This is a genomic window from Cellulomonas sp. P4_A2 (genome assembly GCF_056402515.1).
In genome coordinates, this window is sequence record NZ_JBFUHG010000012.1 from 115344 (window position 1) to 169476 (window position 54133).

Genomic DNA, 54133 nt, shown 5'->3' on the forward strand with positions numbered 1-54133 from the left:
CGTCTCAAGCGGCTCTACCCGGGTGCGGTGCTCAAGCCGGCCGTCCGCACGGTACTGGTGCCGTGGCCCATGACCGCGCGGATCGGCGGCAAGCCGGTCCAGGGTCGCGAGGTCATGATGTGGGCCCGGCAGTTCATCGACGCGGTCGTGCGGGGCGACGTCTCGGCGGCGGCGACGGTCGGGTCCCGGCGGGCCTGAAATCCCAGGCGGTGGCCCTACGATGAGCCCCGATCGACGAGCGACGACGCAGGAGGTCCTGGTGACGGTGCACGGCACGGCGCGCAAGCGCGCGATGGTGGGTGCCCTGGTGGCGAGCGCAGCAGCCCTGCTGACGGCCTGCGCCGGGCAGCCGGGAGCGGCGGCCGTCGTCGACGGCACGAGCATCCCCGCCTCGGACCTGCAGACCGCGCTCGACGAGCTCGAGCCGTACGTCCAGGGCGCCTCGCCGTCGGCCGTGCTCGGTGTCCTCGTCGTGGAGCCGACCGTGGTGCAGATGGCGGCCGACGCCGGAGTGGCGGCGTCCGACGCGGACGCGCAGGCCTTCCTCGACCAGGTGGTCCAGCAGTCGACGCCGGACGAGCACCCGACCTTCGGCCCCGCATCCCTGGCGATCGCGCGGTACTTCGTGGCCTTCACCAACCTCTCGAACCTGTCGAGCCAGGAGGAGGTGACCGCGGACATCACCAAGAAGGTCGCCGACCTCGACGTCGAGGTGAACCCGCGGTTCGGCACCCTCGGCGAGGACAACAAGATCACCGACCCGACGCCGCCGAAGTGGATCATCACGCCGACGACCCCGCCGCCGCTCCCGGACGCCCCGACGAACGAGCCCGGCGACGCGCCGGCGTCCCCGTCCCCGACGCCCACCCCCTGATCGCGTGAGCGACGCGCTGCGCGAGCTCGTGCGGGTCATGGACCGCCTGCGCTCGCCCGGTGGCTGCCCGTGGGACGCGGACCAGACGCACGAGTCGCTGGTGCCGTACGCGCTCGAAGAGACCTACGAGCTGGTCGAGGCGATCGAGACGGGCGACCGTGCCGGGCTGCGCGAGGAGCTCGGCGACGTGCTGCTGCAGGTGGTGTTCCACGCGCGCATCGCGGCGGAGGACCCGGACGACCCGTTCGACGTCGACGACGTGGCCGCGGACCTCGTCGCGAAGCTGGTGCGCCGGCACCCGCACGTGTACGACGAGGCGGCCGTCGTGTCCGACCTGCACGTGCAGTGGGACAAGCTGAAGAACGCCGAGAAGTCCCGCGAGTCCGCGCTCGACGGAGTCCCTCTGGCGCTCGGCGCTCTGGCGCGTGCGCAGAAGATCGCGGGCCGTGCGGCCCGGGCCGGCCTCGAGGTCGCGACGCCGGCCGGCGACGACCTCGGTGCCCGGCTGCTCGCGCTCGCGCTCGAGGCGCACGCGGCCGGCGTGGACGCCGAGGGTGCGCTGCGCCAGGCGGCCGCCGCCTGGGAGGGCACGCTGCGGGACCAGGAGACCAGACCCACCTGAGCAGGACCGGCCCGACGACGAAGGAGCGTAGATGCGGATCGGCATCCCGACGGAGAGTCGGGCCGGTGAACGGCTCGTCGCGGCCACGCCCAGGACGGTGGAGAAGCTGGTCGCCCTCGGCTACGAGGTCGTCGTGCAACGGGGTGCGGGCGAGGGGGCGACGTTCGGTGACGCCGCCTACGAGGACGCCGGGGCGGTCGTCAACGACGACGTGTGGGGGTGCGACGTCGTCGCGAAGGTCAACCCGCCGACGAGCGCCGAGGTCCAGGCGCTGACGCCGGGTTCCACGCTGGTCGCGATGCTCTCGCCCGGGTCGAGCCCCGAGCTGGTCGAGCAGCTGCGGACGCAGGGCGTGACGGCGCTGGCCCTCGACGCGGTGCCTCGGGTGTCGCGGGCGCAGGCGCTCGACGTGCTGAGCACGCTGTCCAACGTCGCCGGCTACCGCGCGGTCGTCGAGGCGGCCCAGGTCTACGGCGGGATGTTCACCGGGCAGGTCACGGCGGCGGGCAAGACCCCGCCCGCCCGCGTGTTCGTCATCGGCGCGGGCGTCGCGGGCCTCGCGGCGATCGGCGCGGCCGGGGCGATGGGCGCCCGGGTCCGCGCGTTCGACGTCCGGCCCGAGGTCGGCGAGCAGATCGAGTCGATGGGTGCGACGTTCGTGCAGGCCGCGGCCGCGCAGCAGGCCGTGAGCGCCGACGGGTACGCGAGCGCGCTGACGCGCGAGCAGGAGGAGCTCACGGCGCAGATGTACGCCACCGAGAGCGCGGACGCCGACATCGTCATCACCACCGCGCTGGTCCGCGGGCACGCGCCGACGACGATCACCGCCGCGATGGTCGCCGGGATGCGCGCCGGGAGCGTGGTCGTCGACCTGGCGGCGTCCGGCGGAGGGAACTGCGAGCTGACCGTCCCGGGGCAGACGGTGCTGACCGACAACGGCGTCACGATCGTCGGGGCCACCGACCTGACGAGCCGGATGCCGCAGCACACCTCCCAGCTGTTCGGCACCAACATCGTCCACCTGCTCCAGCTGCTCACGCCTGCCAAGGACGGATCGCTGGTGCTCGACCTCGACGACCCGGTCCAGCGCGGGATGACCGTGACGCGCGACGGCGAGGTGCTCTGGCCGCCGCCCCCGGTCCAGGTCTCCGCGGCACCGCCCCCCGAGCCGCCGCCCGTCGCCGCGCCCGTGGATCCGCGCCGCGCGCAGCGACGATCCGTCGTCCTCGCGCTCGTGGCGGTCCTGGTGCTGCTCGGCATCTCGTTCGCGCCGGCCGCGTTCCTCGGCCACTTCACCGTCTTCGTGCTGGCGGTGATCGTCGGGTACTACGTCATCTCGAACGTGAGCCACGCGCTGCACACGCCGCTGATGGCCCAGACGAACGCGATCTCCGGGATCATCCTGGTCGGCGCGCTGCTGCAGATCGGCGACGACGACTGGCTGGTGACCGCGCTCGCGGTCGTCGCCGCGTCGGTCGCGAGCATCAACGTGTTCGGCGGCTTCCTCGTCGCCAACCGCATGATCCGCATGTTCCGGAAGGACGCCTGAGGTGCCGGGCTCGCTCGCCCAGGCGGTCTACCTCCTCGCCGCGGTCCTGTTCGTGCTCAGCCTCGCGGGGCTGTCGAAGCAGGAGACCGCGCGACGCGGCAACCTCGCCGGGATCGTCGGCATGGCGTTCGCACTCGTCGCGACGATCGCGCTCGCCCTGCAGCGCTCCGAGCGGTCGGTCGCCGTCACCGGAGGCCTGATCCTCGTCGTGCTCCTGATCGGCGCGACGATCGGCACCTGGCAGGCGCGCCGGGTCGAGATGACGCAGATGCCCGAGCTCATCGCGGTCCTGCACTCGTTCGTCGGCCTCGCCGCCGTGCTCGTCGGCTACAACTCGTTCCTCACCGAGCCGCCCGACCCCGCCCACCTGGTCGAGGTGTTCCTCGGGGTGCTGATCGGCGCCGTGACGTTCACCGGCTCGATCGTCGCGTACCTCAAGCTGTCCACGCGCCTGCGGTCGGCGCCGCTGGCCCTGCCTGGGCGCAACTGGCTCAACCTCGCCATGGTGCTCGCGTGCGGCGGCCTGCTCGCCTGGTTCCTGGCGACGCACGGCGTGCTGCCGCTGCTGCTCATGACGGTGGTCGCGCTGCTCCTCGGGTGGCACCTGGTGGCATCCATCGGCGGCGGCGACATGCCGGTGGTCATCTCGATGCTGAACTCCTACTCCGGCTGGGCGGCCGCCGCGGCGGGCTTCATGCTCGGCAACGACCTGCTGATCGTCACCGGCGCCCTGGTCGGGTCCTCCGGTGCGATCCTGAGCTGGTTCATGTGCAAGGCGATGAACCGGTCGTTCGTCAGCGTGATCCTGGGCGGCTACGGCACGTCCGAAGGGGCGGCCGCCTCCGACGGCGAGCAGGGCGAGCACCACGAGATCACCGCGTCGGGCGTCGCCGAGCTGCTGCTCGAGGCGCGCACCGTCGTGATCACGCCCGGGTACGGCATGGCCGTCGCCAAGGCCCAGTACCCGGTCGCCGAGCTGGTGGCCAAGCTGCGCGCGCGGGGGATCGACGTGCGGTTCGGCGTGCACCCCGTGGCGGGCCGTCTGCCCGGGCACATGAACGTGCTGCTCGCGGAGGCGCGCGTCCCGTACGACATCGTGCTCGAGATGGACGAGATCAACGGCGACCTGGCCGAGACGGACGTCGTGCTCGTCATCGGCGCGAACGACACGGTGAACCCGTCGGCTATCGACGACCCCTCGTCGCCCATCGCCGGCATGCCCGTGCTCGAGGTGTGGAAGGCCGCGCGGGTCATCGTCTTCAAGAGGTCGATGGCCACCGGGTATGCGGGCGTCCAGAACCCGCTGTTCTTCCGCGAGAACACGTCGATGCTCTTCGGGGACGCCAAGGACCAGGTCGAGCAGATCATGCTCACGGTGTGATCGTGAACCGGCACTGTCCACGGTCGAAGGTCTCTACTCGGGCCCCTGCCGCGGCCCACTAGGGTGAGGTCGTAAACCCACCCGCTCGTCGAAGGAGCTCCCATGGCCAGCATCGAGGCCGTCGGCGCCCGCGAGATCTTGGACTCGCGCGGCAACCCCACTGTCGAGGTCGAGGTTGCCCTCGACGACGGCACCATCGCCCGTGCCGCCGTCCCGTCGGGCGCCTCCACGGGTGCGTTCGAGGCCGTCGAGCGCCGTGACGGCGACTCCGCCCGCTACCTCGGCAAGGGCGTCGAGGAGGCCGTGAACGCCGTCATCGACGAGATCGCCCCCGAGCTCATCGGCTTCGAGGCCACGGAGCAGCGCCTGGTCGACGCCGCGCTGATCGACCTCGACGGCACCGCCAACAAGGGCAAGCTCGGCGCCAACGCGATCCTCGGCGTCTCGCTCGCCGTGGCGAAGGCCGCTGCCGACTCCGCCAACCTGCCGCTGTTCCGCTACGTCGGCGGCCCCAACGCGCACGTGCTGCCGGTCCCGATGATGAACATCCTCAACGGTGGGTCGCACGCCGACTCCAACGTCGATATCCAGGAGTTCATGGTCGCGCCCTTCGGCCCGACGACCTACCGCGAGGCCCTGCGCACCGGCGTCGAGATCTACCACTCGCTCAAGTCAGTGCTGAAGAGCAAGGGCCTGTCGACGGGCCTCGGCGACGAGGGCGGCTTCGCCCCGAACCTGCCGAGCAACCGCGACGCGCTGGACCTGATCCTGGTCGCCATCGAGAAGGCCGGCTTCACGCCCGGCGTCGACGTGGGCCTCGCGCTCGACGTCGCCGCCACCGAGTTCTTCAAGGACGGTGCCTACCAGTTCGAGGGCAAGGCGCTCTCGAACGAGGAGATGTCGGCCTACTACGAGTCCCTCGTGGCGGACTACCCGCTGGTCTCCATCGAGGACCCGCTGTCCGAGGACGAGTGGGAGGGCTGGAGCCACCTGGTCTCCACCATCGGCGACAAGGTGCAGATCGTCGGCGACGACCTGTTCGTCACCAACCCCGAGCGCCTGCGCAAGGGCATCGAGCTCAAGTCGGCCAACTCGCTGCTGGTCAAGCTCAACCAGATCGGCACGCTCACCGAGACGCTGGACGCCGTCGAGCTCGCGCAGCGCAGCGGCTTCACGACGATGACCTCGCACCGCTCCGGCGAGACCGAGGACACGACGATCGCGGACCTGTCCGTGGCCACGAACGCCGGCCAGATCAAGACCGGGGCCCCCGCCCGTGGCGAGCGCATCAACAAGTACAACCAGCTCCTGCGCATCGAGGAGGAGCTGGACGACGCCGCCGTCTACGCCGGCCGCTCCGCCTTCCCGCGCTTCAAGGGTTGACGCTCAGTTCTTCTTGACGACGAAGGCCGGTCACCTCACGGTGGCCGGCCTTCGTCGTCGGTGCTCTCAGGCGTCCGACGCCGAGGCCATGAGGGCCGCGATCAGGATGAACGCCGAGACGATCAGGGCCGGCAGCGCGACGATGTAGGTGGTCCGCCAGCCGGCCTTGTGCGACTCGTCGTCGTTGCGCGACCGCATGAACCCGAGCACCGACAGGAAGAGCATCGACGCCGGGCCGATCCAGCCGAGCAGCGGCAGGACCAGGCCGAGCCCGATGCCGACGAGCACGACGAGGACGACCCCCACGCGCTGGTCGGTGATCGAGCGCTTCCGGACGGGCTGCTCGATCTCCTGCTCCGCCGGCCGCACCTTGCGCGACCAGGTTGCCGCGACCTCCGGCGCCGGACCGAGGTTGGCGACGATGGACTGCAGGTCGTCGTCCGTCGGCGCGCGTCCGAGGGTGGCGGCGGACTCGTCGATCTGGTCGGCCACGGCGCCGAGGACGTTGGCGCGCTCGGCAGGCGAGGCGTCCCCGAGGTAGCGCACGAGGTCGCGCAGGTAGGCCGCGACGACCGGTTCTGCGGCGTAGGTCACGAGATGCCCTTCATCGGGGGTCGGCCGCCGGGGCGGCTGCGCGCGGGATGCACCCCGCGCGGCGGCCCTGACCGTAGCCAGCGGGGTACGGCACCTGTCAACTGAGCCCCGGCGCGCCCGTGGGGAGCGGGGTCCGGCAGACGCGGCTCGGGCCGAGGCAGAATCGATCGCATGTCTGCCCCTCGACGCCCGGCGTCCCCGAGCGCGCCGCCGCGGCGTGCGACGGCGCGGACGTCGGCGGGGAAGACCCCGTCCACCGGTTCCGCCGGTTCGTCGTCGACCGCCCGTCCGGCGACGCCCCGCGCGTCGAGCGCAGCACCGCGTCCCTCGTCGTCGACGAGCTCGCGACCGTCGTCGTCGACCGGCCCGTCGTCCTCGTCGCGACCCGCGGCCACCCGGCCCGCCTCCCGCGGCACACCGACGCCTCCGCGCGGCACCGCCCGCGCGGAGAAGGTGCAGCTCAAGGTCCCGCGCCTGTTCACCGTCCGGGCGATGGTGTTCGCGTGCGTCCTGCTGCTCGCGTTCGTGCTCGTCTACCCGACGCTGCACTCCTACCTGAAGCAGAAGTCCGACGTGGACCAGCTGCGCTCGCAGGTCGCCGCCGCCCAGAAGCGCAACGAGGACCTGCAGGCCGACCTCGACCGCTGGAACGACCCGGCCTACGTGGCCGCGCAGGCGCGCGGGCGGCTCTCGTTCGTGCTCCCCGGCGAGAAGGCGTTCCGCGTGATCGACCCCGAGACGGTCCCGGACACCGCACCGACCGAGCAGGGCCCGGCCGCGGCGCTCGACACCGGCGCGACCCTGCCCTGGTACGCCTCCGTGTGGGAGTCGGTGCAGGTGGCCGGCGAGACGCCCGCCGCCACGACGCCGGAGACGGCGGCGACGCCTGCTGCCCCCGCGCCGGGCGACAATGGGACGTCGGCCCCTCCGTCGGGCGGCTGACGCGCCCCGCGACCCGAACGGATTCTCTCGTGCTCCTCGATGCCGTGACCGACCAGGACATCGCCGTGCTCGCCGAGCAGCTCGGCCGGCCGCCGCGCGGCGTGGTCGGCATCGCGGCGCGGTGCGTCTGCGGTCGCCCTCTCGTCGTCCGGACGGCCCCGCGCCTGGACGACGGGACCCCGTTCCCCACGACCTACTACCTGACGTCGCCTCCCGCGGTCGCCGCCGTGAGCACCCGCGAGGCCACCGGGCTCATGAAGGAGCTCACGGCCCGGCTCGCCGACGACGAGGAGCTCGCCGCCGCCTACCGGCGCGCGCACGAGGCCTACCTCGCCGACCGCGAGGAGCTCGGGCACGTCGAGGAGATCGCGGGCATCTCGGCCGGCGGCATGCCCAACCGCGTCAAGTGCCTGCACGTGCTCGTCGGTCACGCCCTCGCGGCCGGCCCGGGAGTCAACCCCATCGGCGACGAGGTCCTCGCCCTCATCCGCGACGAGTGGCGCCCGGACCGCTGCACCTGCTGACCCGTCCGCAACGTCCGCACTCGTGTGGGCTATGACGCCCACGAGCGCTGACGTTGCGCTTCCCTGGCGCCAACGGGGGTGGGGTGGGTGGGAGGATGGTGCGCGTGACGCGTGTGGCTGCCATCGACTGTGGGACCAACTCGATCCGGTTGCTGGTGGCGGACGTCGATCCGCGCGCCGGCACGCTGGTGGACCTGGACCGGCGGATGGAGGTGGTCCGTCTCGGGCAGGGCGTGGACCGCACCGGCCGGATCGCCCCGGAGGCCCTCGAGCGGACGCTCGACGCGGCCCGGCGCTACCACGACATCTGCACCGAGCTGGGCGTCGAGGCGATCCGGTTCGTCGCGACGTCGGCCTCCCGGGACGCCGAGAACCGCGCGGACTTCGTCAAGGGCGTGCACGACGCTCTGGGTGTCGAGCCGGAGGTCGTCGAGGGCCTCGAGGAGGCCGAGCTGTCCTTCAAGGGCGCCACGGGCGTGCTGGCGGGCGAGCACCCGGGACCGTTCCTCGTCGTCGACCTGGGCGGCGGCTCGACCGAGCTCGTCCTCGGCGACGACACGGTCCGGGCCGCGTACTCGATGGACGTCGGGTGCGTGCGGCTGACCGAGCGGCACCTGCACACCGACCCACCGACCGCCGACGAGATCGCGCGGTCCCGCCGCGACGTCGGCGCGGCCCTCGACACGGCGTCCACCCACGTGCCGCTCGGCGAGGCGGTCACGCTGGTCGGGCTGGCGGGCACCGTCACGACCGTGACGGCCCATGCGCTCGGGCTGGCCACCTACGACCCGCACGCGATCGACGGCTCGGTCCTGCCCGTCGAGAAGGTGCTCGCGGCCTGCGACGACCTCCTGGCCCGCAACCACGAGGAGCGGGCGGCGCTCGGGTTCATGCACCCCGGACGCGTCGACGTGATCGGTGCCGGAGCGCTGGTCTGGCACGAGGTCGTCAGCCGGGTTCGTGACGACGTCGCGCGGGCCGGGGGAGAGCTGACCTCCGTCGTCACCTCCGAGCACGACATCCTCGACGGCATCGCCTGGAGCGTCGCCACGCGCTGAGCGGTCCGACGAGGTCGCACGGCCGGTCGCGCCGACGCCGACAGACTCCGGACGACTCGCCGGTGTCGTGTCGTGGACGGTAGTGCGCAGTGTGTACTACCGTCGCGTCTGCGGGAGCTCGGAGGGGGCTCCCGCACCAATCTCGCCGGCGCCGGACGCGTCGGCCACGGGGATACCGGAGGAGGTCGCATGGACACGACCCAGCTGCTCAAAGGAGTGCTGGACCTGGCCGTGCTCGCCGTCGTGAGCGACGAGGACGGGTACGGGTACGACGTCGTGCGACGCCTGCGGGCGGCGGGCATCGAGGAGGTCGGGGACGCGTCGGTGTACGGCACGCTGCGCCGGCTGTACTCGTCGGGAGCGCTGACGTCGTACGTCGTGCCCAGCGACGAGGGACCGCACCGCAAGTACTACGGCATCAACGCCCAGGGCCGAGCGATGCTCGACGCCCAGCGCAAGGACTGGCAGGAGTTCGCAGGCACGATGGGCCGCCTGCTCGAGACGGAGGTCGTGCGATGAGCGTCCTGGACAGCACCGAGGTTCTGGACGTCGCGGGCTACGCCGCCGCGGTGCGCCGCAGCCTGGCCGACCTCGGGCCGGACCAGGTGGACGACCTGACGGACGACCTCGAGGCCGACCTCGCCGACGCGCTCGCGGACGAGCGGCACAACGCGCACGGGCGCGGGGTGCTGGAGCAGTTCGGGCCGCCCGAGGAGTACGCGGCCGAGCTGCGTGCGGCCGCGGGCCTGCTCCCGATGGCGGCCCCGGAGCGCCGTCCGCTGCGGGAGCTGGCCGGCGCCCCGAAGGCGTCTCTGCTCCGCCTGCTCGGGCACCTGCGCGAGGAGCGCTGGTGGCCGCCGGTCGAGGGGTTCCTGGTCTCGATCCGCCCGTTCTGGTGGCTCGTGCGGGCGTGGGTGGGCTACCAGGTGGCGATGTTCTTCCTGGGCTTCCAGTCGTGGCTGCCCGAGTCGGTGCCCGCGTTCGTCTTCCTCGCGGTCCTCGTCGTCCTGAGCGTGCAGTGGGGTCGCGGCACCTGGTTCCGGTCGGGAGCGATGCACGGGCTGGCGGTCGTGGCCAACCTCCTGGCGATCGTCACGGTGCTGCCCGTCACGTTCGGCCTCCAGATGCAGACGGACAGCTGGGAGAACGCGTACCACGGAGGCGCTTCCTCGACCGGCCCGGAGGTGCCGTCCAACGGCGTCCTCGTCGACGGGGAACCGGTCGGCAACATCTTCGCCTACGACGCCGACGGCAACCCCCTGACGGATGTACAGCTCTTCGACGAGCTCGGTCGCCCGATCCGCACCGAGAGCTACTACGACTCGGCGCCCGTGTGGGATCCCGGCGGCCGGGAGACGTGGCAGCTTCTCAGCCGGACGGACGCCGACGGTCGCACGCGGTGGAACGCGTTCCCCTTGAGCGGCGCACCGATGGCGGACCTCGAGAGCGACGTGAACGGCGAGTGGCAGCTCCGTGCCGGAGCTACGGCGAAGACCCCGCCGCCACCGTTCGCCAAGGCACCGGCCCTGGAGACCGCTGCGGACACGGAGGCCGACACGACCGTCCCCACCCCGAGCGCGAGCGCCCCTGCGCCCGCAGCGACGGACGCGGTCGTTCCGCCGGTCACCGCTCCGTGAGGCCTCGTGGGACGGCGCACGTCGCCAGACGTGCGCCGTCTCACAGTCTCTGGACGCCCACTGTGCGCATCGTCACCGGCTCAGGTAGGGCGTCGGACGAGCGGCGCCGCTACCGTTGAGGTATGCCTTCCTCAGCCTCGGACGTCGCCAGCCCCCAGGCCACCGTGGAGCCAGCGGCCAGGCCCAAGCCCCGCAAGGTCCCGCGCGTCGTCGTGCTCGGCGGCGGCACCGTCGGCCTCTACACGGCCCGCCGGCTGCGCAAGCGCCTCGGCAAGCGCGAGGCCGCGATCGTCGTCGTCGACCCCCGCCCGTACATGACGTACGCCCCGTTCCTGCCGGAGACCGCGGCCGGGTCCATCGACCCCCGCAACGTCGTCGCCCCGCACCGCCGCGCCCTCAAGGGCGTCGACGTGCTGCAGGGCAAGGTCAGCCAGATCAACCACGCCGAGCGCACGGTGGAGATCACGCCCGAGGAGGGCGACTCCTACTGGATCACCTACGACCACCTCGTCGTCGGCCTCGGGTCGGTCGCCCGCACGCTTCCGATCCCCGGGCTCGCTGAGATCGGCATCGGCTTCAAGAACGTCGAAGAGGCCATCGCGCTGCGCAACCACGTGCTCAACCGCATCGACGTGGCCGCCAGCACCTGGGACCCCGAGCTGCGTCGCCGGATGCTCACGTTCGTCTTCGTCGGCGGCGGGTTCGCCGGTGTCGAGGCGCTCGGTGAGGTCGAGGACATGGCCCGCGCCGCAGTGAAGTACTACAAGGCCATCGAGCAGGAAGAGCTGCGCTTCGTCCTGGTCGAGGGCTCGCCGCGCATCCTGCCCGAGGTCAGCGAGGAGCTGGGCGGGTACACGCTCGAGGTCCTGCGCAAGCGCGCCATCGAGATCCACCTGTCCACGTTCCTGAGCAGCTGCATCGACGGCCATGTCGTCCTGTCGAACAAGATGGAGTTCGACGCCGAGACGATCGTGTGGACCGCGGGCGTGAAGGCCAACCCGGTCCTCAAGGACTCGGACCTGCCGCTGGACAAGATGGGCCGCCTCATCTGCAACGCGTACCTGCAGGTGACGCAGGAGGACGGGACGGTCGTCCCGGACGCCTACGGTGCCGGCGACTGCGCCGCGGTGCCCGACCTGTACAACCCCGGTCAGTTCTGCCCGCCCAACGCCCAGCACGCGCTGCGCGAGGGCAACCACCTCGGCGACAACCTGGCCCGCGTCCTGCGCTCTGCACCGCCCACCGAGTACAAGCACAAGAACGTCGGCGCGGTCGCCTCGCTCGGCATGTACAAGGGCGTCGCGCAGATGTTCGGCCGGATCAAGGTCAAGGGCTTCTTCGCCTGGGTGCTGCACCGCACGTACCACGTCGCGGCCATGCCCACCTTCAACCGCAAGGTCCGTATCGCTGCCGGGTGGACCGGTGCGCTGCTCCTGCGTCGCGAGGTCGTCGCGCTCGGCAGCCTGCACGACCCACGCGCCGAGTTCCGCGCCGCATCCGTGCCGGCCAAGCCTCGCGCCGTCGACGTCGGGGAGGTCCTGCCGCCGCAGAAGGCCGAGCCCGGCTCTCCGGCTGCGAAGGCTGCGTCCGCCTGAGCCTTCCGACGAGCCCCCGGTCCGTACGCGACCGGGGGCTTCGTCGTTCCCTGGCAGGATGAGCGGCGTCCGCCCCCGTAGCCCAACTGGCAGAGGCAGCCGGCTTAAACCCGGCCCAGTCCGGGTTCAAATCCCGGCGGGGGCACGTTCAGGCGACGCAGAACTCGTTGCCTTCGGGGTCCGCCATCACGACGTGGTCGAGCTCGCCGCGCAGGTCGTGCTCCTGCAGGACGGTGGCTCCGGCCGCGACGAAGCGGTCGACGGCGGCGCGGATCAGCGGCTCGCGCACCGCCTGCGGCTGCGAGCGTCCGCCCGAGACCTTGACGTCCAGGTGCAGCCGGTTCTTGGCGGTCTTGCCCTCCGGCACCTTGAGGAACGAGATCGACGGGAGCACGTCGGCGGGGTCGGCCAGGTAGGCGCCGTCGTCCCACTCGTCCTCGGGCACCTCGTGGTGGGTCAGCCAGTCCTCCCACGTCGCGAAGCCGTCCGGGGGCGGGGGAGTGACGTAGCCGAGCGCCGGGCCCCAGAACGCGGCCATGACGGCCGGGCTGGCGCAGTCGAACGTGAGCGACCAGGCCATCAGAGCAGGCCCGCGGCCACTTCGGCCTGTTCGATCGTGGCGAGCCAGTCGCGCTTGGTGGCGCGCCAGCCCTCGTCGTCGGCCCCCAGGCGCCAGTACCCCGAGACCGACAGCTGCTCGCGCGGGACCTCCCGTTCGCCGCGCACGTGACGGCGCAGCTCGCGGACCGCGCCGGCCTCCCCGTGCACGAACGCGCTGACCGGCTGCGGCAGCGGCGGCAGGGCCGCGACGGCGTCGACGAGGGCCAGGCCGGAGACGCCGAAGCCCTGGTGGACCCAGTGCACGTGCACGCCGGCGGGTGCGGTCAGCGGGATCTCGTCCTCGGGTCCGTGGACCTCGATGACGGCGTGGCCGACGGCATCGGGCGCGAGTCGCTCGAGCGCGACGGCGATCGCGGGCAGGGCGCTCGCGTCGCCGGCGAACAGGTGGGAGGCCGCCGTCGGCTCCGGCGACCACGCGCCGCCCGGGCCGACGAGCAGGACCTCGTCGCCGACCGCGGCACCCGCGGCCCACGGTCCGGCCAGGCCCTCGTCGCCGTGCACGACGAAGTCGAGCGTGAGCTCACCGTCCGCATAGCCGCGGACCGTGTACGAGCGCTGCCGAGGCTGGCTGTCGGGCGGGAGCGTCGCGCGGACGGCGTCGAGGTCGAGACGCCCGTCGTCGCGCAGCGGCCGGGGCGTCCCGTCCGGCAGGAACACGACCTTGACGTAGGAGTCCGCGTGCGGGGACGGCTCGAACGCGGCCAGGCCCGGTCCGCCGACGACCACCCGGACCATCGTCGCCGAGAGGCGCTCCGTGCGGACCACCTCGGCGACGAGCGGGGCGGGGCGGGACTTGGCCTTCTGAGCCGGGGCGTCGGTCATCGGTGTCCTTCGTCTGGGGGTGGCACAACGCTAACCCCCGCGCGCGGTCAGCCGCGTCCGCCATGGACGTCGAGGTCGTCGTTCAGGCGGGCGAGCGGTCGGTGGGCGAGCGGGTGCTTCGGTCGATGTGGAACCAGGACGCCGAGGCGCTGGAGGGTGCGCCCGAGGGGGCGCTCGGCGGGCTGGTCTGACGAGACGAACGACGGGGCGGTCCGAAGATCCGGACCGCCCCGTCGTCGTGGTGCGTCAGGCGTCGCGCTTCTTGAGCAGGACGGCCGCCGCGGTGAGGATCACGACGATCCACACGAGCAGAACGCCGTAGCCCTGCCACGCCGTCAGGTCGGCACCGATCGGCGAGCTCGCCGCGGCCTCCGCGAGCTGCGCGTCGGTCTGGGTGACCTGCTGACCGGCGACGCCGGGCAGGAACGGGAACATGTAGGTGAGCGGCTTCCACGGGATCGCACCGAACAGGATCGGGGCGACGAGCAGGAGGCCGAGCACCGTCGCGACCGCCGCGGCCGAGTGCCGCAGGAGCGCACCGAGCGCGAACGCGAACAGCGCGATCGTCGCGAGGTACAGCGCGGTGCCCCCGAGGGCCCGGAGCGTCTGGCCGTCCGACCAGTCGATGGAGAAGTCCTTGCTGTCGAAGAACAGCGCCTGCAGGACCGCCGAGACGGCCAGCGCGACGACCGCTGCGACGAGGACCGACACCATGAGCACGATGGCCTTGGACCACAGCACCGGGAGGCGCTTGGGCACGGCCGACAGGCTCGATCGGATCATGCCGGTGGTGTACTCGCTGGTGATGGTCAGGGCGCCGAGGACGGCGAGCGCCAGCTGGGCGAGCGTGACGGCCACCGCGAACGGTCCGAGCGCGTCCGCGGCCTGCGAGGCGGGCGGGCCGCCCTCGGCCTCGGAGGGAGCGTTGACGAACGCCAGGCTGATCAGGACGACCAGGCTGACCGTCGCGAACAGGAAGATCCCGAGCGTCCAGATGGTCGAGCGGACCGACCAGAACTTGATCCACTCGCTGCGCAGCAGGTGCGGGAACGAGAGCTTGCCCTTGGGCGTGGCGACCGCCGGGGTGGTCGTCGGGGTGGCGACTGCGGTGCTCATCGGGAGCCCTCCTGCGTGAGCTCGGCGGGAACCTCGGACGAGTGGTACTCGACCGAGTCCTGCGTCAGGGACATGTACGCCTCCTCGAGCGAGCCGGAGACCGGCGTGAGCTCGTGCAGGACGAAGCGGTTGGCGGCGGCGAGCTCGCCCACCTGGACGGTCGTGGCGCCGGTGACGGTCAGCACGCCGGCCTCGTCCGACGTCACGGTGACCTCCGGACCCTGCAGCAGGGCGGCGATGTCGGTGGCGTGCGGAGAGACGACGCGGACCGTCTCCTTGGTGGCCTGGGCGATCACGGTCGCCGTCGGTCCGTCGGCGATGATCTTGCCGCGGCCGATGACGAGCAGGTGGTCGGCGGTGAGGGCCATCTCGCTCATGAGGTGCGAGGACAGGAACACGGTCCGGCCCTCGGAGGCGAGGTAGCGGACCAGGTTGCGGACCCACAGGACGCCCTCGGGGTCGAGCCCGTTGACCGGCTCGTCCAGGATCAGCGTGCGCGGGTCGCCGACGAGGGCGGCCGCGATGCCGAGGCGCTGGCCCATGCCGAGCGAGAACCCGCCGACGCGGCGCTTGGCCACGGCGTCCAGGCCGGTCATCGCGATGACCTCGTTGACGCGCTTGTCCCCGATGCCGTGCGTCGCCGCGATGGCGCGCAGGTGGTTGCGGGCGCTGCGACCGGTGTGCACGGCCTTGGCCTCGAGCAGGGCGCCCACCTCGGTGAGGGGGGAGTGGTGCTGGGCGTACGGCTTGCCGTTGACGATCACGGAGCCGCCCGAGGGGCGGTCAAGGCCCATGATCATGCGCATCGTGGTGGACTTCCCGGCACCGTTCGGGCCCAGGAACCCGGTCACCCGGCCCGGCTGGACGGTGAACGTGATGCCGTCCACTGCGGTCTTCGGCCCGTACCTCTTGGTCAGGCCTTGTGCCTCGATCATTTCCAGATCCTCAACTGTCGGGAGCACTGCCGAGAACGACCCTAGGTGCCGGCGACGACACCGTGCATCGACCCATGGGAGGAGGACGGCACTCCGTTCGGAGGATGCGACGTGTCGCCTGGAACGATCCCCTGCCCCAAGGCGTTCGCTACGGTGACAGACTTGTACAAACGCGCCCGATCCGTCCAGGAGGACGCCATGGCCAACCCGATCTTCGACAACAGTCCCGTCTTCCAGGACCCTGTCCAGCGCAGGGGTCAGAAGGCACCCGCGCCGCAGGACGCTGTGACGTACGCGACCACGGCCACCGCCGCGACCGACGCGGCCTCGCTCGAGGCGCTCTACGGCTCACCGTCCGCCACGAGCCGCGACACGGCCCGCATGACGTACGACGACGTCATCATGAAGACGGCCGGACTGCTCGCCGTCCTCGTGGTCGTCGGCGCCGCGACCTGGGTCCTCGCGCCGGGTCTGTGGATCCTGGGCGCGATCGTCGGCCTCGTGCTGGGCCTGGTCAACGCGTTCAAGAAGCAGCCCAGCCCGGTCCTGATCCTGCTGTACGCCGCGTTCGAGGGCATGTTCCTGGGCGGGCTGAGCAAGTTCTACGAGGAGCAGTGGGACGGGATCGTCGGGCAGGCCGTGCTGGCCACCATCTCGGTGTTCGCGGTCTCCCTGGTGCTCTTCCGCTCGGGCAAGATCCGCGTGACGCCGAAGTTCCAGCGCACCGTGATCATCGGCCTCGTCGGCTACCTGGTGTTCTCGCTGATCAACGTCGTCTTGATGCTCTTCGGGGTGAACGGCGGCCAGTTCGGTCCGCTGCGCTCGGGCTGGCTCGGCGTCGCGGTCGGCCTGATCGCCGTCGCCCTGGCGGCCGCGAGCCTGATCATCGACTTCGACTCGATCAAGCGCGGCGTCGAGAAGGGCGTCCCGGCCAAGCTCGCCTGGGTGGCCGCCTTCGGCCTCGTCGTGACGCTGATCTGGCTCTACCTCGAGCTGCTGCGCATCCTCGCGATCTTCCGAAACTAGCTCCGCCCGCATGGTCTGACGGCTGCCCGGGTGCGAAGATCGCACCCGGGCAGTCGTGCGTCCGCTGCCCGGTACCCGAGCGCGACGGAGCATCGTGAAGTACGCCAAGCACATCTCTGAGCTCGTCGGCGGCACCCCGCTCGTCCAGCTCACCACGGTCACCGAGGGCATCGCGGCCACGATCCTGGCCAAGGTCGAGTATCTGAACCCCGGTGGGTCCGTGAAGGACCGGATCGCGCTGAAGATGATCGAGGCGGCCGAGGCGTCGGGGGAGCTCCAGCCCGGCGGCACGATCGTGGAGCCGACGAGCGGCAACACCGGAGTGGGTCTCGCGCTGGTCGCCCAGCGCAAGGGGTACCGCTGCGTGTTCGTCTGCCCCGACAAGGTCAGCCAGGACAAGCGCGACGTGCTGCGGGCCTACGGCGCCGAGGTCGTCGTGACCCCGACGGCGGTCGCGCCGGACCATCCCGACTCCTACTACTCCGTCTCCGACCGGCTGGTTCGCGAGATCCCGGGGGCGTGGAAGCCGAACCAGTACGCCAACCAGAACGGGCCCGCGAGCCACTACGAGTCGACGGGCCCGGAGATCTGGGCGGACACCGACGGGCTGGTCACGCACGTCGTGGCGGGCGTGGGGACGGGCGGCACCATCACCGGGACCGGGCGGTACCTCAAGGAGGTGTCCGACGGTCGTGTCGTGGTGATCGGCGCGGACCCCGCCGGCTCGGTGTACTCGGGCGGCGACGGGCGGCCGTACCTCGTCGAGGGCGTCGGGGAGGACTTCTGGCCGACGGCCTACGACCCCAGCGTCCCCGACGAGATCATCGCCGTCTCCGACGCCGACTCGTTCGCCATGACCCGCCGCCTGGCGCGCGAGGAGGGCCTCCTCGTCGGCGGCTCGTGCGGGATGGCCGTGGTGGCCGCGCTGGAGTACGCGAAGGACCTGCCGGCCGACGCGGTCGTCGTCGTGATCCTGCCCGACGGCGGACGCGGCTACCTGTCCAAGATCTTCAACGACTCGTGGATGCGGTCGTACGGGTTCCTCGCGGCCGCCGAGGGGGCGACCGTGGCCGACGTGCTGCGGACCAAGACCGGCGCGTTGCCCGACCTCGTGCACACGCACCCCAACGAGACCGTGCGCGACGCGATCTCGATCCTGCACGAGTACGGCGTCTCGCAGATGCCCGTCGTCGGCGCGGAGCCGCCCGTGAAGATCGGTGAGGTCGCCGGGTCGGTCAGCGAGCGGGTGCTGCTGGACGCGGTGTTCTCGGGCGAGGCGCAGCTCGCCGACCGCGTCGACCGGCACATGTCGCCCGCGATGCCGTTGATCGGATCCGGTGAAGGCGTCGCGTCCGCTCGCGAAGCGCTGCAGAAGGCGGATGCCCTGATGGTGGTCGACGACGGGTCGCCGGTCGGGGTCCTCACACGACACGACCTGTTGGGGTTCCTGGCGCGGTGAGCCCCGGTGGGGTCACACGCGCAGTCGTGTGAGGCCGCCGACCAGCCCGTCGACGAGGAACGAGAAGCTCGCGTCGACGTCCTCGGGCATCCCGAACCCGCCGCCCAGCTCCAGCACGACGAACCCGTGCACCGCGGCCCGGACGGCGCGGACGGCGTCGATCCGGTTCTCGGGCGGCACGCCGAGCTGTTCGACGCCCCGCGTGAGGTCCTCGACCACCGCAGCGCTCGCGTCGCGGACGTCCTGGGCGGCCGGGTCGTGGATCCAGGCGGTGCCCTGGACGGCGTCGTAGCGGCCCGGGGTGGCACGCGCGTAGTCGCGCGTCGCGTGGCCCATCTCCGAGAGGGTGTCGAGGTCGCGCATGATCCCGGCGAGCTGCTGGACGCACACGAGCGCGACGTCGCGCCGCAGGCCTGGGAGGCCGTCGACGTGCTTGTAGAGGCTCGGCACCGCGACGCCGGCCCTGGCCGCGACCGCGGCCAGCGTGAGGTCGGCGTAGCCCGAGGGGCCACCGTCGTCGACCACGGACAGTGCCAGGTCGACGACCGGGATGAGGGTGACCTCGGCGTCGACCGCGGAGCGTAGCCAGAGGGCCTCCGCCGCCGGGTCCTTGAAGTCGGGGTCGATGGCCCCGACGAACGCGAGGACCGGCGCGACGACCTCGCCGAGCCGCGCCTCGACCGGCGCGTGCGTGAGCTGGAGCGTCAGGTGCCGGAACGAGCGCAGGTGCCCGGGCCGCTTGAGCGACGCCTTGATGTCCGCGACGTGCTCGTCGAGCCACGGGCTCTGCGTGCCGCGCGAGAAGTAGGTGCGGTAGAGGCGGGCCCACAGGGCGGCACCCCACGGGCGTTCGAGCGCGACCCGGACCAGGCCGTGCATGGTGGCGGTCGTCGCGGCGGACGCCGGCGGGTCGCGCAGCAGCGGGCCGGTCAGCACGAGGCCCGCGACGAGGTCGGGTCGCTCGGCGGCGGCCCACGCGGCGGAGGCCGCGCCCATCGAGTTGCCGCCGACGACCGCGGGACCGCCGAGGTGCTCGACCAGGGCGATGATGTCCTGGCCGGTGACCACGTCGCCGTGCGTGGCGAACGTGGTGTCCGAGTCCCCGTGGCCGCGCAGGTCCATGCTGGCCACGCGGTACCCGGCGTCGGTCAGGGGGCCGACGACGTCCCGCCACGTGCTGCGCAGGTCTCCCATGCCGGGGACGAGAACGACGAGCGGTGCGTCGGCGGCACCGTCGAGGGTGTACGCGATGCGGCCTTCGGGGCGGTTGATGTACTGGCTCATGACTCAAAGCTAATGGCATTAGCTTTCGTCGTCAACCCCCGGATTCGGCGGCTGTCAGGGCTGGGCGGCAAGATGGGCGGGCACAGTCATCCAGCAAAGGAGTGGTCATGTCCGCAGCGCTGCCCGAGGTCTCGGGTTCCTTCGGCGAGAAGCCGACCCTGACGTTCCCGGCGGACTCGCCGTCCGGTGAGCTCGAGGTCTCGGTCCTCTCCCGCGGCGACGGCGCGCTCGTCGAGGCCGGCGACGACATCGAGGTGCACTACCTCGGTCAGTCCTGGAACGGCGGGGTCTTCGACAACTCGTACGACCGTCGCTCCTCGATCAGCTTCGGCATCGGCGTGGGCCAGGTCATCGCGGGCTGGGACGAGGGTCTCGTCGGCCAGCAGGTCGGTTCCCGCGTGCTGCTCTCGGTCCCGTCGCACCTGGGCTACGGCGACCGTGGCGTGCCGCAGGCCGGCATCAAGGGCGGCGACACGCTCGTGTTCGTCGTCGACATCGTCGGCACCAGCCACTGATCTCGTGACCGCCGGGCCCCCGCTGCGCTCGATCGGCGGGGGCCCGTCGTGTCCGAGCTGAGCATCGGGGAGTTCGCCCGACGCTCCGGGCTCTCGCTCAAGGCGTTGCGGCTCTACGACGCCCGCGGGCTCCTGCCGCCCGTCCGGGTGGATGCCGAGACCGGCTACCGGTTCTACGCGCCCGAGCAGCTCGAGCGTGCGCACACGATCGCGCTGATGCGGCGGCTCGACATGCCGCTGACGATGATCGCCGACGTGCTGGCGCAGCCGCCCAGCCAGGTCGGGGTCACCTTGCGGGGCTGGTGGGACGGGCGTCAGCGCGACCTGTCGGAGCACGGTCCGGCGGTCGACCTGGTGCTGACGTCGCTCGGCGTCCCGTCGTTCCCCAGCCCGCCCGGCCGGTTCGGGGTGGACGACGTCGTCGTCGCCGAGATGCCGGCACGCCTCGTCGCGACGATCCAGCAGCACGTGCTCCAGGAGGACCTCGTGCCGACGATCATGGGCGACGTGACCGAGCTGCACGCCTTCCTCGACGCCGGGGGAGCGCGCTACGGCGCCGAGTACTGGGTGGTGTTCCACGGCGCCGTCGGCTTCGACGGCGACGGTCCGATCGAGGTCTGCGTGCCCTACGAGGGTCTGGTCGCACCCGCGGGCCGGATCGGGTTGCGCGAGGAGCCCGCCCACACCGTCGCCTACGTGCCGGTGACCGCCGCGGAGTGCCGCTACCCGGAGATCATCGGCGCGTACGTGGCGCTGGAGACGTGGCTCGTCGGGCGGTCCGTGGTGGGCGCCGTGCGGGAGATCTACCCCGTCCCGTGGACCGACGACGGCGTGGTCGTGCACGTCGCCCAGCCCGTCTCTTGACCCTGCCCCTGGGGCAGACGCCAGGGTGGGGCACATGCCGAACCTCGACGCCTACGCCACGCACAGCGCCTACAGCGACCCGGGCCCGTACGCGGGCCTGCTCGACACCCTCCCGACCGACTCCGGGGCCCTCCACCAGGCAGCGTGCAACGCGGTCATCCACTACCGCGGTGCCGCCGAGTCGCTGTACGCGGGCCAGGACGCGGACGTCGACCTGCGCTGGCTCGCCGACATCCTGCGGGTGACTCAGGAGCGGTCCTCCGCCCCGCTCACCGAGCCGCGCGCGCCGCACGACCAGGTCGCCGGCTGCTGCCGCGACCACACTCTGGTCGCCGTCGCGGTGCTGCGTCAGCACGGCATCCCCGCGCGCAGCCGCGTCGGGTTCGCCGGCTACTTCCGGCCCGGGTTCCACCACGACCACGTGGTCGGCGAGCGGTGGGACGGCACGCGCTGGGTGCGGTTCGACCCGGAGCTGAACCACGAGGAGGACTGGTTCGACTTCGACTCGCACGACCTGCCGACGGGCTACGGCGCACCCTTCGAGACGGCCGCCGAGGTGTGGCTCGCCCATCGCGCGGGCCGGACCGACGCCTCCACCTACGGCGTCGACCCGTCGCTGCCGCACCTGTGCGGGCCCGAGTTCGTCCGCGGCTACGTGGTGACCGAGCTGGCCCACCGGCAGCGTGACGAGATGCTCCTGTGGGACGTGTGGGGAGACATCGACCCCGACACGACGACTCCTGCGGAGGAGCTCGACGCGCTCGCGGACGAGATCGCCGCGCTGCTGGTCGCCGCGGACGCGGGCGACGAGGCCGCCGAGCGCACCCTCGAGCAGCGGTACGCGTCCGACCCGCGGCTGCGGGCGGCCGGCGTCGTCACGCTCTCGCCGGTCGGACGGGTGGGGGACGCGGACCTGGATGCCCGGGTCACGAGCTGGCGTGCGCGGGACGCCGTCGTCTGACCGACGCGCTACGACAAAACGTGCCGCTCCAGGAAGGCGTTGCGGAAGACGCCCTCGGGGTCGGTCCGGGCGACCAGCGCACGGAAGTCGTCCCAGCGGGGGTAGAGGCGGGCGAGGGAGCGGTCCTCGTCGGCGAAGAGCTTCCCCCAGTGCGGGCGGGCGTCGAAGGGAGCCAGGGCGGCCTCGAGCGTGGGCAGGAGGGCGGCCACCTCGTTGTCCCGCGGGTGCCAGGTGAAGTGGATGCCGACGCGGTCGCCGCCGTGCGCGGTGGAGAGCCAGAGGTCGTCTCCGGCGATCGTGCGCACCTCGCTGACCTGCAGCAGCGGGGCGATCTGGTCGCAGAGGGCACGGATCGCCTGGAGCGCCTCGACCGCTCCGGACCGAGGCACCAGGTACTCCGTCTGCAGCTCGGCACCGTTGCTGGGCGTGAAGTCGAGGCGGAAGTGCGGCAGGCGCTCGTGCCACGGACCGGGCGACGCGAGCTGGGCGGTCGTGTGGACGGGGTCGATGTCGGGCAGAGGGTGGCGCTGGGTGGTGGCTGGGGTGGCGCCGTAGAACGAGTCCCGCGGCTCGAAGGAGGGGGACACCCGGGTCTTGCGCCAGACCTGCTGGATCCCGGACCCGCGCCAGTCCGTGAACAGGCTGACCGAGCCGGCGCTCGAGGTCACGTCGTCGAGGTTGGCCAGCGCCGCGTCCCACGGCAGGTCCTCGTGCACCTCCTGCACGACGTCGTAGGTGGGCTCGATGTCGAGCGTCACCTCGACGGCGATCCCGAGAGCGCCGAGCGCCACGACCGACCCCGCGAAGTCGTCGTCCCCCCGCACGACGGACCGCAGGGACCCGTCGGCGGACACGAGAACCAGGCCCGACACGGCGGCCGCCAGGTTCTGCGACCGGTCGCCCGAGCCGTGCGTGGCGGTGGCGACCGCACCGGCCACGGAGATGTGGGGAAGCGACGCCAGGTTGCCCAGCGCCCACCCGGCCGAGTGCAGCTCCTGGGCCAGCGTCCCGTACCGGGTCCCGGCCGAGACGGTGACCGTCCGGGCGTCGGGATCGATGCGCACCGACGAGGGCAGGCCGTCCAGGGCGACGAGCGTGCCGGGTCCGTCGGCGAGGTCGTTGAAGCAGTGCCGGGTGCCGAGCGCCCGCACCCGACGGGCCGACGCGACGATCTGCGACAGCTCCTCGACGCTGCGCGGGTGCTGCACGACGGAGGCGCGGTAGGCGTAGTTGCCTGCCCAGTTGGTGAGGGTCACGGACTCACCGTAGGCGCCGTCACGAAGATGTCGAACAGGGCCGGGTCGTGGGCGTGCACCAGCACCATGAACACGAAGAGGTCGAACAGCAGGTGCACGCAGACCACGTAGGTCAGGGACGTCGTCCGTCGGAAGATCCAGCCCTGGACCAGCGCGAACGGGACCGTCAGCAGCGGCCCCCACGACCGGTAGCCGAGCTCCCACAGGAACGAGACGAACACCAGCGTCTGCAGGACGTTCGCGAGCCAGAACGGGAAGTGGGTGCGCAGGAGCGCGAGCACGATGCAGATGAAGAACAGCTCGTCCCAGATCCCCACGGCGTTCACGCCGACGAACAGCCGGGCGACGTCGCCGGGGCCGTCGAGGGCCGGCCAGTTCTGCCAGACGCCGGACCGCAGGAAGTACGCGGGCAGGATCAGGTACGCGAAGACCGCGACGGCGACCAGGTACACGGCCTGCCAGCGGTCCCAGCGGCGGCCGGTGCGGACCGGGAAGTGGATCGCGTCGTCGTGGAAGACGCGGCGGGAGAGCAGCACGGGCACGACGACCGCGAGGCCGAGCGCCACGGTGAACCGCAGCATCCCCGCGTTCGACAGGTCGGCGTGCAGCGAGATCGAGCTGACGATCGCGATGCCGAGCCCGATCAGGCCGAGGTCGCGCCCGAGGCGGCGGTCGGCCAGCAGCCCCAGGGCGATGCCGACGACGAGCGGCAGGTAGCCGAGCGGGCGCACGTGCACGGCGAAGATCAGGATCGCGGACCCGCAGACGAGCGCGGCGGCGAGGACGCGGAGCAACCCGACCGAGGGTGCCTGGTCCGTGGACGTCGACGAGGCGGAGGTCGCGGTCATGGCGACAGTCTGGTGCCGGACACTGTCTCCATGACGGACGAGACGCCCCAGCAGCTGCCCCGGATCGCCATCACCTACTGCACGCAGTGCCGCTGGCTGCTGCGCGCGGCGTGGTTCGGCCAGGAGCTCCTGACCACCTTCCAGCGCGAGCTCGGCGAGGTCGCGCTGCGTCCGTCGACGGGCGGCGGCGGGGTCTTCCGCGTCGAGGTGGACGGTGTGCTGCTCTGGGACCGCAAGGAGCAGGGCGGGTTCCCGGAGATCACCGCGCTCAAGCGGCTGGTGCGCGACGTCGTCGCACCGGACAAGCCGCTGGGCCATTCCGACGTGTGAACACCCAGGTGGACCGGGGTCCAACGCCGCGTGGACACGCGTGGACCGACCGTCGGGGCTGTCGATACGTTCTCCACGGACCGGCAGGCGTCAGCGTCGACGCCCGTCGGCCCGAAGAGCCAGATCGAGGGCGGCCGGTCACCGGCCGCGGGGGACGCGTACCGGCCCCACCTCGGACGGACGGCCGACAAGCGGGGGCGAGTCGGCCGTCCGCCCGACGGCTCAGGCTCCGGTGGGACGCGGGCAGGTGGCGCCCGTCGCGTGCACCGGGCAGTAGCCGGCCGGGAACTTGTCGAGGTACTGCTGGTGGTAGCCCTCGGCGTAGTAGAACGGGCCGGCCTCGTCGGCGGAGCGGATCTCCGTCGTGATCGTGCCGAAGCCCCGCTCGGTCAGGCGCGGCTGGAAGTCCGCGAGCGTGCTGCGCGCGGCCAGCTCCTGCTCGGGCGTCGTCGTGTAGATCGCTGAGCGGTACTGGGTGCCGGCGTCGTTGCCCTGCCGGTAGCCCTGCGTCGGGTCGTGGTTCTCCCAGAACGTGCGGATGACGTCACCGGCCGACACGACGGCCGGGTCGTAGGCCACCAGGACGATCTCGGTGTGCCCGGTCATGCCGGTGCACGTCTCTTCGTAGGTGGGGAAGGGGGTGAAGCCGCCCTGGTAGCCGACGGCGGTCGTCACGACGCCGGGCAGGTTCCAGAAGGTCTTCTCTGCACCCCAGAAACAGCCCAGCGCCAGGTAGATGACCTCGGTGCCCTCGGGCCAGGGGCCCTGCAGAGGAGTGCCGAGGACGGTGTGGGTCGTGGGGATCTTGTACGCGTACGCGTCACGGCCCGCCAGAGCCCGCTCCGGGGTCACCATCGTGGTCTTGAGGGCGGATCCGAACAGCCAGTTCATGGTCTTGATCCTCTCCGGGAGCCCGGTGGTCACCTGGTCGCTCCCGGCGTGTGCAACGGTGCGGGTGGTGCCCGTGTTCCCGCGTGGGAAGCCCCGTCGAGCGGGACCGCCTAGCCTGGGGATCGTGACGGACGACGCGCAGCTCCACGAGGACGACTGGTCCAAGGCAGGTTTCTCGACGAGGGCCATCCATGCAGGTCAGGACCCGGATCCGACGACGGGTGCGGTGGTGCCGCCGATCTACGCCACCTCGACGTACAAGCAGGACGGCGTCGGCGGCCTGCGCGGCGGCTACGAGTACTCGCGGTCGGCGAACCCGACCCGGACGGCACTCGAGTCGGCGCTCGCGGCGGCCGAGGGCGGCGCCGCCGGCTTCGCGTTCGCGTCGGGCCTCGCCGCGGAGGACACCCTGCTGCGCGCGACGCTGCGGCCCGGCGACCACGTCGTCGTCCCGAACGACGCCTACGGCGGCACGTACCGCCTGATCGCGCGCGTGTTCGGGCCCTGGGGGATCGACCACACCGCGGTCGACCTCTCCGACCCGGACGCGGTCCTGGACGCCATCCAGCCCGGTCGAACGAAGGTCGTCTGGGTCGAGACGCCCACCAACCCGCTGCTCGGCATCGCCGACATCGCCACGCTCGCCGCGCACGCGCGCTCGGTCGGCGCGCTGCTCGTCGTCGACAACACGTTCGCGACGCCGTACCTGCAGCAGCCGCTCGCGCTCGGCGCCGACGTCGTCGTGCACTCGACGACGAAGTACATCGGCGGCCACTCGGACGTCGTCGGCGGGGCCCTCGTGGTCGCGGAGGGCGCGATGCTGCCGGTCGGGCTCGACGGGCCGCTGGTCGACGCGGTGCGGTTCCACCAGAACGCGTCGGGTGCGGTCGCGGGTCCGTTCGACGCCTGGCTCACGCTGCGCGGGCTCAAGACGTTGGCCGTGCGGATGGACCGGCACACGGCCAACGCGACGGCGATCGCGGCGTTCCTGGAGGGGCACGAGGCGGTGACCGAGGTGATCTACCCGGGGCTCGCGTCCCACCCCGGGCACGACGTCGCGACGAAGCAGATGAGCGGGTTCGGCGGGATGATCTCGTTCCGCACGGGATCGCAGGAGTCGGCGCTGGCGGTCTGCGCCGCGACCCGGGTGTTCACGCTCGCGGAGTCGCTCGGTGGCGTGGAGTCGCTGATCGAGCACCCGCACAAGATGACGCACGGGTCGGTCGCGGGCACGGTGCTCGAGGTTCCCGACGACCTCGTACGCCTCTCCGTCGGCATCGAGGACCTCGACGACCTCACGGCGGACCTGGCCGCCGCGCTCGCCGCCGGGCGCCCCGCATGACCGACGCGCCCACCACCAAGGGCCAACCGGTCCCGCCGTCGGTCCAGGCCGCAGCCAGCTGGTCGTGGCGGCTGCTGCTCATCGGCGCCGCGCTCGCGGTCCTGCTCTGGCTGCTCAGCGAGCTCAAGGTCGTCGTCGTGCCGATCGCGGTCGCGCTGCTGCTGACCGTGCTGCTCGCGCCGTTCGTGAACTGGCTCGACCGGACCACCAGGCTGCCCCGGGCCGCCGCGGTCGGGATCGCCGTCGTCGGCATGATCCTGGTGGTCGTCGGCCTGGTGTTCGTCGCCACCCGCTCGATCGTCAAGGGCATCGGCGAGCTGTGGGACCAGGCCGCCCAGGGCATCGACAAGCTCACCGAGTGGCTCGAGACCGGTCCGCTGCAGCTGAGCACCGACGACATCACGAAGTACGTCGACCAGATCCAGAAGTCGGCCAGCGGCGGCAGCTCCGAGCTCGTCTCGGGCGCGCTGCACGCGACGACCACGGTGGGCCACGTCGCCGCCGGCGCGCTGATCGCGCTGTTCTGCCTGTTCTTCTTCCTGCTCGACGGCCGCACCATCTGGTCCTGGGTGGTCGGTCTGCTGCCGCGCGGCTCCCGCGAGCACGTGCACCAGGCCGGTCGGCGCGGCCTGGTGACCCTGGGCGCCTACACGCGCACCCAGATCCTGGTCGCCGCGGTCGACGCGCTCGGCATCGGCCTCGGCGCCGCGCTGCTGGGCGTGCCGCTCGCGGCGCCGCTGGCGGTCATCGTCTTCCTCGGCTCGTTCGTGCCGATCGTCGGCGCCATCGTCACCGGCTCGGTCGCCGTGCTCGTCGCGCTCGTCGCCAACGGACCGGTCAACGCCCTGCTCATGCTCGCCGTCGTGCTCCTGGTGCAGCAGATCGAGGGCCACGGCCTGCAGCCGTTCCTCATGGGGCACGCGGTGTCGCTGCACCCGGTGGCCGTGCTGCTCTCGGTCGCGGCGGGTTCGTTCGTCGCGGGCATCGTCGGCGCCCTGTTCGCCGTGCCCATCGTCGCGACGCTCAACACGGTGATCCTCTACCTGCACGGGCACGACAAGTTCCCCCAGCTCGGCCGCGACGACCACGTCCCGGTCCGCGGTCGAGGACACCCCGTGCTCGACCGCGCCATCGCGCAGGTGGCCGAGGCCGAGATGGAGCAGGAGGCGACGCTCGCCGCCGACGAGGAGAGCGGAGAGCTCCCGCCCGTCACCGACGTGGACGACACGCCGGGGCACGAGGCCGACGGGACGCCGCGATGACCGGTCTGGCCGACGTCCGCGCGGCCGCCGAGCTGCTGCAGGGCGTCACCGACACCACGCCGGTCCAGCGCAGCCGGGCGCTGTCGCACCTCGTCGGCACCGAGGTCTGGCTCAAGTGCGAGAACCTGCAGCGCACGGGCTCGTTCAAGCTGCGCGGGGCGTACGTGCGGATGGCCCGGCTCTCTTCGCAGGAGCAGTCCCGGGGCGTCGTCGCCGCGAGCGCCGGGAACCACGCGCAGGGGGTGGCGCTGGCCGCCCGGATGCTCGGCATCGAGTCGGTCGTCTTCATGCCCGTCGACGCCGCGCTGCCCAAGATCGCGGCCACCCGCGAGTACGGCGCGCGCGTCGAGCCCGTCGGGACCAGCGTCGACGAGGCGCTGCAGCACGCCCGCGAGTACGCCGACCGCACGGGCGCCGTCCTCATCCACCCGTTCGACCACGAGGACGTCGTGGCCGGGCAGGGCACGATCGCCCTCGAGATCGCCGAGCAGGTGCCCGACGTGGCGACCGTGCTGGTGCCGATCGGGGGAGGCGGACTCGCGGCGGGTGTCGTCGCGGCGCTGTCCGAGCTGCGTCCGTCGGTCCAGGTGATCGGCGTGCAGGCGGAGCGCGCGGCGTCCTACCCGGCGTCCCTCGCCGCCGGGTATCCCATCCCTGCGCCCGAGCTGCGCACCATGGCCGACGGCATCGCGGTCGGCGTCCCCGGGACCGTGCCGTTCGGCATCCTGTCCGAGCACCGGATCCCGGTCCGGACCGTGTCGGAGGAGGACCTGTCGCGGGCGCTGCTGCTCGTGGCGGAGCGCGCGAAGATGCTCGTCGAACCGTCCGGGGCCGCGGCGGTCGCCTCGCTGATGGCGTCGCCGGGCGGGCTGCAGGGGCCGGTCGTCGCGATCCTGTCCGGCGGCAACATCGACCCGCTCGTCCTCATGCGCGTGGTCCGCCACGGGCTCGCGTCGGCGGGACGGTTCCTGCAGCTGCGCGTCCGCCTCGACGACACCCCCGGCGCCCTCGCGTCGCTGCTGCACGACCTGGCCGCGACCGGAGCGAACGTCATGCACGTCTCGCACGCCCGCACGGGCGCCGCGCTCGCCTTCGACGAGGTCGCCATCGAGGTCCAGGTCGAGACCAAGGGCCCGGACCACTGCACCCACGTCGTCGAGGCCCTCACGGCCGCCGGCTACCGCCTCACGGACGCCTGACCCGCAACGTCCGCACTCGTGTGTCCCATAGCCCCCACGAGCGCGGACGCTGGTGGGCAGGCACGACAGAGGCGCCGCACCCCAGCAGGGAGGCGGCGCCTCGGCGCAGAGCGGGTCAGCCCGTGAAGGGCTTGGCGTCGGTGATCGAGACCGCGATCTCGCGACCGTTCGGCGCGAGGTAGCTGGTCGAGTCGCCGATCTTGGTGCCGTTGATCGCGGCGCCCAGCGGGGAGGTCGGAGAGTAGACGTCGATGTCCGACGACCCGGCGATCTCGCGCGAGCCGAGCAGGAACACCATCTCGTCGCCGGCCACGACGGCCGTCACGACCATGCCGGGCTCGACGATCCCGTTGTCCGGCGGCGTGCCGATGTGCACGTTGCGCAGCTTCTCCTTGAGCTCGCGGATGCGGGCCTCCTGCTTGCCCTGCTCCTCACGCGCCGCGTGGTAGCCGCCGTTCTCCTTGAGGTCACCCTCGTCGCGGGCCGCCGAGATGCGCGCGACGACCTCGTCGCGACCGGGCCCCTCGAGGTGGGCGAGCTCTGCAGTGAGCCGGTCGTAGGCCTCCTGCGTCAGCCAGGTGGCTGCATTCGTTTCGGTCACGATCGCTCCTTTCACACAATGCGTTGGTCAGGCCCCGGGAGGGGGCCAGAGACACGAGAACCGCCCTGTCTCGGTCGCGTCGACGAACGACGACGCCAGACCCGGGGCGGCGTGGAAACGAACAGGATAGCAAGTCACCTCACCGGCAGCCCATCTCAGGGGGTGATGTCGCACCTGTCGACGGTGCCGCTGACGGCCAGCTCGGTGGTCTGCACGGTGGCCGTGACGCGCTGCGAGGCGTCGTCCGAGGGACCGACCACCACGGAGCGCACCCCGACCTCCGCATAGGACTCGGAGAGGGCCTTGACCTGGCAGGTCACGGTCGCGTCCTTCGGCTTGGTGACCTCGAACGTGACGTCGGTGGCCTGCGGACCCTGCACGTGGAACCCGACGTCCTTCCACGACACGGGCTGGCCGGCGACGTTCAGGCCGATCCAGACCGTCACGGCGAGCCCGACGACCGCGAACCCCCAGATCCAGAGGCGGCGGCGCGACGGGGAGGTCGGCGCAGGACCGTAGCGGCCGGGAGGCGGCTGCAGGACGGTCACGACGTTCCTCCGGGGGTCGGGCGGGTGGCGCGACAGGACCGCCGCGTGAGCGATCATTGTCTCTCGTCCAACCACCCGCTCACGCCGAGGACCGGCGGGCGGACCGAGGAGGCCTGAGGTGACCGGAGAGCGGCTGCGCCTGATGGCGGTGCACGCCCACCCCGACGACGAGTCGAGCAAGGGCGCGGCGACCACGGCGAAGTATGCGGCCGAGGGTGTCGACGTCCTGGTCGTGTCCTGCACGGGCGGGGAGCGCGGCGACGTGCTGAACCCCGGCTATGGCGAGGTCCCGGGCGGGATCGAGGGCATGCAGGCCCTGCGGCGCGACGAGATGGCCGCGGCCGCCGCGGCGCTCGGCGTGCAGCACCGCTGGCTGGGCTTCGTCGACTCGGGCCTGCCCGAGGGGGATCCGCTCCCGCCGCTGCCGGAGGGCTGCTTCGCGCTGGTCCCGCTGGAGGAGGCCGCCGCCCCGCTGGTCGAGCTCGTCCGCAGCTTCAAGCCGCACGTGATCACCACGTACGACGAGAACGGCGGCTACCCGCACCCCGACCACATCATGTGCCACAAGGTGTCGGTCGAGGCCTTCGAGGCCGCCGGCGACCCCGAGCGCTACGTCGGCCGGGGCGAGCCGTGGACGCCGTCGAAGCTCTACTACAACGGCGGCTTCTCGCTGGCGCGCATGCGCGCGATCCACGAGGCGCTGCTGGAGGCGGGCCGCGAGTCCCCGTTCGGGGAGTGGATCGAGTCGCGCGAGGCCCGCGAGACGCCCGAGCGCGAGATCACCACCCGGATCGACGCCAGCGAGTACTTCGAGCAGCGGGACGCGGCGCTGCGGGCGCACGCCACGCAGATCGACCCGGACGGCTTCTTCTTCGCGATGCCGCGCGAGATCGAGCTGGCCAAGTGGCCGACCGAGGAGTACGAGCTCGCGCAGTCCCGGGTGCCGACGAACCTCCCGGAGGACGACCTGTTCGCCGGGCTGCGGGACGGCGCTTCGTGATCCGTCTGCTGGTCGAGCCGAGCCCGTCGCCGAGCGTCGCCATCGACCCGACCCAGGGCGGCTCGCCGGGCTTCCTCGGGTTCGTCTTCACGTTCCTCGTCGCGATCGCGGCCGTCTTCCTGTTCCTCTCGCTGACCAAGCAGATGCGCCGGGTCGACCGCCGCGCGAAGCAGCTGGGTCTCGACGAGGAGAAGGGCGACCCGTTCGCCGACGACGACGACAACGACCGGCCGCACCTGGACGTCGGCGTGATCGACGCGGGCGCCGGGGGACCGGACTCCGAGGTCGACGCGGACGTCCCCGTGGTGTGGGACGCGCGGGACGACGACGAGCCGGGCCGGTCGCGGTGAGCAAGCCCCCGGAGCGGCCCGCCGTCCGCGTGACGATCGGTCAGCTGGAGGTCACGGCGGGCCACGGGACCAACCGCGAGATCATCAGGGACGCGTTCAAGATCGCCGCGGGGCGCCGCTCGGACCTCCTGGTCCTGCCCGAGTACGCGTCGGGGTTCAATCCGCGCGGCGTCGGGCCGGAGCACGCGGAACCGCTCGGCGGGCCGTTCGTCGCGATGCTGCGCGAGCGTGCCGCCCGGACCAAGGTCGCGGTGCTCGCCGGCACCACGCTGCCCGGCCCGGACCCCGAGCACGGCGTGAACGCGATCGTCGCGGTGGACGCGACCGGCACGCTCGTCGGGCTGTACCGCAAGGTGCACCTCTACGACGCCTTCGGCCAGCGCGAGTCCGACCGGCTCGCGGCCGGCCCGGCCGACGCCGCGCCCCTGGTGATCGAGGTCGGTGGCCTGTCGTTCGGCGTGATGACCTGCTACGACCTGCGGTTCCCGGAGTCGGCGCGCCGCCTGGTCGACGCGGGCGCGCAGGTGATCGTGGTGCCGGCGGCGTGGGCCGACGGGGAGAACAAGGCGATGCACTGGCGCGCACTGGCGGTGGCCCGGGCGATCGAGAACACCGCGACCGTGCTCGGCGTCGGGCAGGCCGGGCGCGGGGTCGTCGGGCGGTCGATCGTCGTCGGGCCCGACGGTGTGGTGGGCATGGAGTTCGACGCGGACCCGAGCATCCGCACGGTCGACATCGACGGGGACGCCATGCTCGAGGTCCGCCTGCAGAACCCGTCGCTGGCGAACCGTCGCTACACCGTGGTGCCGCTCAGCTAGAGGCGTAGGACGCCATCGACACCGCGATGTAGTGGCAGCCGAAGCCGACCACCGTCAGCGCGTGGAACACCTCGTGGAACCCGAACCACCGGGGGCTCGGGTTGGGCCGCTTGGTGCCGTAGACCACCGCGCCGAGCGTGTAGGCGAGCCCGCCGAGCGCGATCCAGAACACGATCCACGGGCCGCCCGCGCGGTAGAACGACGGGAAGAACCAGACGGCCACCCAGCCGAGCGCGACGTAGACCGGCACGTAGACCCAGCGCGGGGCGCCGAGCCAGAAGACGCGCGCCAGCAGCCCGATGAGCGCGCCGGCCCAGACGACGATGAGCAGGACGCGGGCTGTGTCCGAGGGCAGCAGCAGGATCGACAGCGGCGTGTAGGTGCCCGCGATGATCAGGAAGATGTTGGTGTGGTCGAGCCGGCGCAGGACCGCGGAGGTCGTCGGCGACCAGTGCCCCCGGTGGTACAGCGCGCTGGTGCCGAAGAGCATGATCGCCGTCACCCCGAAGACGGCGCAGGACCACTTGGCGGTGGCCGTCGGGGAGAGCACGACGAGCACGATCGACGCGACGACGACGAACGGGGTGACACCGAGGTGGATCCAGCCGCGCAGGTGGGGCTTGACCGCTTCGGCGACCTTGTCGACGACCTCGGGGAGGCCGCTGGCGTCCGACGAACCCGATGCGGGGGACGTGCTCATGAAGCGGATCTCGTTTCGTCGCGACCTAACTTACGATTGCGTAGGTTACGACACCGTAGGTAGCGATGTCGACCGACCTCGATCATGCCCCGAACCGCCCGGGACGACGACGTTCCGAGCGAGTAGCGTGTGCGGGTCCGGCCACCACACGAGGAGGAGCGCGCGTGCGCCTGCCCCACCCGCTCTACGGGTTGTACGAGCGACGGCTGGCGACCTCGATCCCCCGGGAGGGCATCCCGCGCCACGTCGGCGTCATCCTCGACGGGAACCGCCGGTGGGCCCGCAGCGTCGGCGGGTCCACGGCGCACGGCCACCGGGCGGGCGGTGACAAGATCGCCGACCTGCTCGAGTGGAGCGAGGACATCGGCGTCGAGGTGGTCACGCTGTGGCTCCTCTCGACGGACAACCTGGAGCGCTCGCCCGACGAGCTCGAGCCGCTGCTGGCGATCATCGAGGACGTCGTCGGCGAGCTGGCGGCCAGCGGACGGTGGCGGGTGCAGGCGGTCGGGGCGCTCGACATGCTCCCCGACCACACGGCCAAGGCGCTCGTCGCCGCCCAGGACGCGACCACGGGGATCGTCGGCCTGCACGTGAACGTCGCGGTGGGCTACGGGGGTCGTCGCGAGATCGCCGACGCCGTCAAGGCGTTCCTGCGCGAGCACGCGGAGGCCGGGTCGAGCCTGGACGAGCTGGCCGAGGACTTCGACATGGGTCACATCGCCGACCGGCTCTACACCAAGGGCCAGCCGGACCCCGAGCTGGTCATCCGCACCTCCGGGGAGCAGCGGCTCGGCGGGTTCCTGCTCTGGCAGAGCGCGCACTCCGAGTTCTACTTCTGCGAGGCGTACTGGCCGGATTTCCGTCGCGTCGACTTCCTGCGGGCCGTCCGTGCGTACGCGGCTCGGGAGCGCCGGCTCGGCCGCTAGGGCGAACTGTTCAGGTGAACACGGTGTGACGTTGTCGCGTGTCGGGCTGGACAGCGGCGTTCGCGAGGTAGTTTCCGCCGTAGAGGACAGCGACCGTTGTCCCCGGGAGGCCAGCCCATGGAGCACTCGCTCCGGGAGGAGGGCCGGATCCGGCCCACCCTCTTCGGAGGGGCCGACCGCCCCCGTCCCGTCGCCGAACATCGGTGCGTGAACCTGCCCTGGGACGTGTCCCTGCAGCAGGTGGCCGGTCTTCGGTGCTCGTCTCGGCGCACGTAGCGCCAGAGGGAGCCTGCCGTGGTGAACAAGGCGCAGAACACCCCGAAGTCCGTCGAGGAGACGGACGGCCGCAGGATGCACGTGCTCGACACCTCCGTCCTCCTCTCGGACCCGCGGGCGATCCTGCGGTTCGCCGAGCACGACGTGGTCCTCCCCGTCGTCGTCATCACGGAGCTGGAGGCCAAGCGCCACCACGCGGAGCTCGGCTACTTCGCCCGTTCGGCCCTGCGGATGCTGGACGACCTGCGCGTGCAGCACGGTCGCCTCGACGTCCCGCTCCCGATCGGCGACGAGGGCGGCACGCTCACGGTCGAGCTGAACCACACGGACCTCACGGTCCTGCCGGCAGGGTTCCGGCTGGGCGACAACGACACCCGGATCCTCGCGGTCGCGGCCAACCTGGCCGCCGAGGGCAACGACGTCACCGTCGTCTCCAAGGACCTCCCGATGCGCGTGAAGGCGTCCGCGTGCGGCCTGCGCGCCGAGGAGTACCGCGGCGAGCAGGTGGTCGACTCCGGCTGGACCGGGATGGACTCCCTCGACCTCGCCGAGAACCAGATGTCGGCCCTGTGGGAGCACGAGTCGATCGCGCTCGCGGACGTCGCCACGGGCTTCGCGCCGACGTCGATGGCGTCGACGAACCCGAACGACCTGCCCTGCCACACGGGTCTCGTGCTGCACAGCCCGCGCGGGTCGGCGCTCGGTCGCGTGACCGCCGACAAGCACGTGCAGCTGGTCCGCGGCGACCGGGACGTGTTCGGCCTGCACGGCCGGTCCGCCGAGCAGCGGATCGCGATCGACCTGCTCCTCGACGAGGAGATCGGCATCGTCTCGCTCGGCGGCAGCGCCGGCACCGGCAAGTCCGCGCTGGCCCTGTGCGCGGGTCTCGAGGCCGTCCTCGAGCGTCGTCAGCACCGCAAGGTCATGGTCTTCCGCCCGCTGTACGCAGTGGGCGGCCAGGACCTGGGCTACCTGCCCGGCGGGGCCGACGAGAAGATGAACCCCTGGGCGCAGGCGGTCTTCGACACCCTCGGCGCGCTGGTCAGCAAGGAGGTCGTCGAGGAGATCATGGACCGCGACATCCTCGAGGTCCTGCCGCTGACCCACATCCGCGGGCGCTCGCTGCACGACGCGTTCGTGATCGTCGACGAGGCGCAGTCGCTGGAGCGCAACGTGCTCCTGACGGTCCTGTCCCGCATCGGGCAGAGCTCGCGCGTCGTGATGACCCACGACGTCGCGCAGCGCGACAACCTGCGGGTCGGCCGGCACGACGGGGTCGCGGCCGTGATCGAGGCGCTCAAGGGCCACCCCCTCTTCGCGCACGTCACGCTGACGCGGTCCGAGCGGTCGCCCGTCGCCGCCCTGGTCACCGAGCTGCTGGAGGGCATCGAGGTCTGACGCCTCCCGTCAGGCGCCCGGGTCCTCCTCGTGGGGGCCCGGGCGTTCTGCGTGCAGGTCCGACAGCACCCTGCTCAGGGCGCCGAGCCCGACCGTGAGGGCGCGCCGCTCGTCGGGCGTGAGCCGTCCGAGCAGCTGCTGGTGGGTCGCGCGCAGCTCGGCGCCGACGCGGCTGGCGACCTGCGAGCCCTCGTCGGTCAGGCGCAGCCGGTACAGCCGCCGGTTCTCGTCGTCGCGCACCCGCGACAGCCAGCCGCGGCCCTCCATGCCGGCCGCCAACCGGCTGACGGTGCTCTTCTCGAGGCCGAGACGGGTGGCCAGCTCCTGCTGCGACATCTCGCCGGCCTCGGACAGCTCGCCCAGCGCGATCGACTCCGAGATCGACACGCCGCCGTGCATCGACGCCGCGTGCGACGGCTCGAGCAGCCCGCCATGACGGACGAGCTGCTGGAGGAACCGGCGAAGATCGTCGTCGGGAAAGGTTGTGCCATACAACTGTTGGACCTACGCTCTCCGGAAGAGTTGTGTCGTACAACTATAGAGGAGAACCCCATGGCCACCACGCACGGCGCGCACGCCACGATGTTCGGGCTCGCGCGTCACCCGGGGCAGTACGAGCGGTTCGCCCTGCGGGTCGCGGCGCCCATGTACGCCCGCGTCGTCCGCGACGTGGTCGCCCTGGGCCTGCCGCCCGGCGCACGCGTCCTCGACGTCGGGACCGGGCCGGGCGTGGTGCCGCGGCTGCTCGGCGAGGCGTGCCCCGACCTCGAGCTCGACGCGGTCGACCTCTCGCCCGAGATGATCGCCCGCGCACAGGAGGGGTCCGGGGCGGCCCGGGTGACGTTCGCCGTCGCCGACGTCTGTGCGCTGCCGTTCCCGGACGCGAGCTTCGACCTCGTCGTCTCCACGATCAGCCAGCACCACTGGGACGACCCGGCGGCCGGCCTGCGCGAGGTCCGGCGCGTGGTGCGACCGGGCGGTCGGGCCTGGATCTACGACGTGCGTCCGGCCGTCCGGCGGGCGCAGAAGGCCGCGGACGGGCTGCGGGCGACCTCGCGGGTGCGTCGGGAGCGTCCGCCGTCCCTGCTGAACCCGATCGCGCGGCTGGTCGTCGAACCGGCGTGACATTCGAGCCCTCCCGTGGTTATATTCCGGTTGGAATAGTCAGACGGGAGGATGTGGCATGGCGATCGGAGAGCTCTCGGCCGTGGCCGTGCTGATCCTCGCGCTCCTGCACGAGCAGCCGATGCACCCGTACCAGGTGCACCAGACCCTGGTGGAGCGCGGCGACACCCGGCTCGTGCGCGTCAACGCCGGAGCCGTCTACCACGGTGTCGAGCGGCTCGAGAAGGAGGGCCTCGTCGAGGCCGCCGGGACCGAGCGTTCGGGCAACCGCCCGGAGCGGACGCTGTACCGGATCACCGACGCGGGCCGGGCCGCCTGCGTCGATCGGCTCGCGTCGTTCCTCGGCGACGACCACCGCGCCTACCCGCTGTTCCCCGTCGGCCTGGCGGAGGCGCACGAGGTGCCGGCGGACGTCGTCGTCGAGCAGCTCGCGCGTCGTCGCGACCGCCAGTCCGAGCGCATGGCCCTGCTCTGGACGGCGCAGGACCGGCTCGGCGCGGTCGGTCTGCCGCGCAGATATCGGCTGGACGTCGAGCACGAGATCGCCATGCTGGGAGCGGACATCGCGTTCCTCGACCGGACGATCGAGGAGCTCCGCACCGACGCCCTCGGCTGGGGCGAACCGATCCCGCCCGAGTACGCCGAGGCCCGCCACGAGCTCAAGGCCTGTCAGACCCCCACGGCATAGTCGATCCAGCCGCTTCCGGATCGTCTCTCCAGCAACAACCCTCGATCAAGGACACCCCCATGACCACTGAGTCGCCTCGGGCACTCGTCGACCTCCACGGCCGCTCGCCGTGGAGCATCCTGCCCGCGCTCTGCCTGGGCTTCTTCATGATCATGGTCGACACCACGATCGTGAACATCGCCATCCCGTCGCTCATCACGGCGTTCGACGCCGACCTGACGGCCGTCGGCTGGGTGAACAGCGCCTACCTGCTCACCTTCGCCACCCTGCTCCTGGTGACTGGACGCCTGGGCGACCGGTTCGGACCGCGCCCCGTCTTCATCCTCGGCCTCGTGATCTTCACCACGGCCTCGCTGTGGTGCGGCCTGTCCGGCTCGATCGGCATGCTCATCGCCGCCCGCGCCGTCCAGGGCATCGGTGCCGCGCTCATGACGCCGCAGACCATGTCGATGATCACGCGCGTCTTCCCGCCGCAGAAGCGCGGTGCGGCCCTGGGCATCTGGGGCGCCGTCGCGGGTGTCGCGACGATCGCCGGCCCCGTCCTCGGCGGCATCCTGGTCGAGTCGGCCGGCTGGGAGTGGATCTTCTACATCAACATCCCGGTCGCGGTCGTGGCCCTCTGGTTCGCCATCACGCGCCTGCCCACCCTGCCGACGGCCAACCGGACGTTCGACGGACTCGGCGTGCTCCTGTCCGTCGGCGGCATGTTCCTGCTCGTCTTCGGCATCCAGGAGGGTGCCACCTACGACTGGGGCACCATCGCCGGACCGATCACGGTCTGGAGCGTCATCGGCGCGGGCGTCGTGGTCCTGACCGCGTTCGTGCTCTGGCAGCGCCACCTCAAGGCCGACGCGCTCCTGCCGCTGTCCCTGTTCCACAGCCGCAACTTCTCCCTGTCCAACGTGGCCGGCGCCGCGGTGACCTTCGGGCTCACCGGCATCTTCTTCCCGCTCACGCTGTTCCTGCAGGAGGTCCTCGGCCTGAGCCCGCTCAACGCGGCCCTGATCGGTCTGCCGGGGTCCCTGCTGTCCGGCATCGTCGCGCCGTTCGCGGGTCGGCTCTCCGACCGGATCGCCGCCAAGTGGGTCGTCGCCACCGGCTTCCTGCTGGTCTCGATCTCGGTGTTCCTCCTGGCCATCGCCATCGAGCCCGATGCTCCGCTGTGGCAGCTGATCCTGCCCATGTCGCTCTTCGGCGTCGGCACCGGTGCGCTGTTCTCGCCGCTGGCGTCGCTGGCCACCTCCGGCCTCGACCAGCGGACCGCGGGAGCGGGCGCCGGCGCGTTCAACACGACCCGGCAGATCGGTGGCGTCATCGGCTCGGCCGTCATCGTCGCGCTGCTCACGGCGCGCCTCGCCGTCACCATCCCGGCCGCGGCGCGCGACCAGGCGGCCAACCTGCCGCCGGACGCCCGACAGGGCTTCATCGACGGGTTCGCCAACGCCGGGGGCGCGTTCGCCAACGGGTCCGCGGGCGGCATCCAGGTTCCGGACGGCGTGCCGGCCGACGTGGCGGCGCAGATCCAGGCCGCCGCGACCGCAGCCGTGCACTCCGGCTTCGCGACCGCCGTCACGCAGACGATCCTGTTCACGGTCGTCGTGCTCATGCTCGGGTTCGTCGCGAGCGTGGCCATGAAGGGCGGCCGGACGCACCATGCCGAGGCGCCCGTCGGGGCTGTTCCCGTCCCCGCCGAGGTCTGACGTACAACAGAAGGCCCGGTCCTCGTACATCGAGGACGTCGATGACGGCCTGCCGCACGGTGATGCCCTGCTTGACGGCGTGCTTGGCGATCTTCGCGGCCGCCTCGTAGCCGATCACCCGGTTGAGCGGGGTGACGATCGACGGGGACGACTCGGCCAGCGCGCGGGCACGGTCGACGTTGGCGACCAGGCCGGCGACCGTCTTGTCGGCCAGCAGCCGGGACGCGTTGGTCAGCAGCCGGATCGACTCGAGCACGCCGGCCGCGATCACGGGGATCTGCACGTTGAGCTCGAACGAGCCGCTCGCACCGGCCCACGCGACGGTGGCGTCGTTGCCGATCACGCGCGCGGCGACCATGAGCACCGCCTCCGGGATCACCGGGTTGACCTTGCCGGGCATGATCGACGAGCCCGGCTGCAGGTCCGGGATCGCGATCTCGCCCAGGCCGGTGTTCGGGCCGGAGCCCATCCAGCGCAGGTCGTTGCAGATCTTGGTGAGGCTGACCGCGATCGTCCGCAGCGCGCCCGACAGCTCGACGAGGCCGTCGCGACCGCTCTGGGCCTCGAAGTGGTCGCGCGCCTCGGTCAGGGGCAGGCCGGTGTCCTCGCGCAGCAGCTCGATGACGCGCTGCGGGAACCCGGCCGGGGTGTTGATCCCCGTGCCGACCGCGGTCCCACCGAGGGGGACCTCAGCGACGCGGGGGAGGGCCGACTCGAGCCGCTCGATGCCGTACCGGACCGCAGCGGCGTACCCGCCGAACTCCTGGCCGAGCGTGACCGGCGTGGCGTCCATGAGGTGCGTGCGGCCGGACTTGACCACCTGCGCCCACTCGACGGACTTGGCCTCCAGCGCCTCGGCCAGGTGCGCGAGCGCGGGGACGAGGTCGCGGACCACGCCGGCCGTCGCGGCGACGTGCACCGAGGTCGGGAACACGTCGTTCGAGGACTGCGACGCGTTCACGTGGTCGTTCGGGTGGACGTCGCTCCCGAGGCGTCGGGTCGCCAGCGTGGCGAGCACCTCGTTGGTGTTCATGTTCGAGCTCGTGCCCGAGCCGGTCTGGTAGATGTCGATCGGGAAGTCGCCGTCGTAGGTGCCGGCGGCGACGTCGTCGGCGGCTCCCACGATGGCCTCGGCGATCTCGGGCGACAGCACGCCCAGCTCGGCGTTGGCGCGGGCGGCGGCCTTCTTGATGCGGGCCAGCGCCTCGATGTGGCCACGCTCGAGGCGGTTGCCGGAGATCGGGAAGTTCTCGACGGCGCGCTGCGTCTGCGCCCGGTAGAGGGCGTCGACCGGGACCCGGACCTCACCCATGGTGTCGTGCTCGATGCGGAACTCAGCAGTCATGACGACCATCCTGCCGCACCCACGGGGAGCGTTCCGCCGGGTGTGACGAAGCGCGAACGGGCACGATCGAGACATGGACGACGAGTGCCGCGCGCAGCGATTCCTCGACCACGGCAGGTTGGTCCGCACCCCGCGACGCCACGCCGACCGGGACCTGGTGCTCGAGCACCTCGTCGCCCGGGTGCTCGCACCGGGGGAGTGGCTGACGGAGGCCGAGGTCACGGAGCGGATCGCCGCGTTGACGGACGACCCGGTGCGCCTGCGCCGGGACCTGGTCGAGGCCGGGCTGCTGGGTCGTCGCGCGGACGGCTCGACCTACTGGCGCGAGCGCCAGACGCCGCACGACGACGAGGCGGGCGCGCTGCCGCGGCCGGACGACGTGTGGTGGCCGTAGCCGGACCTCAGACCGCCCCGACGGCCTCGGAGAGGTGGACCGTGCCGTCCGCGAGCGTGTACTCCAGGCCCACGATCGCGACGCGTCCTTCGTCGACCGACTCCGCGAGCGAGCGCGAGTAGCCCTGCAGCATCCGCACGGTGTGCTTGACGTGCTCGTGGCCGAGCACCGCGGGGTCGAGCGAGGACAGGGCGGCGCCGGAGCCCCCGCCGGCGAGGTTGACGATGCTCGGGATCACGCGGTCGACGATGGCCCGCACGAACCCGGTCGGCAGCTCGCCGGTGGTCAGCGCGGTCGTCGCGGCGGCGACGGCCCCGCAGCTGTCGTGCCCGAGCACCACGACGAGCGAGGCACCCAGCACGTCGACGCCGTACTCGATCGAGCCGATGACGGTCGTGTCGAGCACGTGACCGGCCGTCCGGACGACGAACACGTCGCCGAGGCCCTGGTCGAAGATGATCTCCGCGGCGACCCGTGAGTCCGAGCACCCGAAGATCACCGCGAAGGGGTGCTGCGCCGCGCTGAGCTCTGCACGATGGTCCACACCTTGCGACGGGTGGAGCATCTCGCCGCGCACGAAGCGCTCGTTGCCCTCGCGTAGTGCGGTCCACGCTTCTGCCGGGGTGGTGGGTCGAGTCACGGCGCCATCGTCGCAGGTCCCGGTGACGTCGTGCCAAACGAATCGGACATCTGGGGTGGCGGTCGCGGGCTCACAGGAGTACCCAAGGTTATGAGGCGACGACGCCTCAGTTCGGAGGACTCTCGTGCGACGACGTTCACGGGCACTCGCCCTCGTCGTGGGTCTGGCGGTCGCCACCCCGCTCGCTGCGTGCGCGAGCGAGGGATCGGGTCCGCCGAAGCTCACGTGGTACATCAACCCCGACAACGGCGGCCAGACCGAGATCGCCAAGCAGTGCACCGAGTCCGCCAACGGTGCCTACACGATCGAGACCTCGCTCCTGCCCCGTGACGCGAGCGCCCAGCGCGAGCAGCTGGCCCGGCGCCTGGCGGCCAAGGACTCGTCGATCGACATCATGAGCCTGGACCCGCCGTTCATCCCCGAGCTGGCCGAGCCCGGCTTCCTCGCCCCGGTGCCGGACGACGTCGAGCAGAAGGTCACGCAGAACGTGGTGGCCGGTGCCCTCGCCGGTGCCAAGTGGAAGGACAAGCTGGTCACCGTCCCCTTCTGGGCCAACACGCAGCTGCTCTGGTACCGCAAGTCCGTGGCGAAGGCGGCGGGCCTCGACCCGGCGACCGCGCCCGTGACGTGGGACCAGATCATGAAGGCGGCCAAGGACCAGGACAAGTACCTGTCCGTGCAGGGCACGAAGGCCGAGTCGCTCACTGTGTGGATCAACGCACTCGTGGCCTCCGCCGGTGGGAAGATCATCGAGAACCCGGACGCACCCGCCGACGAGATCAAGCTGGGCCTCGAGTCGCCGGCCGGTGAGGCCGCCGCGACGATCATGGGCACGATCGGCAAGGAAGGGCTCGGCGGTCCCGCGCTCCCCACGGAGGACGAAGGCGTCTCGCTGACCATCTTCCAGGGGGACAAGGGCTCCTTCATGGTGAACTGGCCGTTCGTCTGGTCGGCCACCAACGCGGGCGTCACGGACGGCACGCTGCCGCAGTCGCTCGTCGACGACATCGGCTGGGCTCTCTACCCGCAGGTCAGCGCCGACCAGCCGACCGCCCCTCCCTACGGCGGCATCAACCTCGGCATCGGCGCCTTCAGCAACCACGTCGACCTGGCGTACGAGGCGGCGCAGTGCATCGTGACGCCTGAGCACCAGGCGCAGTACTTCGCGACGAACGGCAACCCGCCGTCCAACACCGAGGCCTACGACGACCCCGCGGTGAAGGAGGCCTTCCCGATGGCCGACGTCATCGAGCAGTCGCTCGAGCAGGCCGTACCGCGACCGCAGACGCCCTACTACAACGAGGTGTCCACCGGTCTGCAGCAGACCTGGCACCCGCCGAGCGCCGTCAACCCGAAGACGACGCCCAAGGAGTCCACGGACCTGATCACTGCCGTGCTTCGAGGGGAGCAGCTGCTATGACCGCTCAGGTCACCACGCCGCCGGACCTGCGTGACGCTGCGGCCAAGGCCGGCCGCAGCGACCGCGCCAAGGCCGAGGCGCGGCTCGGTTGGTTGCTCGCCGGACCGGCGTTCGTCGTGATGCTCGCCGTCACGCTGTACCCGATCCTGCAGGCCGTCTACGACTCGCTGTTCCACTTCCGCCTGACCGCGCCGAACGACAAGAGCTTCGCGGGCCTGAGCAACTACGTGGTCGTGCTCACCGACCCGATCTTCTGGCAGGCGCTCGGCGTGACGGTCTTCATCACGGTCGTCACGGTGATCGTCGAGCTGATCATCGGTTTCGCGCTCGCGCTGGTCATGCACCGCGCCATCAAGTCGCTGCGCGGTCTGCTGCGCACGGCGATCCTCGTGCCCTACGGCATCATCACGGTGGTCTCGGCGTTCGCGTGGTTCTACGCGTTCGACATCAGCTCCGGGTACATCAACAACTGGTTCGACTGGGTGCCGGGCATCAACCCCGACCTCAACTGGTTCGCGCAGCGCGGCACGTCGCTGTTCGTCATCATCGCCTCCGAGATCTGGAAGACGACCCCGTTCATCTCGCTGCTCCTCCTGGCCGGCCTGTCGCAGGTGCCGACCGAGCTGGAGGAGGCCGCCGAGGTCGACGGGGCGACCTGGTGGCAGCGGCTGACGCGCGTGGTCCTCCCGAACATGAAGGCCGCGATCATGGTCGCCGTCCTGTTCCGGGCCCTGGACGCGTTCCGCATCTTCGACAACGTCTTCATCATGACCAACGGCGCGAACGGCACCGAGGTTCTGTCGCTGCTCGCTTATCGAACATCCATCGGACGCCTCGAGATAGGCCTCGGCTCGGCCATCTCGGTCCTGCTGTTCGGCTGCGTGCTCCTCATCTGCTGGGTCGCCGTCAAGCTGTTCAAGGTCGATCTCGCGGGCTCGAGGGGTGGTCGGTGATGAAGCAGCTCTCGACACGGGCCAAGTGGGCCTGGGGCGTCATCTCGATCGTCGTCATCGTCTACGCGCTGTTCCCGGTGCTCTCGATCTTCGCGACGTCCTTCAAGCTGCCGAGCCAGCTGAACGCGGGGACGCTCTTCCCCCAGACGTGGTCCTGGACCAACTACCAGCAGATCCTGACCGACGGCGGACCTGCGCAGGAGCTGTTCCTGTCCGCGCTGCGCAACTCGATCGGCATCTGCCTCATCGCGACCGGCATCGCCGTCGTCCTGGCGACCCTGGCCGCCTACGCCATCGCCCGGCTCGACTTCCCCGGCAAGCGGCTGGTCCTGCTCACCGCGCTCGGTGTCTCGATCTTCCCGGTCATCTCGATCGTCACGCCGCTGTTCAACCTCTGGCGCGAGATCGGCCTGTACGACACCTGGCTCGGCCTGATCATCCCGTACCTGTCGCTGACCCTGCCGATCTCCATCTGGACCCTGGCGGCGTTCTTCCGGCAGATCCCGTGGGAGCTCGAGCAGGCCGCGCAGGTCGACGGGGCGACGACGTGGCAGGCCTTCCGCAAGGCGATCATCCCGCTGGCCGCCCCCGGCGTCTTCACCACCGCGCTGATCGCGTTCTTCATCGCCTGGAACGACTTCGTCTACGGCATCTCGCTCACGTCGACGAGCGCCGCACGGCCCGTGCCCGCGGCACTCGCCTTCTTCACCGGCGCCTCGCAGTTCGAGGAGCCCACGGGCGCCATCTCGGCCGCGGCCGTCGTGGTGACCATCCCTGTCGTGATCCTCGTCCTGCTGTTCCAGCGCCAGATCGTGTCCGGCCTCACCCAGGGTGCCGTCAAGGGCTGATGCCCCGCCCAGCTAGTCCTACGAAGGAGTCCCGATGGCCGCCATCACCCTGAACAACATCGTCAAGCAGTACGGCGACGGCTACCTGGCCGTGAAGGGCGTCAGCCTGGACATCGCCGACGGCGAGTTCGTCATTCTCGTCGGACCGTCGGGATGCGGGAAGTCGACGCTCCTGCGGATGATCGTCGGCCTGGAGGACATCACCTCCGGCGACCTGACGATCGACGGCAAGCGGGTCAACGACCGCGCCCCGCGCGACCGGCACCTGGCGATGGTGTTCCAGAACTACGCCCTGTACCCGCACCTGACCGTCTTCGAGAACATCGCGTTCCCGCTGCGGCTGCAGAAGGGCAGGTTCACCGAGGCGCAGATCAAGGAGAAGGTCGAGTTCGCGGCCAAGACCCTCGAGCTGCAGGACCACCTCGACCGCAAGCCCGCCAACCTGTCCGGTGGTCAGCGGCAGCGCGTCGCGATGGGCCGCGCGATCGTGCGCGAGGCGCAGGCGTTCCTCTTCGACGAGCCGCTGTCCAACCTCGACGCCAAGCTGCGCGGCCAGATGCGCACCGAGATCGCGCGCATGCAGCGCCGGTTGGGCACCACGACCGTCTACGTCACGCACGACCAGACCGAGGCCATGACGCTGGGCGACCGCGTCGCCGTCCTGCGCAAGGGCGAGCTCCAGCAGGTCGCCAGCCCACGCGGCCTGTACGAGCAGCCGAAGAACCTCTTCGTCGCCGGCTTCATCGGCTCGCCGCCCATGAACTTCCTGCCCGGCGAGGTGGTCGACGGACGCGTGCTGCGGCTGCCGTTCGCGGACATCCCGCTGACCCCCGAGCTGTCTAGGACGCTCGCCGGCAAGAACCTGGTGATCGTCGGACTGCGACCCGAGCACTTCGAGGACGCGGCGCTACTCGAGACGGCCAAGCGCAGCCAGGGGGTGGAGTTCAACGCGCCCGTCGACGTCACCGAGTGGCTGGGGTCGGAGCTCTACGCCTACATCCCGTTCGACACGAACCCCGACGTGGCGGGCAAGCTGGAGGAGCTCGACCGCGACCTCGACGGTGAAGGCCTGCGCACGCAGCTCATCGTCGCGCTCGACTCCGAGAGCAAGATCCGCGACGGCGACCAGGCGCCCCTGTGGTTCGACCCGGCGCGGGCGATGATCTTCGACCCCGAGTCCGGCGAGAACCTCACCTGGAACTCCGACGAGGCACGCCGGATCGACGAGGAGAACGAGGCCGACCGCAAGGCCTCACTGGAGCGCGCCCACGCCCGCGAGGCAGCCAGCGCGTAGCCCGGCGGGGTGCCGCCCGACGCAGCGGGCGGCACCTGCGGCTTACGCCAGCTCGTCCGTGGTGGGCGGGTTGGCGCCCACGCGGGAGACCGTGATCGCGGCGATCTGCGCGCAGCGCTCGAGCACGCCCTGCAGCACCGCGGTGTCGGCGTCAGCCAGCGCCTGCCGGTTCGCGGCGCCGAGCAGACCGGCGGACCACAGGCCGTCGATCAGGCCGCCCATGAAGGAGTCGCCGGCGCCCACGGTGTCCGCGACCTGCACCTTCGGGGCCACGACCTGCAGGCGTGCGCCCGCGGACGTGCTGGCGAACGCGCCCTCGCCGCCGTGCGTGACGACGACGAGCGACGGCCCGGACCGGCTCCACTCCTCGGCGATCTCGGCCGGCGCGACGCCCGGGTGCAGCCAGGCGAGGTCCTCGTCGCTGACCTTGACCACGTCGGCCAGGCGCACGAGCGCGTCGACGACCGGCAGAGCGTGCGCGGGGGAGCCCATGAGCACGGGGCGCAGGTTCGGGTCGTAGGTGATCGTCGACGTCGCCTGGCTGCGTGCGATCAGCCGCTCGACCGCCGTGCCGCCCGGCTGCAGGACCGTGGCGATCGAGCCCGTGTGCACGACGAGCGGGTCGCCCTCGGCCTCGTCCCACGAGCTCGGCAGGTCCCACTCGAGGTCGAACTGGTAGCTCGCCACGCCGGCGGCGTCGATGTTCGCGGTCGCCACGGGCGTCCGCGTGGCGCAGCGGTCGCCGGTCAGCACGTGCACGTGCGAGCTGTTGAGGTGGCGACGGACCAGGTCGCCGTCCGCGTCCTCGCCGAGCCAGGTGAGCAGGTCCACCGTGCGACCGAGCCGGCCCAGGCCGAGGGCGACGTTGGCCGGGCTGCCGCCGGGGTGCCGCTCACGGCTCCCGTCGGGGCGGGCGACCTCGTCGATGAGGGCCTCCCCGACGACAAGTGCGCGGTCCTGTGCTGCGGCGGTCATCCCTGCTCCTCGATGTCGTCGGGTGTGATCTCGTCGTCGATGTCGGGCTCCGCCTCGGGTGCGGCCTTCTCGCGGACGGCGCTGAGCCGCTGCCGTGCCCCGTCGAGCCACTCCTGGCAGCGGGCGGCGAGCGCCTCGCCGCGCTCCCACAGGGCGAGCGACTCCTCGAGGGTCTGGGCGCCGGCCTCGAGCCGGGCGACGACGGAGACGAGCTCGTCGCGGGCCTGCTCGTAGCCGAGCCCGCTCACGTCGGCATGGGGGGTGGGGTTGGACGCCTTCGGCACGGGAGACAGTCAACCAGCCGCGGCCCACACCACCGCACCTCGTCGCACCACGCGAGACACCCGTCCCGACGAACCCCTGCCGACCACCGAGCAACGTCCGCACTCGTAGGTGCCATAGGCCACACGAGGGCGGACGTCCGCGGCTCCAGCTCTGCAACGTCCGCACTGGTGGTTGCCATAGGCCACACGAGGGCGGACGTCCGCGGCTCCAGCTCTGGAACGTCCGCACTGGTGGTTGCCATAGGCCACACGAGGGCGGACGTCGCGGCGTCTTTACTGCGGCAGGTACTTCTCGACGGCTGCGAGGTAGGCCTCGCCGTCGAACGTCGGCACGATCGAGGCCTGGACGACGTAGCCCTGGACGGCCGCGATGAACAAGGGCACCTGCTCGGCGGCGAGCACGTCGGCCTCGTCGGCTGGGGTGCCGTGCGCTCGCTGGATCCACAGCGAGATGTAGGTGATCAACGTCGCGCGCAGCCGCTCGATGACGCCCGACGCGAGCATCCCGACCTCCGGGTCGGTCATCCCCTCGCCCCACAGCTGGACCATGATCCGGGGGCTGCCCATGGCCCCGAGCATGCCGGCGATGAGCACCCGGGGGAGCTGCGGCGGTGGGGGCATCGGCGTCAGGTCGGACAGGTGCTCGATGTCGTGGATGCGGGTGTCGATCACGCGGCTCGCGACGTCCACCACGATCGCGCTCTTGCTCGGGTAGTGGCCGTAGATCGCGCCGGCCGACAACCCCGATTCGGCGATGATCTCGGCCATCGAGGTGGCCTGGAATCCCTTGCGCCGGAACGCGCGCAGGGCGGCGTCGGCGATCTCGTCTCGACGAGCGACGCGGTACTCCTCGGTGACCTTGGGCACACCCGACTATAAAAACGAACGATCGTTCTTGACAAGTCGTCGCGCCGAGGTCGACTCTGTAAAAGAACGAACATTCGGTTTAGAGAGGAAGCTCTGACATGTCGACTCCCGCACTGCGGCCGCACACCCCGTGGCGCCGCCTGATCGGTGTCGGCGCGGGTCTCGCCGTCGTCGTCACCGTGATCACCCTCGCCTTCCTGTGGCCCTCCGTCACCTCCGACGCCCACGACCTCCCGGTCGCCGTCGCCGGCCCCGCCGCCGCGACCGCACCCGTCGAGCAGGGCCTGTCCCAGCGGGCACCCGGTGTCTTCGACGTCGTGCAGGCGCCCGACCGCGCCGCTGCCGTCGACCTCGTCGAGACCCGCGAGGTCTACGGCGCGATCGTCCTGGGCGACTCGCCTGAGATCCTCACCTCGACCGCCGGCAGCGCGGTCGTCGCGCAGCAGCTCGCCGCGTTCTCGCCGGTACTCGCCGAGCAGGTCGGGGTGCCCGTCCCCGTCACCGACGTGGTCCCGCTGGGCACCGGTGACCCGCGCGGCGCGGTCCTCGGTGTGGTCACCCTCCCGCTCGTCATCGGCGGGATGATCGGCGGCATCCTCGTCTCGATCCTCGTGGTCGGCGTCTGGCGCCGGGTCACCGCGGTCGCCGCGTACTCCATCTTCGGTGGGCTCGCGGTCGCCGGGGTGCTCCAGGGCTGGTTCGGCGCCATCGAGGGCAGCTACTGGGTCAACGCCGGGATCATCGGCCTGGCGATCTTCGGGATCGCCGCCACCATCGTCGGCTTCGTCTCCGTCGTCGGCCGGCCCGGCATCGCCATCGGGCCGGTGCTCTTCCTCCTGATCGCCAACCCGCTCGCCGCCGCCGCCCAGCCGTGGCAGATGCTCCCCGCGCCGTTCGGGGCGATCGGCCAGTGGATGCCGCCGGGCGCCGCCGCCGCGCTGCTTCGCGACGAGTCCTACTTCCCCCGCGCCGACACCACGCAGCTCTGGCTCGCGCTCGCGTCGTGGGCCGCCCTCGGGCTCGTCCTGTCGGTCGTCGGGCACTTCAAGAACACCGGCGCCGCCTCGCATGCCGCCATCGAGGAGGCCGAGGAGGCCGCCGAGCACGAGTACGCCGAGCACCACCCGCAGCAGGTCGCGGTCAACGCCTGACGTTCCGCACGCACGACGGGCCCGGGTGCCCCGAGGGCGCCCGGGCCTGCGGTTCAGGGGGAGGTGACGTTCGCCGTCAGCTCGCCGCGGGCGACGCGGACCCGCAGGTCGTCGCCCGCCGACACCTCGGCGGGGTCCCGGACGACGTGGCCGTCGGCCGCCTGCACGACGGCGTACCCGCGGTCGAGCGTGGCGGCGGGGGACAGGGCCCGGACCTGGGCGGCGAGGCCCGCGACCTCCGCGAACCCATGCACCAGGCTGGTGTGCAGCGCGCGACGACCGCTCTGGCGCAGGGCGTCGACGCGGTGCTCGTGCTGGTCGACGAGGGTCGTCGGAGACTTCAGCACCGGCCGGCTGCGCAGCTGCTCGAGGCCCGACTGCTCCCGCTGCACGCGCTGCGTCAGGGCCGCGCGCGCCCGCAGGCGGGCCTGCATGATCCGGGCGCGCTCCTCGCCGACGTCGGGCACGATCCGCTTCGCGGCGTCCGTGGGAGTCGAGGCACGGAAGTCGGCGACCAGGTCGAGCAGGGGCGTGTCCAGGTGGTGCCCGATCGCGCTCACCAGCGGCGTCCGGCAGGCCGCGGCCACGCGCACGAGCGCCTCGTTGCTGAACGGCAGCAGGTCCTCGAACGACCCGCCGCCGCGCGCGACGACGATCACGTCGACGCGGGGGTCGGCGTCGAGCTCGGTGATGGCGGCGCTCACCTCCGGCACCGCCCGCGGACCCTGCACGGTGACGCGCCGGATCTCGAAGTCCACGGCCGCCCAGCGGGCGCGCGCGTTCGACACGACGTCGTGCTCGGCGTCCCCCTGCTGCGCGACGATCAGCCCGACGGTGCGCGGCAGGAACGGCAGGGGTCGCTTGCGGTTCGGCTCGAACAGGCCCTCGGCGCCGAGGATCCCCTTGAGGTGCTCGATGCGGGCCAGCAGCTCGCCGAGGCCGACCAGCCGCACGTCGTCGGCCGCGAACGTCAGCGTGCCCTTCTTGGCGTGGAACTGCGGGCGCGCATGGACCACGAGGTGCGCACCGTCGGAGATCTTGTCGGCCAGCGGGCGCATCGACGCCGCGGGCACCGTGACCGACAGCGACATGTCGAGGTCGGTGTCCCGCAGCGTGAGGAAGTAGAGGGTGTTCCAGTGCTTGAGGTTGAGCACCTGCCCCTCCACCCAGACCGGCGGCATCTTGGCGATGTAGTCGGCGATCTTGGGCGCGAGGTGCCGGACCGGCCAGGGGCGGTCGGGCGTGGTGTCGGCGGCCTTCAGCGGCCGCGGGCCCGAGCTCACGGGTGCGCTGATGATCGGCTCGCTGCTCACGCCCCCAGCCTGCCTCATCGGACCCACACGGGGGCCCGCCCCACGGCTCGGCGTGGACGTGCGATGGACGTCACGTGCCGATCCGCGCCCTGGCCGGTCCTGGCCGGGGGTGTGCAGCGGTCGCCGAACTAGACTCGCCCGGTGACCACCTCGACATCCGCCACCGGCAAGCGTGTACTTCTGGCTGCGCCGCGTGGGTACTGCGCCGGCGTCGACCGCGCGGTCATCGCCGTCGAGAAGGCGCTCGAGCACTACGGCGCCCCCGTGTACGTGCGCAAGGAGATCGTGCACAACAAGTACGTGGTCGAGACCCTGGCGGCGCGCGGGGCGATCTTCGTGGACGACACCGACGAGGTGCCCGAGGGCGCCCGCGTCGTGTTCTCCGCGCACGGGGTCTCTCCTGCCGTGCACGCGGCCGCGGCGGCGCGGTCGCTGCAGACGATCGACGCGACCTGCCCCCTGGTCACCAAGGTGCACAAGGAGGCCGTCCGGTTCGCCGCCGAGGACTACGACATCCTGCTGATCGGCCACGAGGGACACGAGGAGGTCGAGGGGACGTACGGCGAGGCGCCCGACCACATCCAGGTCGTCGACTCGCCCGACGCCGTGGCCGCGCTCGAGGTGCGCGACCCCGACCGTCTCATCTGGATCTCCCAGACGACGTTGTCCGTCGACGAGACCATGGAGACGGTCCGCCGGCTGCGCGAGAAGTTCCCCAACCTGCAGGACCCGCCCAGCGACGACATCTGCTACGCCACGCAGAACCGCCAGGTGGCCGTCAAGAAGCTGGCTCCCGAGTGCGACGTCGTGATCACGGTCGGCTCGGCCAACTCCTCCAACTCCGTGCGCCTGGTCGAGGTCGCGCTCGACGCGGGCGCCCGCACCTCCTACCGGGTCGACACCGCCGCCGAGATCGACACGGCCTGGCTCGACGGCGCGACGACCGTCGGCGTCACCTCCGGCGCGTCCGTGCCGGAGATCCTGGTCCGCGACGTGCTGGCCCTGCTGGCCGAGCACGGCTTCGGGGACGTCGAGGAGGTCCGCACGGCGACCGAGGACCTCATGTTCTCGCTGCCGCGCGAGCTGCGCGCCGACCTCAAGGCCGCCGGCTCCGAGCCGGCCCGCCCGCGCCGCGACGGTCGCCGCGACCTGAAAGTCCAGCCCGCCTGACCTCGCGCAGCAGCGGCACCGCACCCATCCGGGCGCCGCCGGACAGAACCAAGCGCCGCCCGACAGGACGTGGCTGACGGCTCACGCGGTCGAGGCGTCGACCGATCCGGCAGTGTCGCCGTCGGCCCGTTCGGCACGCAGCGCGCGGTCGTCGCGTTCGGCGCGCCCGTCGAACAGGACCACGTGCTCGTCGGCGGAGGCCACCAGCTCCGGCGCGCTCACGCTCGACAGGCGCGGGTTGGACGGCTCGGGCATCGGCAGGTCGCCGTCCACGACGTTCAGGTCCGCGAACCGCCGGGCGCTGACCAGGACCCGGGTCTCCAGCGACGACACCGTCTGGTTGTACGCCCCGGCGGCGGAGTCGATCGCGCGTCCGAGCCGGGCGAGGTGTGCCCCCATCGTCGCGAGCCGGCCGTGCAGCTCCTTGCCCAGCGTGAGCACGGCCTGCGCGTTGTCGGCGAGGGCGTCCTGGCGCCAGGCGTAGGCGATGGTGCGCAGCAGGGCGAGCAGGGTCATGGGCGTGGCGATGACGACGTTCCGCTCGAACGCGTACTCCATGAGCAGCGGGTCGAGCTCGGCCGCGGCGCCGAGGAACGACTCGGCCGGCACGAACATGACGACGAACTCCGGTGCCGGGGCGAACTGGTCCCAGTAGCGCTTGCCCGCCAGGTCGTCGACGTGCGACCGCACGTGCCGGGCGTGCGCGGCGAGCCGGTCGGCGCGCACGGACTCGTCGGTCGCCTGCGCGGCGTCGAGGAACCCGAGGAACGCCACCTTGGCGTCGACCACGATGCTCTTGCCGCCTGCCAGCCGCACGACCATGTCCGGCCGCAGCAGCCCGTCGTCGGTGCGGACCTGCGCCTGCTCGACGAAGTCCACGTGCGGCAGCATGCCGGCGGCCTCGACGACCCGGCGCAGCTGGACCTCGCCCCAGCGCCCGCGCACCTGCGAGGACCGCAGCGCCGTGACCAGCCGCGACGTCTCGTCGCGAAGGTGCTCCGACGCCGCGTGCATCGCCCGGACCTGCTCTCCGAGCGCCGCGTGACCGGCCGCGCGGGCCTGTTCGGCCGTGGACAGCTGCACGCGGACGGCGTCGAGCGTGCTCGACAGCGGCTCGACCATCGCGCGGACGGCCGCCTCGCGCTGCGCGAGCTCGCCCGCGGCCGTCTGGTGGTCGGCCGCGAACTGCTGGTGCGCGAGCGCGAGGAACTGGTCGGTGCTCGTCGCGAGAGCCTCCGCCGCCAGCGCCCGGAACTGGTCCGCCTGCCGGTCCACATCCGCGAGGCGCTCCGCGGCGATCCTGCGCTCCGCCTCCAGCGACGCGCGGGCCCGCGCGCCGGCGACCGAGCCGCGCCACGAGGCCAGCACGGCACCGAGAACGGCTCCGACCAGCAGCCCGAGCAGCAGTGAGGTGTCCATGCGGGGACCCTCCCAGCAGCCACTGACATCCACCCGACGGCGGAGGGACGTGCCGACACGCGAACCGTAGGGTGGAGCGATGCCGACCGACCCCGTACCCGCGCTGGAGCTGCGCGGGCTGTGGCGCCGTTTCGGCCAGAAGATCGCGGTCGCCGGCATCGATCTCGTCGTCCCCGCAGGGTCGTTCTACGGCCTCGTCGGACCGAACGGCGCCGGCAAGACGACCTCCCTGTCGATGGCGACCGGCCTGCTCAAGCCCGACTTCGGCACGGTACTGGTGCACGGGCAGGACCTGTGGGCGAACCCGCTGGAGGTCAAGCAGATGCTCGGCGTCCTGCCCGACGGGGTGCGCCTGTTCGACCGGCTCACCGGCGAGCAGCTCATCACCTACGCGGGCCTGCTGCACGGCCTGGACCGCGACACCGTGGCGGCCCGCGCGCGAGACCTGCTCGTCGCGTTCGACCTGGCCAAGGACGCCCGGACGCTCGTCGTGGAGTACTCCGCGGGCATGACGAAGAAGGTCGCTCTCGCCTGCGCGATGGTGCACGCGCCGAGGCTGCTGGTCCTGGACGAGCCGTTCGAGGCCGTCGACCCCGTCTCCGCGGCGAACATCCGCGACATCCTCGCGTCTTACGTCGCGTCCGGCGGGAGCGTGATCGTCTCGTCGCACGTCATGGACCTGGTGCAGCGCATGTGCGACCACGTCGCGGTGATCGCGGCCGGTCACGTGCTGGCCGCAGGGACCGTGGACGAGGTGCGCGGCGACCAGAGCCTCGAGGACAGGTTCGTGCAGCTGGTCGGCGGCCGGGGGACCGGTGAAGGGCTCGCATGGTTGCGCACCTCGTCCGGCTGAAGCTCTCGCTGCTGCGCAATGGTCTGCGACGAAGCCCGTGGCAGGTGGTCGGGCTCGCCGTCGCCGCGCTGTACGGCCTGGGAGCGATCGTCGTCCTGGTGGCCTCGATGGCGGCGGTCAGCGTGCAGGACCCGGACATCCGCGGGCTCGTCACCGCCCTGCTGGGCTCGGTGCTGGTGCTCGGCTG

59 protein-coding genes and 1 tRNA gene (2 of these 60 only partly in view) are annotated in these 54133 nt (G+C 71.8%); 40 read left to right on the plus strand and 20 right to left on the minus strand.

Annotation, left to right across the window (positions count from 1 at the left end; all coding sequences use genetic code 11):
- The 6 genes from mfd to eno form a co-directional block, all read left to right on the plus strand.
- On the plus strand, positions 1-198 hold the final stretch of the coding sequence (gene mfd / locus AC1DUE_RS13155; protein ID WP_477039874.1) for a transcription-repair coupling factor. It extends 3486 nt beyond the left edge of the window; only the last 198 of its 3684 coding nucleotides appear in the window; its start codon lies off the left edge, out of view; the stop codon is at positions 196-198.
- 22 nt (positions 199-220) lie between these two features.
- Positions 221-874 (plus strand): SurA N-terminal domain-containing protein, encoded by a 654-nt coding sequence (locus AC1DUE_RS13160; protein WP_477039875.1) that lies wholly within the window; start codon positions 221-223, stop codon positions 872-874.
- Positions 875-878: 4 nt separating this feature from the next.
- Positions 879-1496, plus strand: a complete 618-nt coding sequence (locus AC1DUE_RS13165) for a nucleoside triphosphate pyrophosphohydrolase (protein ID WP_477039876.1) — start codon at positions 879-881, stop codon at positions 1494-1496.
- 31 nt (positions 1497-1527) lie between these two features.
- Positions 1528-3045 (plus strand): Re/Si-specific NAD(P)(+) transhydrogenase subunit alpha, encoded by a 1518-nt coding sequence (locus AC1DUE_RS13170; protein WP_477039877.1) that lies wholly within the window; start codon positions 1528-1530, stop codon positions 3043-3045.
- A gap of 1 nt (position 3046) precedes the next feature.
- Positions 3047-4426: a Re/Si-specific NAD(P)(+) transhydrogenase subunit beta gene (pntB, locus tag AC1DUE_RS13175; protein ID WP_477039878.1), complete on the plus strand. Its 1380-nt coding sequence runs from the start codon at positions 3047-3049 to the stop codon at positions 4424-4426.
- A 102-nt stretch (positions 4427-4528) separates the two neighbouring features.
- Positions 4529-5809: a phosphopyruvate hydratase gene (eno, locus tag AC1DUE_RS13180; RefSeq protein ID WP_477039879.1), complete on the plus strand. Its 1281-nt coding sequence runs from the start codon at positions 4529-4531 to the stop codon at positions 5807-5809.
- A gap of 66 nt (positions 5810-5875) precedes the next feature.
- Here eno and AC1DUE_RS13185 read toward each other — a convergent pair whose 3' ends face one another.
- Complete coding sequence (locus tag AC1DUE_RS13185; RefSeq protein WP_477039880.1) at positions 5876-6403, minus strand: hypothetical protein; 528 nt, start codon at positions 6401-6403, stop codon at positions 5876-5878.
- Between the two features lie 171 nt (positions 6404-6574).
- Here AC1DUE_RS13185 and AC1DUE_RS13190 point away from each other — a divergent pair, with 171 nt between their 5' ends.
- The 7 genes from AC1DUE_RS13190 to AC1DUE_RS13220 all read left to right on the plus strand — a co-directional run bounded on the left by AC1DUE_RS13190 (position 6575) and on the right by AC1DUE_RS13220 (position 12304).
- On the plus strand, positions 6575-7345 hold the full coding sequence (locus AC1DUE_RS13190; protein ID WP_477039881.1) for an FtsB family cell division protein: 771 nt from the start codon (positions 6575-6577) through the stop codon (positions 7343-7345).
- 29 nt (positions 7346-7374) lie between these two features.
- Entirely contained in the window at positions 7375-7869 is a 495-nt protein-coding gene (locus tag AC1DUE_RS13195; RefSeq protein WP_477039882.1) for a DUF501 domain-containing protein, read from the plus strand.
- Between the two features lie 104 nt (positions 7870-7973).
- Entirely contained in the window at positions 7974-8927 is a 954-nt protein-coding gene (locus tag AC1DUE_RS13200; protein WP_477039883.1) for a Ppx/GppA phosphatase family protein, read from the plus strand.
- A 189-nt stretch (positions 8928-9116) separates the two neighbouring features.
- Positions 9117-9446: a PadR family transcriptional regulator gene (locus AC1DUE_RS13205; RefSeq protein ID WP_477039884.1), complete on the plus strand. Its 330-nt coding sequence runs from the start codon at positions 9117-9119 to the stop codon at positions 9444-9446.
- Positions 9443-10564: an HAAS signaling domain-containing protein gene (locus tag AC1DUE_RS13210; protein ID WP_477039885.1), complete on the plus strand. Its 1122-nt coding sequence runs from the start codon at positions 9443-9445 to the stop codon at positions 10562-10564. Before AC1DUE_RS13205 ends, AC1DUE_RS13210 begins: the two co-directional genes overlap by 4 nt.
- 122 nt (positions 10565-10686) lie before the next feature.
- Positions 10687-12159 carry an NAD(P)/FAD-dependent oxidoreductase gene (locus AC1DUE_RS13215; RefSeq protein WP_477039886.1) on the plus strand — a complete coding sequence of 491 codons (1473 nt, stop codon included), beginning with the start codon at positions 10687-10689 and terminating at the stop codon, positions 12157-12159.
- Positions 12160-12230: 71 nt separating this feature from the next.
- A tRNA-Leu gene (locus AC1DUE_RS13220) sits at positions 12231-12304 on the plus strand.
- Positions 12305-12307: 3 nt separating this feature from the next.
- Here AC1DUE_RS13220 and AC1DUE_RS13225 read toward each other — a convergent pair.
- Positions 12308-12739: a VOC family protein gene (locus AC1DUE_RS13225; protein WP_477039887.1), complete on the minus strand. Its 432-nt coding sequence runs from the start codon at positions 12737-12739 to the stop codon at positions 12308-12310.
- The gene (locus AC1DUE_RS13230; protein ID WP_477039888.1) at positions 12739-13602 is read right to left on the minus strand and encodes a siderophore-interacting protein; all 864 of its coding nucleotides are present in this window, start codon (positions 13600-13602) and stop codon (positions 12739-12741) included. The genes AC1DUE_RS13225 and AC1DUE_RS13230 overlap by 1 nt, the downstream gene beginning before the upstream one ends.
- Positions 13603-13664: 62 nt before the next feature.
- Here AC1DUE_RS13230 and AC1DUE_RS13235 point away from each other — a divergent pair, with 62 nt between their 5' ends.
- Positions 13665-13793, plus strand: a complete 129-nt coding sequence (locus AC1DUE_RS13235) for a hypothetical protein (protein ID WP_477039889.1) — start codon at positions 13665-13667, stop codon at positions 13791-13793.
- A 55-nt stretch (positions 13794-13848) separates the two neighbouring features.
- On the opposite strand, the gene AC1DUE_RS13240 is transcribed toward AC1DUE_RS13235, so the two are convergent.
- Both AC1DUE_RS13240 and AC1DUE_RS13245 read right to left on the minus strand, forming a co-directional pair.
- The gene (locus AC1DUE_RS13240) at positions 13849-14718 is read right to left on the minus strand and encodes an ABC-2 transporter permease (protein ID WP_477039890.1); all 870 of its coding nucleotides are present in this window, start codon (positions 14716-14718) and stop codon (positions 13849-13851) included.
- Entirely contained in the window at positions 14715-15653 is a 939-nt protein-coding gene (locus AC1DUE_RS13245) for an ABC transporter ATP-binding protein (RefSeq protein WP_477039891.1), read from the minus strand. Before AC1DUE_RS13245 ends, AC1DUE_RS13240 begins: the two co-directional genes overlap by 4 nt.
- Before the next feature lie 198 nt (positions 15654-15851).
- Between AC1DUE_RS13245 and AC1DUE_RS13250 the strand changes: the two genes are divergently transcribed.
- Together AC1DUE_RS13250 and AC1DUE_RS13255 are read left to right on the plus strand one after the other, a co-directional pair.
- Complete coding sequence (locus AC1DUE_RS13250; RefSeq protein ID WP_477039892.1) at positions 15852-16679, plus strand: Bax inhibitor-1/YccA family protein; 828 nt, start codon at positions 15852-15854, stop codon at positions 16677-16679.
- A 94-nt stretch (positions 16680-16773) separates the two neighbouring features.
- Positions 16774-18138, plus strand: a complete 1365-nt coding sequence (locus AC1DUE_RS13255; RefSeq protein ID WP_477039893.1) for a cystathionine beta-synthase — start codon at positions 16774-16776, stop codon at positions 18136-18138.
- A 12-nt stretch (positions 18139-18150) separates the two neighbouring features.
- Here AC1DUE_RS13255 and AC1DUE_RS13260 read toward each other — a convergent pair whose 3' ends face one another.
- Positions 18151-19422 (minus strand): alpha/beta fold hydrolase, encoded by a 1272-nt coding sequence (locus AC1DUE_RS13260; RefSeq protein ID WP_477039894.1) that lies wholly within the window; start codon positions 19420-19422, stop codon positions 18151-18153.
- Between the two features lie 107 nt (positions 19423-19529).
- Here AC1DUE_RS13260 and AC1DUE_RS13265 point away from each other — a divergent pair, with 107 nt between their 5' ends.
- Genes AC1DUE_RS13265 through AC1DUE_RS13275 form a run of 3 tightly spaced genes read left to right on the plus strand, consistent with a single transcriptional unit; the run spans position 19530 to position 21762 of the window.
- Positions 19530-19937 carry an FKBP-type peptidyl-prolyl cis-trans isomerase gene (locus AC1DUE_RS13265; RefSeq protein ID WP_477039895.1) on the plus strand — a complete coding sequence of 136 codons (408 nt, stop codon included), beginning with the start codon at positions 19530-19532 and terminating at the stop codon, positions 19935-19937.
- A gap of 48 nt (positions 19938-19985) precedes the next feature.
- Entirely contained in the window at positions 19986-20801 is an 816-nt protein-coding gene (locus tag AC1DUE_RS13270) for a MerR family transcriptional regulator (RefSeq protein ID WP_477039896.1), read from the plus strand.
- 34 nt (positions 20802-20835) lie between these two features.
- Positions 20836-21762 (plus strand): transglutaminase-like domain-containing protein, encoded by a 927-nt coding sequence (locus AC1DUE_RS13275; RefSeq protein WP_477039897.1) that lies wholly within the window; start codon positions 20836-20838, stop codon positions 21760-21762.
- A gap of 8 nt (positions 21763-21770) precedes the next feature.
- Here the strand turns inward: AC1DUE_RS13275 and AC1DUE_RS13280 are convergent, their stop codons facing one another.
- Positions 21771-23018 (minus strand): D-arabinono-1,4-lactone oxidase, encoded by a 1248-nt coding sequence (locus AC1DUE_RS13280; protein ID WP_477039898.1) that lies wholly within the window; start codon positions 23016-23018, stop codon positions 21771-21773.
- Positions 23015-23866 carry a CPBP family glutamic-type intramembrane protease gene (locus tag AC1DUE_RS13285; protein WP_477039899.1) on the minus strand — a complete coding sequence of 284 codons (852 nt, stop codon included), beginning with the start codon at positions 23864-23866 and terminating at the stop codon, positions 23015-23017. Before AC1DUE_RS13285 ends, AC1DUE_RS13280 begins: the two co-directional genes overlap by 4 nt.
- A gap of 30 nt (positions 23867-23896) precedes the next feature.
- Here AC1DUE_RS13285 and AC1DUE_RS13290 point away from each other — a divergent pair, with 30 nt between their 5' ends.
- A complete protein-coding gene (locus tag AC1DUE_RS13290) occupies positions 23897-24196 on the plus strand; it encodes an Rdx family protein (protein ID WP_477039900.1) in 300 nt (99 codons plus the stop codon).
- Between the two features lie 222 nt (positions 24197-24418).
- On the opposite strand, the gene msrA is transcribed toward AC1DUE_RS13290, so the two are convergent.
- Positions 24419-25087 carry a peptide-methionine (S)-S-oxide reductase MsrA gene (msrA, locus tag AC1DUE_RS13295; RefSeq protein WP_477039935.1) on the minus strand — a complete coding sequence of 223 codons (669 nt, stop codon included), beginning with the start codon at positions 25085-25087 and terminating at the stop codon, positions 24419-24421.
- A gap of 124 nt (positions 25088-25211) precedes the next feature.
- Here msrA and AC1DUE_RS13300 point away from each other — a divergent pair, with 124 nt between their 5' ends.
- The 3 genes from AC1DUE_RS13300 to ilvA are packed head-to-tail and all read left to right on the plus strand — an operon-like array spanning position 25212 to position 28890.
- Positions 25212-26429 (plus strand): cystathionine gamma-synthase, encoded by a 1218-nt coding sequence (locus AC1DUE_RS13300; protein ID WP_477039901.1) that lies wholly within the window; start codon positions 25212-25214, stop codon positions 26427-26429.
- Positions 26426-27691 carry an AI-2E family transporter gene (locus tag AC1DUE_RS13305; RefSeq protein WP_477039902.1) on the plus strand — a complete coding sequence of 422 codons (1266 nt, stop codon included), beginning with the start codon at positions 26426-26428 and terminating at the stop codon, positions 27689-27691. The genes AC1DUE_RS13300 and AC1DUE_RS13305 overlap by 4 nt, the downstream gene beginning before the upstream one ends.
- A complete protein-coding gene (gene ilvA / locus AC1DUE_RS13310; RefSeq protein WP_477039903.1) occupies positions 27688-28890 on the plus strand; it encodes a threonine ammonia-lyase in 1203 nt (400 codons plus the stop codon). Before AC1DUE_RS13305 ends, ilvA begins: the two co-directional genes overlap by 4 nt.
- Before the next feature lie 115 nt (positions 28891-29005).
- Here the strand turns inward: ilvA and greA are convergent, their stop codons facing one another.
- Both greA and AC1DUE_RS13320 read right to left on the minus strand, forming a co-directional pair.
- On the minus strand, positions 29006-29491 hold the full coding sequence (gene greA, locus AC1DUE_RS13315; protein WP_477039904.1) for a transcription elongation factor GreA: 486 nt from the start codon (positions 29489-29491) through the stop codon (positions 29006-29008).
- 155 nt (positions 29492-29646) lie between these two features.
- Positions 29647-30039, minus strand: coding sequence for a DUF4307 domain-containing protein (locus tag AC1DUE_RS13320; RefSeq protein ID WP_477039905.1), 393 nt, complete (start codon positions 30037-30039; stop codon positions 29647-29649).
- A 142-nt stretch (positions 30040-30181) separates the two neighbouring features.
- On the opposite strand from AC1DUE_RS13320, the gene mca reads away from it, so the two are divergent.
- The 3 genes from mca to AC1DUE_RS13335 are packed head-to-tail and all read left to right on the plus strand — an operon-like array spanning position 30182 to position 32207.
- Positions 30182-31039: a mycothiol conjugate amidase Mca gene (gene mca / locus AC1DUE_RS13325; protein ID WP_477039936.1), complete on the plus strand. Its 858-nt coding sequence runs from the start codon at positions 30182-30184 to the stop codon at positions 31037-31039.
- Positions 31036-31389 carry a hypothetical protein gene (locus tag AC1DUE_RS13330; protein ID WP_477039906.1) on the plus strand — a complete coding sequence of 118 codons (354 nt, stop codon included), beginning with the start codon at positions 31036-31038 and terminating at the stop codon, positions 31387-31389. The genes mca and AC1DUE_RS13330 overlap by 4 nt, the downstream gene beginning before the upstream one ends.
- Entirely contained in the window at positions 31386-32207 is an 822-nt protein-coding gene (locus AC1DUE_RS13335) for a carbon-nitrogen hydrolase family protein (RefSeq protein ID WP_477039907.1), read from the plus strand. Before AC1DUE_RS13330 ends, AC1DUE_RS13335 begins: the two co-directional genes overlap by 4 nt.
- On the opposite strand, the gene trhA is transcribed toward AC1DUE_RS13335, so the two are convergent.
- The gene (gene trhA / locus AC1DUE_RS13340) at positions 32200-32907 is read right to left on the minus strand and encodes a PAQR family membrane homeostasis protein TrhA (protein WP_477039908.1); all 708 of its coding nucleotides are present in this window, start codon (positions 32905-32907) and stop codon (positions 32200-32202) included. The two genes, AC1DUE_RS13335 and trhA, sit on opposite strands and share 8 nt — an antisense overlap.
- Before the next feature lie 164 nt (positions 32908-33071).
- On the opposite strand from trhA, the gene AC1DUE_RS13345 reads away from it, so the two are divergent.
- Entirely contained in the window at positions 33072-33833 is a 762-nt protein-coding gene (locus AC1DUE_RS13345; protein ID WP_477039909.1) for an isoprenyl transferase, read from the plus strand.
- Between the two features lie 351 nt (positions 33834-34184).
- Entirely contained in the window at positions 34185-35507 is a 1323-nt protein-coding gene (locus AC1DUE_RS13350; protein ID WP_477039937.1) for a PhoH family protein, read from the plus strand.
- A gap of 9 nt (positions 35508-35516) precedes the next feature.
- On the opposite strand, the gene AC1DUE_RS13355 is transcribed toward AC1DUE_RS13350, so the two are convergent.
- Complete coding sequence (locus AC1DUE_RS13355; RefSeq protein WP_477039910.1) at positions 35517-36002, minus strand: MarR family winged helix-turn-helix transcriptional regulator; 486 nt, start codon at positions 36000-36002, stop codon at positions 35517-35519.
- Between the two features lie 57 nt (positions 36003-36059).
- On the opposite strand from AC1DUE_RS13355, the gene AC1DUE_RS13360 reads away from it, so the two are divergent.
- From AC1DUE_RS13360 to AC1DUE_RS13370, 3 genes are read left to right on the plus strand one after another with little or no spacing between them, the layout of a single operon-like run.
- On the plus strand, positions 36060-36632 hold the full coding sequence (locus tag AC1DUE_RS13360) for a class I SAM-dependent methyltransferase (RefSeq protein WP_477039911.1): 573 nt from the start codon (positions 36060-36062) through the stop codon (positions 36630-36632).
- 58 nt (positions 36633-36690) lie between these two features.
- The gene (locus AC1DUE_RS13365; protein WP_477039912.1) at positions 36691-37320 is read left to right on the plus strand and encodes a PadR family transcriptional regulator; all 630 of its coding nucleotides are present in this window, start codon (positions 36691-36693) and stop codon (positions 37318-37320) included.
- Positions 37321-37379: 59 nt separating this feature from the next.
- The gene (locus tag AC1DUE_RS13370) at positions 37380-39020 is read left to right on the plus strand and encodes a DHA2 family efflux MFS transporter permease subunit (RefSeq protein WP_477039913.1); all 1641 of its coding nucleotides are present in this window, start codon (positions 37380-37382) and stop codon (positions 39018-39020) included.
- Here AC1DUE_RS13370 and AC1DUE_RS13375 read toward each other — a convergent pair.
- On the minus strand, positions 38923-40365 hold the full coding sequence (locus AC1DUE_RS13375) for a class II fumarate hydratase (RefSeq protein ID WP_477039914.1): 1443 nt from the start codon (positions 40363-40365) through the stop codon (positions 38923-38925). The genes AC1DUE_RS13370 and AC1DUE_RS13375 overlap by 98 nt on opposite strands.
- A gap of 73 nt (positions 40366-40438) precedes the next feature.
- Here AC1DUE_RS13375 and AC1DUE_RS13380 point away from each other — a divergent pair, with 73 nt between their 5' ends.
- Positions 40439-40759: a DUF2087 domain-containing protein gene (locus AC1DUE_RS13380; RefSeq protein WP_477039915.1), complete on the plus strand. Its 321-nt coding sequence runs from the start codon at positions 40439-40441 to the stop codon at positions 40757-40759.
- A 7-nt stretch (positions 40760-40766) separates the two neighbouring features.
- Here the strand turns inward: AC1DUE_RS13380 and AC1DUE_RS13385 are convergent, their stop codons facing one another.
- Positions 40767-41399, minus strand: a complete 633-nt coding sequence (locus AC1DUE_RS13385) for a carbonic anhydrase (protein WP_477039916.1) — start codon at positions 41397-41399, stop codon at positions 40767-40769.
- A 124-nt stretch (positions 41400-41523) separates the two neighbouring features.
- Here AC1DUE_RS13385 and AC1DUE_RS13390 point away from each other — a divergent pair, with 124 nt between their 5' ends.
- Genes AC1DUE_RS13390 through AC1DUE_RS13405 form a run of 4 tightly spaced genes read left to right on the plus strand, consistent with a single transcriptional unit; the run spans position 41524 to position 45914 of the window.
- Positions 41524-42819, plus strand: coding sequence for a sugar ABC transporter substrate-binding protein (locus AC1DUE_RS13390; RefSeq protein WP_477039917.1), 1296 nt, complete (start codon positions 41524-41526; stop codon positions 42817-42819).
- Positions 42816-43772 carry a carbohydrate ABC transporter permease gene (locus tag AC1DUE_RS13395; RefSeq protein WP_477039918.1) on the plus strand — a complete coding sequence of 319 codons (957 nt, stop codon included), beginning with the start codon at positions 42816-42818 and terminating at the stop codon, positions 43770-43772. The genes AC1DUE_RS13390 and AC1DUE_RS13395 overlap by 4 nt, the downstream gene beginning before the upstream one ends.
- Positions 43772-44620, plus strand: a complete 849-nt coding sequence (locus AC1DUE_RS13400; protein ID WP_477039919.1) for a carbohydrate ABC transporter permease — start codon at positions 43772-43774, stop codon at positions 44618-44620. Before AC1DUE_RS13395 ends, AC1DUE_RS13400 begins: the two co-directional genes overlap by 1 nt.
- Before the next feature lie 34 nt (positions 44621-44654).
- Positions 44655-45914 carry an ABC transporter ATP-binding protein gene (locus AC1DUE_RS13405; RefSeq protein ID WP_477039920.1) on the plus strand — a complete coding sequence of 420 codons (1260 nt, stop codon included), beginning with the start codon at positions 44655-44657 and terminating at the stop codon, positions 45912-45914.
- A gap of 42 nt (positions 45915-45956) precedes the next feature.
- On the opposite strand, the gene AC1DUE_RS13410 is transcribed toward AC1DUE_RS13405, so the two are convergent.
- From AC1DUE_RS13410 to AC1DUE_RS13420, 3 genes are all read right to left on the minus strand, one after another.
- The gene (locus AC1DUE_RS13410; RefSeq protein ID WP_477039921.1) at positions 45957-46889 is read right to left on the minus strand and encodes a carbohydrate kinase family protein; all 933 of its coding nucleotides are present in this window, start codon (positions 46887-46889) and stop codon (positions 45957-45959) included.
- On the minus strand, positions 46886-47173 hold the full coding sequence (locus AC1DUE_RS13415; RefSeq protein WP_477039922.1) for an exodeoxyribonuclease VII small subunit: 288 nt from the start codon (positions 47171-47173) through the stop codon (positions 46886-46888). The genes AC1DUE_RS13410 and AC1DUE_RS13415 overlap by 4 nt, the downstream gene beginning before the upstream one ends.
- A 273-nt stretch (positions 47174-47446) precedes the next feature.
- The gene (locus tag AC1DUE_RS13420) at positions 47447-48040 is read right to left on the minus strand and encodes a TetR/AcrR family transcriptional regulator (RefSeq protein ID WP_477039923.1); all 594 of its coding nucleotides are present in this window, start codon (positions 48038-48040) and stop codon (positions 47447-47449) included.
- 98 nt (positions 48041-48138) lie between these two features.
- On the opposite strand from AC1DUE_RS13420, the gene AC1DUE_RS13425 reads away from it, so the two are divergent.
- Positions 48139-49191 carry an ABC-2 transporter permease gene (locus AC1DUE_RS13425; protein WP_477039924.1) on the plus strand — a complete coding sequence of 351 codons (1053 nt, stop codon included), beginning with the start codon at positions 48139-48141 and terminating at the stop codon, positions 49189-49191.
- Between the two features lie 53 nt (positions 49192-49244).
- Here AC1DUE_RS13425 and xseA read toward each other — a convergent pair whose 3' ends face one another.
- Positions 49245-50522 (minus strand): exodeoxyribonuclease VII large subunit, encoded by a 1278-nt coding sequence (gene xseA / locus AC1DUE_RS13430; protein WP_477039925.1) that lies wholly within the window; start codon positions 50520-50522, stop codon positions 49245-49247.
- A 123-nt stretch (positions 50523-50645) separates the two neighbouring features.
- On the opposite strand from xseA, the gene AC1DUE_RS13435 reads away from it, so the two are divergent.
- Entirely contained in the window at positions 50646-51674 is a 1029-nt protein-coding gene (locus AC1DUE_RS13435) for a 4-hydroxy-3-methylbut-2-enyl diphosphate reductase (RefSeq protein WP_477039926.1), read from the plus strand.
- A gap of 81 nt (positions 51675-51755) precedes the next feature.
- Here the strand turns inward: AC1DUE_RS13435 and AC1DUE_RS13440 are convergent, their stop codons facing one another.
- A complete protein-coding gene (locus AC1DUE_RS13440; RefSeq protein ID WP_477039927.1) occupies positions 51756-53093 on the minus strand; it encodes a DNA recombination protein RmuC in 1338 nt (445 codons plus the stop codon).
- Between the two features lie 79 nt (positions 53094-53172).
- Between AC1DUE_RS13440 and AC1DUE_RS13445 the strand changes: the two genes are divergently transcribed.
- Positions 53173-53946, plus strand: coding sequence for an ABC transporter ATP-binding protein (locus tag AC1DUE_RS13445; RefSeq protein ID WP_477039928.1), 774 nt, complete (start codon positions 53173-53175; stop codon positions 53944-53946).
- Positions 53922-54133 carry the 5' end (the start) of a hypothetical protein gene (locus tag AC1DUE_RS13450; RefSeq protein ID WP_477039929.1) on the plus strand. Its footprint extends 1351 nt past the window's final position, so only the first 212 of its 1563 coding nucleotides appear in the window; its start codon is at positions 53922-53924; its stop codon lies beyond the right edge, outside the window. The genes AC1DUE_RS13445 and AC1DUE_RS13450 overlap by 25 nt, the downstream gene beginning before the upstream one ends.

What these genes read in the sequence shown, in the direction of transcription:
- AC1DUE_RS13445 (WP_477039928.1), top strand. Translation starts at nt 53,173, where the DNA reads ATGCCGACCGACCCCGTACCCGCGCTGGAGCTGCGCGGGCTGTGGCGC.
- AC1DUE_RS13440 (WP_477039927.1), bottom strand. Translation starts at nt 53,093, where the DNA reads ATGGACACCTCACTGCTGCTCGGGCTGCTGGTCGGAGCCGTTCTCGGT.
- AC1DUE_RS13170 (WP_477039877.1), top strand. Translation starts at nt 1,528, where the DNA reads ATGCGGATCGGCATCCCGACGGAGAGTCGGGCCGGTGAACGGCTCGTC.
- AC1DUE_RS13350 (WP_477039937.1), top strand. Translation starts at nt 34,185, where the DNA reads ATGCACGTGCTCGACACCTCCGTCCTCCTCTCGGACCCGCGGGCGATC.
- AC1DUE_RS13285 (WP_477039899.1), bottom strand. Translation starts at nt 23,866, where the DNA reads ATGACCGCGACCTCCGCCTCGTCGACGTCCACGGACCAGGCACCCTCG.
- AC1DUE_RS13245 (WP_477039891.1), bottom strand. Translation starts at nt 15,653, where the DNA reads ATGATCGAGGCACAAGGCCTGACCAAGAGGTACGGGCCGAAGACCGCA.
- AC1DUE_RS13260 (WP_477039894.1), bottom strand. Translation starts at nt 19,422, where the DNA reads ATGAGCCAGTACATCAACCGCCCCGAAGGCCGCATCGCGTACACCCTC.
- AC1DUE_RS13160 (WP_477039875.1), top strand. Translation starts at nt 221, where the DNA reads ATGAGCCCCGATCGACGAGCGACGACGCAGGAGGTCCTGGTGACGGTG.
- xseA (WP_477039925.1), bottom strand. Translation starts at nt 50,522, where the DNA reads ATGAGGCAGGCTGGGGGCGTGAGCAGCGAGCCGATCATCAGCGCACCC.
- ilvA (WP_477039903.1), top strand. Translation starts at nt 27,688, where the DNA reads ATGACCGGTCTGGCCGACGTCCGCGCGGCCGCCGAGCTGCTGCAGGGC.
- AC1DUE_RS13250 (WP_477039892.1), top strand. Translation starts at nt 15,852, where the DNA reads ATGGCCAACCCGATCTTCGACAACAGTCCCGTCTTCCAGGACCCTGTC.
- AC1DUE_RS13210 (WP_477039885.1), top strand. Translation starts at nt 9,443, where the DNA reads ATGAGCGTCCTGGACAGCACCGAGGTTCTGGACGTCGCGGGCTACGCC.
- AC1DUE_RS13230 (WP_477039888.1), bottom strand. Translation starts at nt 13,602, where the DNA reads ATGACCGACGCCCCGGCTCAGAAGGCCAAGTCCCGCCCCGCCCCGCTC.
- AC1DUE_RS13375 (WP_477039914.1), bottom strand. Translation starts at nt 40,365, where the DNA reads ATGACTGCTGAGTTCCGCATCGAGCACGACACCATGGGTGAGGTCCGG.
- AC1DUE_RS13290 (WP_477039900.1), top strand. Translation starts at nt 23,897, where the DNA reads ATGACGGACGAGACGCCCCAGCAGCTGCCCCGGATCGCCATCACCTAC.
- AC1DUE_RS13225 (WP_477039887.1), bottom strand. Translation starts at nt 12,739, where the DNA reads ATGGCCTGGTCGCTCACGTTCGACTGCGCCAGCCCGGCCGTCATGGCC.
- AC1DUE_RS13275 (WP_477039897.1), top strand. Translation starts at nt 20,836, where the DNA reads ATGCCGAACCTCGACGCCTACGCCACGCACAGCGCCTACAGCGACCCG.
- AC1DUE_RS13370 (WP_477039913.1), top strand. Translation starts at nt 37,380, where the DNA reads ATGACCACTGAGTCGCCTCGGGCACTCGTCGACCTCCACGGCCGCTCG.
- AC1DUE_RS13395 (WP_477039918.1), top strand. Translation starts at nt 42,816, where the DNA reads ATGACCGCTCAGGTCACCACGCCGCCGGACCTGCGTGACGCTGCGGCC.
- AC1DUE_RS13235 (WP_477039889.1), top strand. Translation starts at nt 13,665, where the DNA reads ATGGACGTCGAGGTCGTCGTTCAGGCGGGCGAGCGGTCGGTGGGCGAG.
- AC1DUE_RS13190 (WP_477039881.1), top strand. Translation starts at nt 6,575, where the DNA reads ATGTCTGCCCCTCGACGCCCGGCGTCCCCGAGCGCGCCGCCGCGGCGT.
- msrA (WP_477039935.1), bottom strand. Translation starts at nt 25,087, where the DNA reads ATGAACTGGCTGTTCGGATCCGCCCTCAAGACCACGATGGTGACCCCG.
- AC1DUE_RS13265 (WP_477039895.1), top strand. Translation starts at nt 19,530, where the DNA reads ATGTCCGCAGCGCTGCCCGAGGTCTCGGGTTCCTTCGGCGAGAAGCCG.
- eno (WP_477039879.1), top strand. Translation starts at nt 4,529, where the DNA reads ATGGCCAGCATCGAGGCCGTCGGCGCCCGCGAGATCTTGGACTCGCGC.
- AC1DUE_RS13305 (WP_477039902.1), top strand. Translation starts at nt 26,426, where the DNA reads ATGACCGACGCGCCCACCACCAAGGGCCAACCGGTCCCGCCGTCGGTC.
- AC1DUE_RS13405 (WP_477039920.1), top strand. Translation starts at nt 44,655, where the DNA reads ATGGCCGCCATCACCCTGAACAACATCGTCAAGCAGTACGGCGACGGC.
- AC1DUE_RS13380 (WP_477039915.1), top strand. Translation starts at nt 40,439, where the DNA reads ATGGACGACGAGTGCCGCGCGCAGCGATTCCTCGACCACGGCAGGTTG.
- AC1DUE_RS13360 (WP_477039911.1), top strand. Translation starts at nt 36,060, where the DNA reads ATGGCCACCACGCACGGCGCGCACGCCACGATGTTCGGGCTCGCGCGT.
- AC1DUE_RS13205 (WP_477039884.1), top strand. Translation starts at nt 9,117, where the DNA reads ATGGACACGACCCAGCTGCTCAAAGGAGTGCTGGACCTGGCCGTGCTC.
- AC1DUE_RS13215 (WP_477039886.1), top strand. Translation starts at nt 10,687, where the DNA reads ATGCCTTCCTCAGCCTCGGACGTCGCCAGCCCCCAGGCCACCGTGGAG.
- trhA (WP_477039908.1), bottom strand. Translation starts at nt 32,907, where the DNA reads ATGAGCACGTCCCCCGCATCGGGTTCGTCGGACGCCAGCGGCCTCCCC.
- AC1DUE_RS13240 (WP_477039890.1), bottom strand. Translation starts at nt 14,718, where the DNA reads ATGAGCACCGCAGTCGCCACCCCGACGACCACCCCGGCGGTCGCCACG.
- AC1DUE_RS13400 (WP_477039919.1), top strand. Translation starts at nt 43,772, where the DNA reads ATGAAGCAGCTCTCGACACGGGCCAAGTGGGCCTGGGGCGTCATCTCG.
- mca (WP_477039936.1), top strand. Translation starts at nt 30,182, where the DNA reads ATGGCGGTGCACGCCCACCCCGACGACGAGTCGAGCAAGGGCGCGGCG.
- AC1DUE_RS13410 (WP_477039921.1), bottom strand. Translation starts at nt 46,889, where the DNA reads ATGACCGCCGCAGCACAGGACCGCGCACTTGTCGTCGGGGAGGCCCTC.
- AC1DUE_RS13425 (WP_477039924.1), top strand. Translation starts at nt 48,139, where the DNA reads ATGTCGACTCCCGCACTGCGGCCGCACACCCCGTGGCGCCGCCTGATC.
- AC1DUE_RS13365 (WP_477039912.1), top strand. Translation starts at nt 36,691, where the DNA reads ATGGCGATCGGAGAGCTCTCGGCCGTGGCCGTGCTGATCCTCGCGCTC.